This is a genomic window from Vagococcus martis, from assembly GCF_002026305.1.
Taxonomy (GTDB): Bacteria; Bacillota; Bacilli; order Lactobacillales; family Vagococcaceae; genus Vagococcus; species Vagococcus martis.
Map to the genome: position 1 here is coordinate 1,734,214 of NZ_MVAB01000001.1, position 55,660 is coordinate 1,789,873.

At 33.1% G+C, this 55,660-nt stretch carries 72 protein-coding genes, 1 tRNA gene and 2 other annotated features (2 of these 75 running past the window's edge); of the genes, 59 read left to right on the forward strand and 14 right to left on the reverse strand.

The features are described from left to right. From nrdD to BW731_RS08400, 3 genes are all read left to right on the forward strand, one after another. On the forward strand, positions 1–556 hold the 3' end of the coding sequence (nrdD, locus tag BW731_RS08390) for an anaerobic ribonucleoside-triphosphate reductase (protein WP_079347292.1). 1,637 nt of this gene lie to the left of the window's left edge; the window shows 556 of its 2,193 coding nt (coding positions 1,638–2,193); the start codon falls outside the window, past its left edge; it ends in the stop codon at positions 554–556. 44 nt (positions 557–600) lie between these two features. Then, a complete protein-coding gene (gene nrdG, locus BW731_RS08395) occupies positions 601–1,179 on the forward strand; it encodes an anaerobic ribonucleoside-triphosphate reductase activating protein (RefSeq protein ID WP_079347294.1) in 579 nt (192 codons plus the stop codon). 104 nt (positions 1,180–1,283) lie between these two features. Further along, complete coding sequence (locus BW731_RS08400) at positions 1,284–2,063, forward strand: hypothetical protein (protein ID WP_079347296.1); 780 nt, start codon at positions 1,284–1,286, stop codon at positions 2,061–2,063. Positions 2,064–2,087: 24 nt separating this feature from the next. On the opposite strand, the gene BW731_RS08405 is transcribed toward BW731_RS08400, so the two are convergent. Then, the gene (locus BW731_RS08405; protein ID WP_079347298.1) at positions 2,088–2,762 is read right to left on the reverse strand and encodes a response regulator transcription factor; all 675 of its coding nucleotides are present in this window, start codon (positions 2,760–2,762) and stop codon (positions 2,088–2,090) included. Positions 2,763–2,939: 177 nt separating this feature from the next. On the opposite strand from BW731_RS08405, the gene BW731_RS08410 reads away from it, so the two are divergent. The 3 genes from BW731_RS08410 (at position 2,940) to BW731_RS08420 (ending at position 5,958) form a co-directional block, all read left to right on the forward strand. Continuing rightward, a complete protein-coding gene (locus BW731_RS08410; protein ID WP_079347299.1) occupies positions 2,940–4,025 on the forward strand; it encodes a M42 family metallopeptidase in 1,086 nt (361 codons plus the stop codon). Between the two features lie 178 nt (positions 4,026–4,203). After that, positions 4,204–4,938: an MBL fold metallo-hydrolase gene (locus BW731_RS08415; RefSeq protein ID WP_079347301.1), complete on the forward strand. Its 735-nt coding sequence runs from the start codon at positions 4,204–4,206 to the stop codon at positions 4,936–4,938. Between the two features lie 12 nt (positions 4,939–4,950). Further along, a complete protein-coding gene (locus BW731_RS08420; protein WP_079347303.1) occupies positions 4,951–5,958 on the forward strand; it encodes a lipoate--protein ligase in 1,008 nt (335 codons plus the stop codon). A gap of 109 nt (positions 5,959–6,067) precedes the next feature. Here BW731_RS08420 and BW731_RS08425 read toward each other — a convergent pair whose 3' ends face one another. From BW731_RS08425 to BW731_RS08440, 4 genes are all read right to left on the reverse strand, one after another. After that, positions 6,068–7,345: an ISL3 family transposase gene (locus BW731_RS08425; RefSeq protein WP_079347305.1), complete on the reverse strand. Its 1,278-nt coding sequence runs from the start codon at positions 7,343–7,345 to the stop codon at positions 6,068–6,070. Positions 7,346–7,519: 174 nt separating this feature from the next. After that, on the reverse strand, positions 7,520–8,542 hold the full coding sequence (locus BW731_RS08430; RefSeq protein WP_079347307.1) for a peptidylprolyl isomerase: 1,023 nt from the start codon (positions 8,540–8,542) through the stop codon (positions 7,520–7,522). A gap of 132 nt (positions 8,543–8,674) precedes the next feature. After that, positions 8,675–9,055 (reverse strand): YtxH domain-containing protein, encoded by a 381-nt coding sequence (locus BW731_RS08435; RefSeq protein ID WP_158080186.1) that lies wholly within the window; start codon positions 9,053–9,055, stop codon positions 8,675–8,677. After that, the gene (locus tag BW731_RS08440; RefSeq protein ID WP_079347311.1) at positions 9,055–9,480 is read right to left on the reverse strand and encodes an HIT family protein; all 426 of its coding nucleotides are present in this window, start codon (positions 9,478–9,480) and stop codon (positions 9,055–9,057) included. The genes BW731_RS08435 and BW731_RS08440 overlap by 1 nt, the downstream gene beginning before the upstream one ends. A gap of 148 nt (positions 9,481–9,628) precedes the next feature. Here BW731_RS08440 and BW731_RS08445 point away from each other — a divergent pair, with 148 nt between their 5' ends. The 5 genes from BW731_RS08445 to BW731_RS08465 all read left to right on the forward strand — a co-directional run bounded on the left by BW731_RS08445 (position 9,629) and on the right by BW731_RS08465 (position 14,215). Next, positions 9,629–10,363: an ABC transporter ATP-binding protein gene (locus BW731_RS08445; protein ID WP_079347312.1), complete on the forward strand. Its 735-nt coding sequence runs from the start codon at positions 9,629–9,631 to the stop codon at positions 10,361–10,363. Beyond that, positions 10,363–11,592 carry an ABC transporter permease gene (locus BW731_RS08450; protein ID WP_079347313.1) on the forward strand — a complete coding sequence of 410 codons (1,230 nt, stop codon included), beginning with the start codon at positions 10,363–10,365 and terminating at the stop codon, positions 11,590–11,592. The genes BW731_RS08445 and BW731_RS08450 overlap by 1 nt, the downstream gene beginning before the upstream one ends. 90 nt (positions 11,593–11,682) lie before the next feature. Further along, on the forward strand, positions 11,683–12,468 hold the full coding sequence (locus BW731_RS08455) for a phosphotransferase family protein (RefSeq protein ID WP_079347315.1): 786 nt from the start codon (positions 11,683–11,685) through the stop codon (positions 12,466–12,468). A 51-nt stretch (positions 12,469–12,519) separates the two neighbouring features. Continuing rightward, positions 12,520–13,191, forward strand: coding sequence for a tRNA (guanosine(46)-N7)-methyltransferase TrmB (gene trmB, locus BW731_RS08460; RefSeq protein ID WP_079347317.1), 672 nt, complete (start codon positions 12,520–12,522; stop codon positions 13,189–13,191). 64 nt (positions 13,192–13,255) lie between these two features. Then, positions 13,256–14,215 (forward strand): IS30 family transposase, encoded by a 960-nt coding sequence (locus BW731_RS08465; RefSeq protein ID WP_079344899.1) that lies wholly within the window; start codon positions 13,256–13,258, stop codon positions 14,213–14,215. A 105-nt stretch (positions 14,216–14,320) separates the two neighbouring features. On the opposite strand, the gene dhaS is transcribed toward BW731_RS08465, so the two are convergent. Continuing rightward, positions 14,321–14,812: a dihydroxyacetone kinase transcriptional activator DhaS gene (dhaS, locus tag BW731_RS08470; RefSeq protein WP_158080187.1), complete on the reverse strand. Its 492-nt coding sequence runs from the start codon at positions 14,810–14,812 to the stop codon at positions 14,321–14,323. Positions 14,813–14,978: 166 nt separating this feature from the next. Here dhaS and dhaK point away from each other — a divergent pair, with 166 nt between their 5' ends. The 5 genes from dhaK (at position 14,979) to dhaQ (ending at position 19,175) form a co-directional block, all read left to right on the forward strand. Beyond that, positions 14,979–15,968 (forward strand): dihydroxyacetone kinase subunit DhaK, encoded by a 990-nt coding sequence (gene dhaK, locus BW731_RS08475; RefSeq protein WP_079347321.1) that lies wholly within the window; start codon positions 14,979–14,981, stop codon positions 15,966–15,968. Between the two features lie 16 nt (positions 15,969–15,984). Then, positions 15,985–16,563 carry a dihydroxyacetone kinase subunit DhaL gene (gene dhaL / locus BW731_RS08480; RefSeq protein WP_079347322.1) on the forward strand — a complete coding sequence of 193 codons (579 nt, stop codon included), beginning with the start codon at positions 15,985–15,987 and terminating at the stop codon, positions 16,561–16,563. Continuing rightward, complete coding sequence (gene dhaM, locus BW731_RS08485; protein WP_079347323.1) at positions 16,564–16,932, forward strand: dihydroxyacetone kinase phosphoryl donor subunit DhaM; 369 nt, start codon at positions 16,564–16,566, stop codon at positions 16,930–16,932. Positions 16,933–16,948: 16 nt separating this feature from the next. Continuing rightward, complete coding sequence (locus BW731_RS08490) at positions 16,949–18,082, forward strand: glycerol dehydrogenase (RefSeq protein ID WP_079347325.1); 1,134 nt, start codon at positions 16,949–16,951, stop codon at positions 18,080–18,082. A gap of 103 nt (positions 18,083–18,185) precedes the next feature. Continuing rightward, on the forward strand, positions 18,186–19,175 hold the full coding sequence (dhaQ, locus tag BW731_RS08495; RefSeq protein WP_079347327.1) for a DhaKLM operon coactivator DhaQ: 990 nt from the start codon (positions 18,186–18,188) through the stop codon (positions 19,173–19,175). A gap of 138 nt (positions 19,176–19,313) precedes the next feature. On the opposite strand, the gene BW731_RS08500 is transcribed toward dhaQ, so the two are convergent. Then, positions 19,314–20,699 carry an ISNCY family transposase gene (locus BW731_RS08500; protein ID WP_079347329.1) on the reverse strand — a complete coding sequence of 462 codons (1,386 nt, stop codon included), beginning with the start codon at positions 20,697–20,699 and terminating at the stop codon, positions 19,314–19,316. Between the two features lie 275 nt (positions 20,700–20,974). Between BW731_RS08500 and BW731_RS08505 the strand changes: the two genes are divergently transcribed. Continuing rightward, positions 20,975–21,175, forward strand: coding sequence for a cold-shock protein (locus tag BW731_RS08505; protein WP_071456381.1), 201 nt, complete (start codon positions 20,975–20,977; stop codon positions 21,173–21,175). A 50-nt stretch (positions 21,176–21,225) separates the two neighbouring features. Here the strand turns inward: BW731_RS08505 and BW731_RS08510 are convergent, their stop codons facing one another. Next, complete coding sequence (locus tag BW731_RS08510; RefSeq protein WP_079347331.1) at positions 21,226–21,882, reverse strand: pentapeptide repeat-containing protein; 657 nt, start codon at positions 21,880–21,882, stop codon at positions 21,226–21,228. Between the two features lie 124 nt (positions 21,883–22,006). Next, positions 22,007–22,149: a sequence feature (ribosomal protein L20 leader region), on the forward strand. 23 nt (positions 22,150–22,172) lie between these two features. Between BW731_RS08510 and infC the strand changes: the two genes are divergently transcribed. From infC to rplT, 3 genes are all read left to right on the forward strand, one after another. Next, positions 22,173–22,694, forward strand: coding sequence for a translation initiation factor IF-3 (gene infC, locus BW731_RS08515; RefSeq protein WP_071456383.1), 522 nt, complete (start codon positions 22,173–22,175; stop codon positions 22,692–22,694). A 25-nt stretch (positions 22,695–22,719) separates the two neighbouring features. Then, positions 22,720–22,920, forward strand: a complete 201-nt coding sequence (rpmI, locus tag BW731_RS08520; protein WP_071456384.1) for a 50S ribosomal protein L35 — start codon at positions 22,720–22,722, stop codon at positions 22,918–22,920. Positions 22,921–22,986: 66 nt separating this feature from the next. After that, positions 22,987–23,346, forward strand: a complete 360-nt coding sequence (gene rplT, locus BW731_RS08525; RefSeq protein ID WP_071456385.1) for a 50S ribosomal protein L20 — start codon at positions 22,987–22,989, stop codon at positions 23,344–23,346. 36 nt (positions 23,347–23,382) lie between these two features. Here rplT and BW731_RS08530 read toward each other — a convergent pair whose 3' ends face one another. After that, the gene (locus tag BW731_RS08530) at positions 23,383–24,585 is read right to left on the reverse strand and encodes a site-specific integrase (RefSeq protein ID WP_079347333.1); all 1,203 of its coding nucleotides are present in this window, start codon (positions 24,583–24,585) and stop codon (positions 23,383–23,385) included. A 46-nt stretch (positions 24,586–24,631) separates the two neighbouring features. Beyond that, on the reverse strand, positions 24,632–25,369 hold the full coding sequence (locus BW731_RS08535; protein ID WP_079347335.1) for a helix-turn-helix domain-containing protein: 738 nt from the start codon (positions 25,367–25,369) through the stop codon (positions 24,632–24,634). A 192-nt stretch (positions 25,370–25,561) separates the two neighbouring features. Here BW731_RS08535 and BW731_RS08540 point away from each other — a divergent pair, with 192 nt between their 5' ends. From BW731_RS08540 to BW731_RS08605, 19 genes are all read left to right on the forward strand, one after another. After that, a complete protein-coding gene (locus tag BW731_RS08540; RefSeq protein WP_079347337.1) occupies positions 25,562–25,828 on the forward strand; it encodes a DNA-binding protein in 267 nt (88 codons plus the stop codon). A 35-nt stretch (positions 25,829–25,863) separates the two neighbouring features. Beyond that, complete coding sequence (locus BW731_RS12630; protein WP_158080188.1) at positions 25,864–26,040, forward strand: hypothetical protein; 177 nt, start codon at positions 25,864–25,866, stop codon at positions 26,038–26,040. Positions 26,041–26,054: 14 nt separating this feature from the next. After that, positions 26,055–26,225: a hypothetical protein gene (locus BW731_RS12635; RefSeq protein ID WP_158080189.1), complete on the forward strand. Its 171-nt coding sequence runs from the start codon at positions 26,055–26,057 to the stop codon at positions 26,223–26,225. A 113-nt stretch (positions 26,226–26,338) separates the two neighbouring features. Continuing rightward, positions 26,339–26,632, forward strand: coding sequence for a hypothetical protein (locus BW731_RS08545; protein WP_079347339.1), 294 nt, complete (start codon positions 26,339–26,341; stop codon positions 26,630–26,632). Beyond that, positions 26,622–26,825 carry a hypothetical protein gene (locus tag BW731_RS08550; RefSeq protein ID WP_079347341.1) on the forward strand — a complete coding sequence of 68 codons (204 nt, stop codon included), beginning with the start codon at positions 26,622–26,624 and terminating at the stop codon, positions 26,823–26,825. Before BW731_RS08545 ends, BW731_RS08550 begins: the two co-directional genes overlap by 11 nt. A 12-nt stretch (positions 26,826–26,837) precedes the next feature. After that, complete coding sequence (locus BW731_RS12725) at positions 26,838–28,019, forward strand: hypothetical protein (RefSeq protein WP_198931932.1); 1,182 nt, start codon at positions 26,838–26,840, stop codon at positions 28,017–28,019. Positions 28,020–28,054: 35 nt separating this feature from the next. After that, complete coding sequence (locus BW731_RS12730; RefSeq protein WP_332881449.1) at positions 28,055–29,182, forward strand: phage/plasmid primase, P4 family; 1,128 nt, start codon at positions 28,055–28,057, stop codon at positions 29,180–29,182. Positions 29,183–29,465: 283 nt separating this feature from the next. Continuing rightward, positions 29,466–29,687 carry a hypothetical protein gene (locus BW731_RS08560; protein WP_233120453.1) on the forward strand — a complete coding sequence of 74 codons (222 nt, stop codon included), beginning with the start codon at positions 29,466–29,468 and terminating at the stop codon, positions 29,685–29,687. Then, positions 29,684–29,911 (forward strand): hypothetical protein, encoded by a 228-nt coding sequence (locus BW731_RS08565; RefSeq protein ID WP_079347343.1) that lies wholly within the window; start codon positions 29,684–29,686, stop codon positions 29,909–29,911. The genes BW731_RS08560 and BW731_RS08565 overlap by 4 nt, the downstream gene beginning before the upstream one ends. Continuing rightward, positions 29,901–30,287, forward strand: coding sequence for an HNH endonuclease signature motif containing protein (locus tag BW731_RS08570; protein WP_079347345.1), 387 nt, complete (start codon positions 29,901–29,903; stop codon positions 30,285–30,287). Before BW731_RS08565 ends, BW731_RS08570 begins: the two co-directional genes overlap by 11 nt. Positions 30,288–30,461: 174 nt before the next feature. Further along, positions 30,462–30,602 carry a hypothetical protein gene (locus tag BW731_RS12640; protein WP_158080190.1) on the forward strand — a complete coding sequence of 47 codons (141 nt, stop codon included), beginning with the start codon at positions 30,462–30,464 and terminating at the stop codon, positions 30,600–30,602. 92 nt (positions 30,603–30,694) lie between these two features. Next, positions 30,695–31,171: a phage terminase small subunit P27 family gene (locus tag BW731_RS08575; protein WP_079347347.1), complete on the forward strand. Its 477-nt coding sequence runs from the start codon at positions 30,695–30,697 to the stop codon at positions 31,169–31,171. After that, positions 31,164–32,873 (forward strand): terminase large subunit, encoded by a 1,710-nt coding sequence (locus BW731_RS08580; protein WP_079347349.1) that lies wholly within the window; start codon positions 31,164–31,166, stop codon positions 32,871–32,873. Before BW731_RS08575 ends, BW731_RS08580 begins: the two co-directional genes overlap by 8 nt. Then, on the forward strand, positions 32,839–33,012 hold the full coding sequence (locus BW731_RS12645) for a hypothetical protein (protein WP_158080191.1): 174 nt from the start codon (positions 32,839–32,841) through the stop codon (positions 33,010–33,012). The genes BW731_RS08580 and BW731_RS12645 overlap by 35 nt, the downstream gene beginning before the upstream one ends. 16 nt (positions 33,013–33,028) lie before the next feature. Next, entirely contained in the window at positions 33,029–34,243 is a 1,215-nt protein-coding gene (locus BW731_RS08585) for a phage portal protein (protein ID WP_079347351.1), read from the forward strand. Then, a complete protein-coding gene (locus BW731_RS08590) occupies positions 34,200–35,702 on the forward strand; it encodes a phage major capsid protein (protein ID WP_079347352.1) in 1,503 nt (500 codons plus the stop codon). Before BW731_RS08585 ends, BW731_RS08590 begins: the two co-directional genes overlap by 44 nt. Positions 35,703–36,179: 477 nt before the next feature. Beyond that, positions 36,180–36,464 (forward strand): head-tail connector protein, encoded by a 285-nt coding sequence (locus tag BW731_RS08595; RefSeq protein ID WP_079347354.1) that lies wholly within the window; start codon positions 36,180–36,182, stop codon positions 36,462–36,464. Further along, positions 36,451–36,783, forward strand: a complete 333-nt coding sequence (locus BW731_RS08600; RefSeq protein ID WP_079347356.1) for a phage head closure protein — start codon at positions 36,451–36,453, stop codon at positions 36,781–36,783. Before BW731_RS08595 ends, BW731_RS08600 begins: the two co-directional genes overlap by 14 nt. Before the next feature lie 304 nt (positions 36,784–37,087). After that, a complete protein-coding gene (locus BW731_RS08605; RefSeq protein ID WP_079347358.1) occupies positions 37,088–37,333 on the forward strand; it encodes a hypothetical protein in 246 nt (81 codons plus the stop codon). Between the two features lie 271 nt (positions 37,334–37,604). Here the strand turns inward: BW731_RS08605 and BW731_RS08610 are convergent, their stop codons facing one another. Further along, entirely contained in the window at positions 37,605–39,524 is a 1,920-nt protein-coding gene (locus tag BW731_RS08610; protein WP_079347360.1) for a fructose-1,6-bisphosphatase, read from the reverse strand. Positions 39,525–39,665: 141 nt separating this feature from the next. On the opposite strand from BW731_RS08610, the gene BW731_RS08615 reads away from it, so the two are divergent. Beyond that, positions 39,666–40,358, forward strand: coding sequence for an O-methyltransferase (locus BW731_RS08615; RefSeq protein ID WP_079347362.1), 693 nt, complete (start codon positions 39,666–39,668; stop codon positions 40,356–40,358). A gap of 88 nt (positions 40,359–40,446) precedes the next feature. Here the strand turns inward: BW731_RS08615 and BW731_RS08620 are convergent. Both BW731_RS08620 and BW731_RS08625 read right to left on the reverse strand, forming a co-directional pair. Continuing rightward, positions 40,447–40,520, reverse strand: a tRNA-Arg gene (locus tag BW731_RS08620). A 91-nt stretch (positions 40,521–40,611) separates the two neighbouring features. Continuing rightward, a complete protein-coding gene (locus BW731_RS08625; RefSeq protein ID WP_079344899.1) occupies positions 40,612–41,571 on the reverse strand; it encodes an IS30 family transposase in 960 nt (319 codons plus the stop codon). Between the two features lie 203 nt (positions 41,572–41,774). Here BW731_RS08625 and BW731_RS08630 point away from each other — a divergent pair, with 203 nt between their 5' ends. From BW731_RS08630 to recN, 16 genes are all read left to right on the forward strand, one after another. Then, a complete protein-coding gene (locus BW731_RS08630; protein WP_158080192.1) occupies positions 41,775–42,473 on the forward strand; it encodes a TetR/AcrR family transcriptional regulator in 699 nt (232 codons plus the stop codon). A gap of 76 nt (positions 42,474–42,549) precedes the next feature. After that, positions 42,550–42,620, forward strand: a sequence feature (ribosomal protein L21 leader region). Between the two features lie 19 nt (positions 42,621–42,639). Further along, positions 42,640–42,948, forward strand: a complete 309-nt coding sequence (gene rplU / locus BW731_RS08635; protein ID WP_071456389.1) for a 50S ribosomal protein L21 — start codon at positions 42,640–42,642, stop codon at positions 42,946–42,948. A 22-nt stretch (positions 42,949–42,970) separates the two neighbouring features. After that, on the forward strand, positions 42,971–43,318 hold the full coding sequence (locus tag BW731_RS08640) for a ribosomal-processing cysteine protease Prp (protein ID WP_079347366.1): 348 nt from the start codon (positions 42,971–42,973) through the stop codon (positions 43,316–43,318). Beyond that, positions 43,312–43,596 carry a 50S ribosomal protein L27 gene (gene rpmA / locus BW731_RS08645; RefSeq protein ID WP_071456391.1) on the forward strand — a complete coding sequence of 95 codons (285 nt, stop codon included), beginning with the start codon at positions 43,312–43,314 and terminating at the stop codon, positions 43,594–43,596. Before BW731_RS08640 ends, rpmA begins: the two co-directional genes overlap by 7 nt. A 118-nt stretch (positions 43,597–43,714) precedes the next feature. Further along, the gene (locus tag BW731_RS08650; RefSeq protein WP_079347368.1) at positions 43,715–44,779 is read left to right on the forward strand and encodes a M24 family metallopeptidase; all 1,065 of its coding nucleotides are present in this window, start codon (positions 43,715–43,717) and stop codon (positions 44,777–44,779) included. Between the two features lie 36 nt (positions 44,780–44,815). Continuing rightward, the gene (gene efp, locus BW731_RS08655; RefSeq protein WP_079347370.1) at positions 44,816–45,373 is read left to right on the forward strand and encodes an elongation factor P; all 558 of its coding nucleotides are present in this window, start codon (positions 44,816–44,818) and stop codon (positions 45,371–45,373) included. Between the two features lie 24 nt (positions 45,374–45,397). Further along, positions 45,398–45,826 (forward strand): Asp23/Gls24 family envelope stress response protein, encoded by a 429-nt coding sequence (locus tag BW731_RS08660; protein ID WP_079347372.1) that lies wholly within the window; start codon positions 45,398–45,400, stop codon positions 45,824–45,826. Further along, the gene (gene nusB / locus BW731_RS08665; protein WP_143592806.1) at positions 45,822–46,271 is read left to right on the forward strand and encodes a transcription antitermination factor NusB; all 450 of its coding nucleotides are present in this window, start codon (positions 45,822–45,824) and stop codon (positions 46,269–46,271) included. Before BW731_RS08660 ends, nusB begins: the two co-directional genes overlap by 5 nt. Positions 46,272–46,561: 290 nt before the next feature. Continuing rightward, positions 46,562–47,206: a coiled-coil domain-containing protein gene (locus tag BW731_RS08670; RefSeq protein ID WP_079347374.1), complete on the forward strand. Its 645-nt coding sequence runs from the start codon at positions 46,562–46,564 to the stop codon at positions 47,204–47,206. Positions 47,207–47,363: 157 nt separating this feature from the next. After that, positions 47,364–48,236, forward strand: a complete 873-nt coding sequence (folD, locus tag BW731_RS08675) for a bifunctional methylenetetrahydrofolate dehydrogenase/methenyltetrahydrofolate cyclohydrolase FolD (RefSeq protein WP_079347376.1) — start codon at positions 47,364–47,366, stop codon at positions 48,234–48,236. Further along, positions 48,223–49,572 carry an exodeoxyribonuclease VII large subunit gene (gene xseA / locus BW731_RS08680; RefSeq protein WP_079347378.1) on the forward strand — a complete coding sequence of 450 codons (1,350 nt, stop codon included), beginning with the start codon at positions 48,223–48,225 and terminating at the stop codon, positions 49,570–49,572. The genes folD and xseA overlap by 14 nt, the downstream gene beginning before the upstream one ends. Next, positions 49,569–49,796 (forward strand): exodeoxyribonuclease VII small subunit, encoded by a 228-nt coding sequence (locus tag BW731_RS08685; RefSeq protein ID WP_071456397.1) that lies wholly within the window; start codon positions 49,569–49,571, stop codon positions 49,794–49,796. Before xseA ends, BW731_RS08685 begins: the two co-directional genes overlap by 4 nt. A gap of 2 nt (positions 49,797–49,798) precedes the next feature. Next, positions 49,799–50,692: a polyprenyl synthetase family protein gene (locus BW731_RS08690; protein ID WP_079347380.1), complete on the forward strand. Its 894-nt coding sequence runs from the start codon at positions 49,799–49,801 to the stop codon at positions 50,690–50,692. Further along, positions 50,692–51,519 carry a TlyA family RNA methyltransferase gene (locus BW731_RS08695; RefSeq protein ID WP_079347382.1) on the forward strand — a complete coding sequence of 276 codons (828 nt, stop codon included), beginning with the start codon at positions 50,692–50,694 and terminating at the stop codon, positions 51,517–51,519. Before BW731_RS08690 ends, BW731_RS08695 begins: the two co-directional genes overlap by 1 nt. A 12-nt stretch (positions 51,520–51,531) precedes the next feature. Further along, positions 51,532–51,978, forward strand: a complete 447-nt coding sequence (locus BW731_RS08700) for an arginine repressor (protein WP_079347384.1) — start codon at positions 51,532–51,534, stop codon at positions 51,976–51,978. A gap of 15 nt (positions 51,979–51,993) precedes the next feature. Continuing rightward, complete coding sequence (recN, locus tag BW731_RS08705; protein ID WP_079347386.1) at positions 51,994–53,664, forward strand: DNA repair protein RecN; 1,671 nt, start codon at positions 51,994–51,996, stop codon at positions 53,662–53,664. Between the two features lie 31 nt (positions 53,665–53,695). Here the strand turns inward: recN and BW731_RS08710 are convergent, their stop codons facing one another. After that, positions 53,696–53,815 carry a DUF4044 domain-containing protein gene (locus BW731_RS08710; protein WP_071456402.1) on the reverse strand — a complete coding sequence of 40 codons (120 nt, stop codon included), beginning with the start codon at positions 53,813–53,815 and terminating at the stop codon, positions 53,696–53,698. Between the two features lie 170 nt (positions 53,816–53,985). On the opposite strand from BW731_RS08710, the gene BW731_RS08715 reads away from it, so the two are divergent. The 3 genes from BW731_RS08715 to rsmH form a co-directional block, all read left to right on the forward strand. Further along, on the forward strand, positions 53,986–54,360 hold the full coding sequence (locus BW731_RS08715) for a DUF3397 domain-containing protein (protein ID WP_079347388.1): 375 nt from the start codon (positions 53,986–53,988) through the stop codon (positions 54,358–54,360). Positions 54,361–54,581: 221 nt separating this feature from the next. Next, positions 54,582–55,013, forward strand: coding sequence for a division/cell wall cluster transcriptional repressor MraZ (mraZ, locus tag BW731_RS08720; RefSeq protein WP_079347390.1), 432 nt, complete (start codon positions 54,582–54,584; stop codon positions 55,011–55,013). A gap of 20 nt (positions 55,014–55,033) precedes the next feature. Next, positions 55,034–55,660: the 5' portion of a 16S rRNA (cytosine(1402)-N(4))-methyltransferase RsmH gene (gene rsmH / locus BW731_RS08725; protein WP_079347392.1), read on the forward strand. 339 nt of this gene lie beyond the right edge of the window; the window shows 627 of its 966 coding nt (coding positions 1–627); the start codon lies at positions 55,034–55,036; the stop codon falls past the right edge of the window.

Below are 55,660 nucleotides of genomic sequence, written 5' to 3' on the forward strand. Positions count from 1 at the left end.
TTTAAAACAACATACAGATTCATGGGGTGATGAGTATGGTTATCACTTTAGTGTGTATTCGACACCAAGTGAGAGTTTAACGGATCGTTTCTGTCGTTTAGACAAAGAAAAATTTGGTGAAATTGAAAATATTACAGATAAAGAATACTATACGAATAGTTTTCATTATGATGTAAGAAAAAATCCAACGCCTTTTGAAAAATTAGATTTTGAAAAAGATTATCCTAAATATTGTTCTGGAGGGTTTATTCACTATTGTGAGTATCCAGTCTTACAACAAAATAGAAAGGCATTAGAAGCTGTTTGGGATTATGCGTATGATAAGGTTGGCTACTTAGGGACTAATACCCCAATTGATCACTGTTATGAATGTGGTTTTGAAGGAGATTTTAATCCAACTGAACGTGGTTTTGAATGTCCACAATGCCACAATAATGACCCAAAAACATGTGATGTAGTAAAACGAACATGTGGCTACTTAGGTAACCCACAAGCAAGACCAATGGTTCATGGTCGTCACAAAGAAATTTCATCACGAGTAAAACATATGAAATAAAAAAGAGTGTCACACTCTTTTTTATTTTTTAAAGGAGTATAGAAATGAGAAATCCAAAACCAAAAGAGTGGGAATCTGCTAAATATAGTAAAGGGTACATTGCTGATTATAAACCATTTATGTTTGTTGATGGTGAGGGTGTTAGATGTAGTATTTATGTAAGTGGATGCTTATTTGCTTGTAAAGGCTGTTTTAATCGTGCGATTCAAAATTTTAACTACGGCACTCCTTATACAAAAGAATTGGAAGATAAAATTATTGAGGACTTATCTCATGATTATGTTCAAGGATTGACTTTATTAGGCGGAGAACCTTTTTTAAATACTGAAGTGTGTCTATCGCTAGTACAACGTGTTAGAGATGAATTCGGTTCGTCAAAAGATATTTGGTCTTGGTCTGGTTATACATTTGAAGAGTTATTGCAAGAAACAGATGATAAACTGGAATTACTTCGTTTGATTGACGTTTTGATAGATGGAAGGTTCGAATTAGATAAGAGAGATTTAACCTTACAATTTAGAGGTAGCAGTAATCAAAGAATTATAGACGTCGCAAAGTCGTTAGAAAAATCTAATGTAGTTATTTGGGAAAAATGTTTAGATAAGGAAGCATACTTTCGTTAAATTGGATGAATGCGTAATGTATTCATCTTTTTTTTACGATTTCATCCTTAAAAAGTTAAATTTATTTGTGATAATCAACCTATTAAAAATTAGGGGTGTTATACATGATAGTATTCGTTAATTTATCTCAAAAGAACACAGAAGCAACTCGACAAAAAGTAACAGCAAAACAAAAAATTATCGAACGATTAGAACCAACATTAGGGACAATTCCAATGTTAGAGTTCATTGATGATGATACTGTCACATCAGATAGTTTGTTTGAGCAACAATTTTACAATCAATCAGAAAAATCTGTTCCTTTATATAGCAATGAATTAGCAGACTATAGACTATTCATTGAAGGTAGTGACTCAGTCGTCATGTCATCTGATTTACTACAAGAAAACCAGATGTTTTATCAAACCTTATTTCAGAATAAAATAAGCCCCCAACGTATCGTATTTAGCGGAACAACTCCTGCGATAAAAATGGCTCTAGCTGGAGATGAAAAACCATATGCTTTGTGTTTAAAAAAAGATAGATTACCTGAATTATTATCATTGTCTGAAGAAACTCTAATAAATAGTATGCCCTCTGAATTACTAACAGATCCTTTATTTGAGGATGTGCCAATGGTATTTATTTATGACATTAACGGTAATGGGTATGTCATTCATCATGAGGAAATATTTCAGGTATTATGTAACGATGAGACTATAAAACAGGTTAATCATGAAGGAATGGTGTGCGGATTAGCGGCAGGACTATCTAATGAAGATAATTCAACAGAGGAGATAATAAAACAAGCTATTATTTGTTCAGTCGCAGCAAGAGATTGCGAAGATATTGTGTTTGATGAACATTTTTTTGTAGATAAAATTACTGTTGTGAAACTAGCTTAAAAGAGGTGGAGAACACCTCTTTTTTTATGGAATAAAATATCCTTGTTTAATTTTGGTTTGAATCCCAAAGTTCACGTCAAGAGACTTCATTTTTTTTCGTATGCGATTAATATTAACTGTTAAAGTATTGTCATCGACATAACGTTCATCTTTCCATAATTCACGAAGAAATATTTCGCGTTTGATCACTTTACCAGGCTGTTTAAACAAAATAACGAGTAAACGACATTCATTTTTACTTAATTCAATACAGTGATGTTGTGTTCTTAAAGTATTATTTTCAGTATCTAGAGTAAGCCCATTGTGAGAAAGGATAAATGGTGTTTGATGTTTAATGTAGTCGTATGTTCTTCTAAGAAGTGATGTGATTTTTACTAAAAGTAAATCAGTCACAAATGGTATGCTAAGGTAATCATCAGCTCCGGCTTCAATAGCTAGTTTTTGTTCAGTAATAGTATTGTTATCAGAAAGAAAGATGATAGGGATAGTTGATTGTTTTCTGATTTCTTGACACCAAAAGAATCCATCCATTTGATTTAAATCAACATTCATGATAATTAATTGTGGTTGTTTTTCATTGATTGTATCAAATAAAAAATCATCAGAAGTTGCGGATATAACATGATAGCCATTCTTCGTTAAAAGCTGTGTAAGTGTTTTTTTTAATGCATGGTTAGGTTCAATCAACATAATCGTCATAATATCGCTCCCTTAATTAACTTCTTGATTTATATTATAAATAAATTGATAAAGTGAGACATAGGTCTTAAGGTCGAAAAATCAATCAGTCTTTTTATTTTCTAAAGCCTATCTTTTTATATTTCCCATAATAATGTTATACTAAAATCAGTGAAAAATTTAAAAGAGGTGACTAGTTTGTTAGATAAAAAAGAAGAACTATTTTTAAAAGAATTAACAGATGCAAAAGGTGTACCTGGAAACGAAACACAGGTAACTGAAATCTTTAAAAAATATGCCGAACCATATGCTGATAAAGTATTATTTGATGGGTTAGGTGGTATTAACGCACGTCATATTGGCGAAAAAGAAGGACCGCGTGTCTTAATTTCTGGTCACATGGACGAAGTTGGTTTCATGGTAACTAAAATCACTGATAAAGGATTTATCGAATTTCAAACATTAGGTGGTTGGTGGGGACAAGTTATGTTGGCTCAACAAGTGACCATCACAACATCAACAGGTAAAGAAATTCATGGCGTGATTGGATCGAAACCACCACACGTATTATCGGCTGAAGCAAGAAAGCAACCATATGAGATAGCTGATATGTTTATTGATATTGGTGCCGCAAGTAAAGAAGAAGCAACTGAGTGGGGCATTAAACCTGGTGATATGGTAACACCTTTCATCGAATACAAACGTTTAAATGATTCAAAATACTTATTAGCCAAAGCTTGGGACAATCGAATTGGAACGGCTGTGTCATTAAAAGTGTTAGAAAATTTAGCTAAAGAAGGTCACCCAAATATTTTGTTTGCAGGAAGTAACGTGCAAGAAGAAGTTGGATTACGCGGAGCAAGAACTAGCACGCATTTAGTCAATCCAGATATTGCATTTGCTCTTGATACAGGTACAGCTGGAGATACTCCAGGGATGACACCAAAAGAAGCAGATTCTGTGTTAGGTGAAGGGCCACAGATTTTAATTTTTGATGCGTCAATGATTCCACACAGAAAATTACGTGATTTTGTCATTGATGTGGCAGAAGAACTGGATATTCCATTCCAATACACTGTTATCACAGGTGGAGGAACAGATGCTGGTATGCAACACTTAACACGTAATGGGGTACCATCACTTGCGATTACAGTGGCAACTCGTTACTTACATTCACATACATCTATTATTCATGAAGATGATTATTTGAATACAGTGAAGTTAGTGACAGAAGTAGTAAAACGACTAGATGCTGATAAAGTGAAAGAGTTAACGTCGTACTAATCTAAACTAAACAGGTGCTTTGAAAAGAGTATCTGTTTATTTTTTTATAAAAACAAAATTGTATCAAAAAAGCAGCTTTTAGATAGGTTTTAGGGATTATTTTGGGAAATATATTAAACTATTTGTATCTTTTATTGACTCGTCGTAGGATATTATTGTATGGAAAGGAAGTCGTGTAATGAAAATTACGGTACTAGGTTTTTGGGGAGGCTATCCCTATAAAGGAGAAGGCACCACATCATATCTTGTTCAATCGGATGATTTTTCACTATTATTGGATGCGGGAAGTTCCACGTTAATTCGATTAGAAGAAAAACTTGATCCGTTAACGTTAGATGCGGTGCTTTTAACACATTATCATCATGATCATATTGCAGATTTAGGTGTTTTACAATATTTACGTCAATTAAAACCAACAAAACCTGTGGAAGAATTGCCGATATATGGTCATACTGAAAACATGGAAAAATTTAATGATCTAACCATGACAGGTATTTCAAAAGGCATTGCCTATCATGAAACACAAGAGCTTGAACTTGGTCCATTCCTAATAACGTTTAAACGCACGATTCATCCTGTACCATGTTTTGCTACTAGAGTTGTGGAGAAGAAGACGGGAAAAGTATTTGTTTTTACAGCAGATACAGGCTATTTAGATGGGTTGTCTGATTTTTGTCAGAAGGCTGATTTATTGATTACAGACACATATTTCTTAGAAGGAAATGAAAATCATAAAGCACATCTAACAACAAAAGAAACGGGAGAACTAGCTAAAGAATCAAACGTGTCACAAGTTGTGATTAGTCACTTAAATCAATCTCTAGCTTTAGAAGATGTTTTGTCACAGACACAATATTATGCAGGAGATATTCCAGTTCAGTTAGCAAAAATTAATTTAACTATTACATTATAAGGAGTTGTACCCATGATTTATGTATCAAATGAAGAAATAACAGACCCAAGAATTAACTTAGCGATTGAAACGTATTTAGTGCAAGAGATGCCACTAGATGAGCCCATTTTATTATTCTATATAAATGAACCATCAATTATTATTGGACGTAATCAAAATACAATTGAAGAAATCAATGTTGATTATGTTGAAGATAATGGTATCCATGTGGTTCGTCGCCTAAGTGGTGGTGGTGCTGTTTATCACGATGAAGGAAACTTGAACTTTAGCTTTATTATGCCAGATGACGGCGAATCGTTTAGAAATTTTGGTAAAGTAACACAACCAATCATTGATGCTTTACACGAGCTAGGTGTAGAAGGAGCAGAGTTAAAGGGACGAAACGATTTAGTTATCGATGATAAAAAATTCTCTGGAAATGCGATGTATGCCACAAATGGTCGTATGTTTGCTCATGGCACGTTGATGTTTGATAGTGATGTAAACGAAGTAGTTAATGCATTAAAGGTGAGAAAAGATAAAATTGAGTCAAAAGGCATTAAATCAATCCGATCTCGAGTGACAAATATCAAACCATTTTTATCTGATGAGTATCAATATATGTCTACAAAAGATTTTAGAAAAGAAATTCTATTAAAAATATTTGATACAACAGAGATTAATGATGTGAATGAATACAAACTAACAGAAGAAGATTGGAAAAAAATCAATGCGATTTCGGATAAATTATACCGTAATTGGGATTGGAATTACGGTCGTTCGCCTGAATTTGATATCGTTCGTCGTAAGAGATTCCCGATAGGTTCTATTGAAGCTAAAATGAATGTGTCTGATGGTGAGATTAAAGATATTCGTATCTTTGGTGATTTCTTCGGCCTAGGTCAAATTACAGATGTCGAAACTATTTTAACCGGTGTTAAATATGATAAAGAGTCGATAACAAAAGCAGTTGAAGAAATAGATGTCAAAAAATATTTTGGTAATATTGAAGTAACAGATTTAATTGAATTATTATATTAACAAATAAAGGCTCTATGTCAAATCGTGTTGATGGACAATAATATTGATGAAAAAGTCTCAAAAATAAAATAGAATTAATTGAAGTGAGGGAAGAAATTCTCTCGCTTTTTTATTTAACCTGAAAAACTTGATTTTGAATCAAAAAGATACGTCGTTTGAATAGTAGAAAGTTTCGATAGCCATAGGCAACACGTTTAATCACTTTAATTTTATTGTTAATGCCTTCTAAGAAACCATTTGAATAGGAGTATTTAAAGGCATTCATGACTCCTTGGGAGAACTTACCAAATATCTTGAATTTATCTTTAAAATACTTTGGTAATTCAACAGGTATCTTTGAACATAACTCTAAAAATAAAACATAATCGTTGGTTCTATAAGCATACTTCAATTCTTGCATAAAATGATACGCTTTTTTTAATAGAGAACTATAAGAAAGTAACTCATCTACCAATTCGGTAGATGACATATTTCTCTTGAATAAAGGACGATAATAAAAGTGTTTATAGTTTAATTCAAAACTGTCCTTTAAAAGGAGTTTCCAATAACGCTTTAATCTTCGATACTGCTTTCCTTCCTCTTGATTGTGGCGTTTTAGTTGATTCATTTCTTTTATTCTTAAGGTGTTGAAAGATCGGTTAATATGTTGAATAATATGAAATCGATCTGTGACGATTTCGGCGTTTGGAAAGACTGTTTTTAATAGTTGACCGTAACTTGCATTCATGTCCATGACCAAAAATCTTACTTTTAGACGTGATTTTCTGGAATACTTCATAAAGTAAGAAACCAACTTATGCAATCTTTTATCAGGTAAGATATCGATTATTTTTTTAGATGCCGCATCAGCACAAATAAAGCTCATTCCAGCATGACAATCAGAAGTAGAGCTAAACTCATCTACACAAAGAGCTGTGGGCAAGAAGTTAAAATTAGGTTGCTGATTATTCGTAAATGATACTAACACACGTTTAACAGTATTTTCAGAGACACTGTGGTATTCTGCGATTTTTTTACGTGATTGATTCTCTTTTAAGTCAAAGGCAATTTGGTATTTAAGCTGTTTAGAAATTTGACAATAGTCATCTACTAGAGAAGTAGAAGCACTGAAAGTTGATCCACAGTTTCTACAAAGGTAACGTTCTCTGTGAAGTTTTAGATAAGTTGGGCGACGTTCAACTTCAGGCAATTGACTAATGGTTTGATACGTTCCATTTTTAACGGATTGATAACATCCACATTTCTTGCATTGCTTATCTTTATTCACTAATCTTCCTGTAATCATGTTAACTGAGCGGTTGTTTCTCGCTTCGCGAGACAACCAATCCTCATTAAAAATAAGAGAATCATCTGTTAAATTGAGTAGTTTTCTTGTATTATTATCCATAGGGGTATTCTCCTTTGTAATGTTAGTTATAGTCGACTTAATTTTACCAATAAGAATGCCCCTTTTTCTATGCCTAAAATAAAAAATCGCATTGATAGAATTTAATCTATCAACACGATTTAGTGTACAGCCCAAATAAAAAGCGAAACTCGGTTTATGAGTTTCGCTTTTTTGTTATTTAGTTGATTCTGTTGTTTCTTCCTTACTAGAATCTGTCGATTTAGTTTCTGAAGATTTGCTTTCTTTAGAATCAGAAGTTTTACTTTCACTTGTTTTTGTTTCTTTTTGTGGTAAATAAGGAGTTAAAATATCTTTATATTGAGAATCTTTTATTTTAACATTTGCTTTATCTAATTCTTTACCAATAACTTCTTGTTGGAATGTAGCATCTGCAATTTTAGTTTGCTCGAAGATTTCTTTTAATTCTTTTTCATAAGGTTTATAATCATTACCTTTTTGTTTGTTTTTAACCATTTTTACAATGTAGTAAACATCTGCTCCTGTTTGTTGATTTTGAACAGTAATTAAATCAGAAACTTTGTCATTCTCTAATTTATAAGCAGCCTCTTTCACCTCGTTAGGTACAGTGACACCAGCAGGTTCAGTTGTTGTTGTCGAATCAAATTTTACTTTTCCACCATCTTCTTTAGTAGTAGTATCGTGAGAGTCACTTTTCGCAACTTTTGTAAAATCTTCCCCATCATTTACTTTTTTCAATGCTTTTTCAGCATCTTCTTTAGAATCAAAAGACATAATTTGAGTTTCTACTTGTGGGTGGTATGTTTTCCAAGTTTCTTTAAGGTCAGCATCCGTTACTTTGATATGAGATTTTAACATTTCTGTAAAGGCTAAACTTTGTTTAATATTTTCCTTGAATTGTTTTGCTGTCATATTGTTTTGTTTTAACAATGCTTCAAATTGTTTTTTACCACCATTTTGTTCTTCGTAAGATGCATATTGTTTATCAATTTCTTTTTGGTCTACTTTATTGCCATAGTCATCTAATGTGATTTTTTGAATAATCATGTTCACTAGAGTTTCAGATGAAGTTGAGCTTTTCTTTAACTCATCAAAAAATTGAGTGTCAGTAATTTTACCGCCTTTCATTGTAACGATATCCTTACCGCCTGAACACCCTGCTAATGTAATCATGCTAAGCAACGCAACAGCTGCTAATTTAAATTTCTTGTTTTTCATGTTGAGTCTCCAATCTAGTTTTCAGTAAAAATTATGAATTATCATAAACATGTTTATTATTATACCATAAAAAGAATTAAACAAAATACCTATTCAAAAAAGTTAAGTAGAATTTATAAATTATTTAAAACTTTATTGTTCAAGAGCTTCTTTGAAATCGTTTATATCTTGCTCTATTTTAGCTAATTGTTCTTTCATTTTTTCTAGGCGTGGCTTTGCTTTAAATTCAAATTTCTTAATACTTTTTTTAGTTTCTTTTTCAAAAGTAGGTAATAATTCTTGAGATAGAGCAGTTAATTGATTTGCTTGAACTTTAGTTGTATCAAGCTGATTACTTAACGATAAAAGAAAATGAATGTTTTCTTCTATTTTATTAGTCATCAATCGTTGGGTTTCTTTTCCGGATCTAGGAGCAAGTAAGAGAGCTGCACCACCACATAGAGCACCACCTATTAAAAAACCTTTGATAAACTTTTTGCCAGAAAATTGTTTTTTAATTTCTTTTTTTCCCACTATAAAATCTCCTTGTTAATTGATTGAGCGATTGTTGCCATATCATTTGTCGTATATTTAGAGCCATTATCTGCAAACGTCATTGAAAAATCATCTTCTTTTCCGTATCGTGGAATGAGGTGGATATGTGAGTGAAACACGCTTTGGTAAGCAGCTTCTTTGTTATTATTCACGATGTTTAATCCAACAACATCTGGAAAAGCTTTTTCAATCGCACGAGCAATTTTAGGAACTCTAGCAAATACTTCTGCTGCTAGTTTTTCATCGTATTCAAAGATATCTGTTACATGTTTTTTAGGAATGATCAATGTGTGTCCCTTAGTTGTTTGTGTAATATCTAAAAAGGCATATACCATCTCATCTTCATAAACCGGATAGCTAGGTATCTCTTTTTCTATTATTTTACAAAAAAGACAATCTGTCATACTTTATTCCTCCTAATTTGATTGGATTTTAGCTACAGTGTACCACTATAACAATTGATTTGAAAGTTTGGAGAGATGAGATTAAAAAAAAGCAAGTAAATGAACGAATTATGATATAATTATTCTAGTATATATTGGAGGAAAAATAATGAGTTTAAAAATAGAAAACTTAACAGGAGGCTACGGTCATGTTCCTGTATTAAAATCGGTTGATTTTGAAGTGAAATCTGGAGAGATGGTTGGTTTAATCGGCCTTAACGGTGCGGGTAAAAGTACTACGATCAAACATATTATTGGCCTTTTAAATGCACAAAAAGGAAAAATTACAATTGATGATGAGACGATTTTTAGTGCACCAGACTCTTATCGAAAGAAAATTGGATTTATTCCAGAAAGTCCAATATTGTATGATGAATTGACATTGAGAGAACACATTGAAGTAACCGCTATGGCTTATGACATTCCAAAAGATGAGGCATTAGAAAGAGCGGAGTATCTATTAAAACTATTCCGTTTAGATAATAAATTAGATTGGTTTCCAACTCACTTTTCAAAAGGGATGAAACAAAAAGTGATGGTTTTGTGTGCCTTTTTAACTAAACCAAGTTTGTATATCATCGACGAACCATTTCTAGGATTGGATCCATTAGCAATTAATGCTTTACTTGAATTAATGAATGAAATGAAAAAACAAGGGGCAGCAATTTTGATGTCAACACATATTTTAGCGACTGCAGAAATATATTGTGACAGATTTGTTGTCTTACATAATGGTGAAGTTAGAGCAAATGGTACGATGGAGGAGTTACGTGAAGAGTTTCATCTACCAGGTTCTTCTTTAGATGATATTTATCTATCCCTCACAAAAGAGGAGGAGAACTAATGTTAGATTTTTATAAGTTACGACTGGCTAAACATCAAAAAAGAATGCTCAAATATTTAAAATATGTTATGAATGACCATTTTATTTTAATCTGTATGGTAGGTTTAGGTGGTTTTGGCTACTATTATTCTGAATATTTAAAGACCTTGACGCCAGCAGTGTCATGGATGCCAATTGTCGTTGGATTAGTCTGGTTTATTAGTTTATTTGTGGGAAGGTTAAGCACGTTAATGCAAGAAGCAGATGCTGTCTTTTTAATACCAAAAGAAAGAGCGATGACAAACTACTTAAAAAGAGGGCTGAACTATTCAACCATTTTTCCGGCTATTGCGATATCATTAATTGTTGGTGTAACATTTCCGTTAGTGGCTATTACCAAGTCAGTTGATTTTTCTATGACACTATTTATTATAGCTAGTTTATTAGCTTTAAAATATGCAGATCTTTGGATTCAATTAGAATCAATGTATCTTGATTCTGGACAAAACGTAACAACTCACCGAATCATTTGGATAGTAGGGGCAATTGGAAGTTTATTTTGCAGTTTGTATGTGTCATATTTTATTGGTGTGATGATAGCATTTGTTATCAGTATGATATTAGTGATGTTGAGTAAAAAAACACTTGAAAGTAGCCAATTAAACTGGGAAAAAAGTATTCAATTTGAGAGAAAACGTATGAAACGTCTTTATTCGTTCTTTAACTTATTTACAGATGTACCAGGGTTGTCATCTGATGTACGTCGTAGAAAATATTTAGATGGCTTGCTAAATCGAATGAAAAAAACATCAGAGAATACGTATCTTTATCTATATGCCAGAGTAGTAGCTCGAGGTTCTGAGTATAGTAGTTTAACGATTCGTTTAATTCTTGTCGGGATGGTCTTGTTGTTTTTTACTAAGTCATTTTGGTTGATGGCAATATTAGGTAGTTTGTTTATTTATTTATTAGGATTTCAATTGATACCAATGTATCACGCCTTTGATTATATGTTAATGACGCAATTATATCCTATCTCATATAAATTAAAGCACAATGCAGTTTTATTTATTATTAGAAGTGTCATTGGTATCATGACATTGATATTTAGTCTAGTAGTAGTAGTTGCTTTGCCAAATAAGCTAGATGGTATTAAACTAGCTTTAGTATTTGTTATGGTATTTGTTTTATTATCTTGGAGTTACTTACCAATGAAACTAAAAAAAATGGAAAAAATGGAAAATAGGTGAAAAACTTAATAGAAAATATGTTATACTGAGTTTTCGAAATAGGTCAGCGAAACGATGGTAAAGGTGAGTAAAGGATAATGATGGAGAGTAATGAACATGTTTAATTTTGATAAAGCCTGGAATCTCCAACCAATCAAAGGAGATACCGGAAAAGCTTATAAGGGTATGAAGGAAAATGAGAGAGTCTTTATTAAGCGTAATTCAACTCCTTTTTTGGCCGCATTATCTCGTGAAGGATTAACACCAAAATTGCTTTGGACAAAAAGGACAAGTAATGGCGACATACTGACTGCACAAGAATGGTTAGAAGGACGGCAATTAGAGGTAGATGAGATTTCTGATAATGAAGATGTTGCACATATGTTGCACTATTTACATCAATCAGAATCACTGAAGTCAATGTTGAAGAGAATGGACGGTGCAGAAAAGTCAGTTTTTGATTTTTTACAAGATTATATAACTAATCTACCTAAAGACTTAAAAGAGGATGACTATTTGATGCGAGTATTTCGTCATTTAGAAAATCATCTACCGCCTTATACATCGGTTCAATTTGTTGCGTGTCATGGGGATGCGATACATAATAACTGGATGCTTGCGTCTAATGGGGAATTATATTTAGTAGATTGGGATTATTCTGTTTTATCGGATCCAGCCTATGATTTAGGAACAATTCTTGGACAATATGTTTCTAAAGAGAGTTGGCCAGATTGGCTACAGGTATACGGCATCAGAGTTGATGATGAGCTACTAGAGCGAGTCCATTGGTATGCTGGTATGAATTTGTTGCAACAAATTAAAAGAAGCTACCATAGAGAAGAGTTTAAACAAATGTCTAGCTATGTTTCTCTATTAAAAAAAATATATGATATTTAAGTAGCTCTTTGACTTTATGTCAAGGGGCTATTTTATAGAAAGGAAAAAACGATGCGTTTAAGAAACAAACCAGGAGCAATGGATACAATTATAGCTAATCCACAGTATATTTTGACTGATGGTAGCCAGTGGAGAGGAAAATGGCAAGACCGTTTTGAAAAAGAGCAACCAATTCATATTGAAGTGGGAAGTGGAAAAGGCCAATTTATTGTGGAGATGGCAAAAGCTCATCCTGATATCAATTATATTAGTATCGAACTTCAAACGAACGCCATGATATCAGTACTAGAAAAACAATTAGAGGAAAAACTACCCAATTTACAGTTGTTACTAGTTAATGGAGCTGATTTAACTGACTTTTTTGCAGATGGTGAAGTGTCTCAAGTCTATTTAAACTTTTCAGATCCATGGCCAAAGAAAAAACATGAAAAACGTCGCTTAACGTTTAAAACATTTTTGAAAACATATGAAACTATCTCTAAACCAAACGCTCAGCTTCATTTTAAAACAGATAATCAAGGGTTGTTTGAGTATTCACTAGCAAGTCTGTCGCAATATGGGATGACTTTAAATCAAGTTTGGCTAGATCTACATCATAGTGATTATGAAGGAAACATCATGACCGAATATGAAGAAAAATTTTCAGCCAAAGGGCAGCCTATTTATCGTTTAGAAGCGACATTTAATAATAACGCCGATTGTAAAATTAAGCTAGACAACTAAAAAATCATTTGTGATACACTCAAATTGTATTTCCAACCAAAGAAAACAAGGAGAGTGATCACAAATGACCTATACACATCTTACTACAGACGAGCTAGTTTTGATAGAAGCTTATTACCATCAAAATAAAAAAGGAACATACGTTGCGAAACAATTGAAACGAGCAAAACAGACTATCTATAATGTTTACAAAGCTTTTGATGAGGGATTATCTGCACTAGATTACTATAAAAGATACAAAAATAATAAAAAGAATTGTGGCAGGCGTCCTATTTCTTTATCTGATAATGAAACAGAATACATTCAAAAGAAGGTTGTTCAAGGATGGACTCCAGATGTCATTATTGGTCGTGCTGAGTTTCCTATCTCATGTTCTATCAGTACTCTTTATAGATTATTTAAGCAAGGACTGTTTGATTTGACCGCATTACCTATGAAAGGTAAAAGGAAAGCGAATGGTTATAAAGAAAAAAGAGGTAAACAAGCCTTTAAAAGAACCATCCATCAACGTAATAAGGACTATCAACTCTTTAATAATGAATTTGGTCACCTTGAAGGTGACACAATTGTTGGAAAAGATCATAAAAGTGCTGTTATCACACTCGTTGAAAGACTATCGAAAGTGATTATTACGTTAAAACCAATAGGCAGACGAGCAATAGATATCGAAAATAGTTTAAATAATTGGTTTAAAAAGTTTCCATGCCATCTATTTAAATCAATCACATTCGATTGTGGTAAAGAATTTTCTAATTGGAAATCAATCAGCAATCTAAATGATATTGATATTTATTTTGCCGATCCAGGAACACCATCACAACGTGGCTTAAATGAAAACTCTAATGGGTTATTACGTAAAGATGGATTACCTAAACAAATGGATTTCAACAAAGTTGAGGAATCTTTTATCCAATCTATCGCTTCTAAAAGAAATAATATTCCTAGAAAATCATTAAACTATAAAACACCATTGGAAGTATTTTTGAGTTATGTAGACAACGATATTTTGTCTAGCTTAATTTGACAAATGAAATAAATAAAACAGACATTTTCGGACACACTCATAGTACGGAGATGTCTGTTTTATTTGATGGCAAAAGAACGGTGAGTTGATTAATAATAAGCTCTGTTATAGCCTCTTTTGATAATTGGCAATCATGAAACAACCAGTCTTTGATAGTACCAGTGATGGCAAAAGAAAAAAAGTTGCGGTTTCTTTTGGCTTGTATGATAAATCCTGTTGGTTAGTTTGATGTGTGAGTAAATAGTAAATGAAGTGCTCAAGTTGATTTGATAGTTGTGCATCAAAAACATAGGATTCAAGAAGCGTTTTTTGATAGAACACTTGATTTTTTTCAAAATAATCGACTAATCGTTTTATAATAACCGTCCAATGGTCGTAAGTCACAAAATGTTGCACAATCTCTGTTAGTTCTTGTTGGTATATCCAGACAATTAAATCATCTTTGTCAGTAAAATGATCGTAAAATGTTTGTCTTCTATATTCAGCGTGAGACATAATATCTTTTATTGATATTTTTTGATAGGGAGTCGTCTTTAATAAATCTTTTAGTGAATAGGCGATGACTTTTTTAGTAATTAAAGAACCAGGTGACGCCATGAGAGACCTCCTTTTATTTCCATTGACTATAGAATAACAAGGTGAAAAGAAAAAGACAAATAACTTTTTCTTTTTGAAAGCGGACACATGATAGAAAGTGTCCATTACAAAGAAAGCCTTTTCTTTATATAATACAGTCATAGATAAGAAAATGGAGGAAGCAAAGATGAAAAAAATTATAAATCAAACAGATGACATATTAAATGAAATGCTTGAAGGACTCTCTTATGCTTATAGTGATTTAGTGACACGTGTTCCTGAAACAAATGTGATTGTTAAGAAAAATATTTCAGGTAGTAAAGTAGGAGTTGTTAGTGGTGGAGGAAGTGGTCATGAACCTGCTCATGCTGGATTTGTAGGGACAGGAATGTTAAGTGCTGCTGTTTGTGGAGAGATTTTCACTTCGCCAACTCCTGATCAAGTATTAGAAGGAATCAAAGCTGCTGATGATGGTGCTGGAGTATTGTTAGTCATTAAAAATTACTCTGGTGACGTGATGAACTTTGAAATGGCAAAAGATTTAGCTGAGATGGAAGGCATTGAAGTTGAAACAGTATTAGTTGATGATGACATTGCGGTAGAAGATAGTACCTATACAGCTGGTCGACGTGGAGTCGCTGGAACCATTTTAGTTCATAAAATTTTAGGTCATGCCGCTGAATCAGGTAAAAGTTTAGCTGAAATCAAAGAAATTGGCGACAAACTAGTTAAAGAAATTAAAACATTAGGTGTAGCGTTAACTGGTGCAACAGTTCCAGCTGTAGGGAAACCAGGATTTGTTTTAGAAGAAGACGAAATTGAATTTGGAGTTGGAATTCATGGAGAACCTGGGTATCGCAAAGAAAAATTACAATCATCAAGAAAACTAGCTGAAGAACTAGTTGGGAAACTAAAAGATGAGTTTAACTGGAAATCTGGCGATAAATATGGTGTGTTAGTGAATGGTTTAGGTGGAACACCATTAATGGAACAATTTGTTTTCATGAATGATGTGAAAGTTTTATTAGAAGAAGATGGATTAATTGTTGACTTTAAAAAAGTTGGGGACGTTATGACATCAATTGATATGGAAGGTTTATCGTTAACTATGATTCACATAGATACACCTGAATGGACAGAAGCATTGAAAGCACCTGTTACAACAATTGCGTGGTAAAAAAGGAGAGAAATGTATGGAAGCAAAACAAATTATAAATTGGTTACAACTGTTTACAGATAAAGTTGGCGAAAACAAAGCGTATTTAAGTGATCTAGATACACCAATCGGAGATGGCGACCATGGTGCTAACATGGCTCGTGGAACAAGTGAAATGATGAAAGCTATCGAAGAAAAAAATCCTGACACACCAACAGAGGTCTTTAAATTAGCGGCTATGACGTTAATTAGTAAAGTCGGTGGTGCATCTGGTCCTTTATATGGTTCTGCTTTTATGGGAATGACAAAAGCATCAATGAAATCAGATGATTTAGTGACGATTTTAGAAGGTGGCATGAGTGAAATCCAAAAACGTGGAAAAAGTGAACCAGGTGAAAAAACAATGCTTGATACTTGGTCACGTGTCATTGAATCCCTAAAAGACGGTTCTTTAACAGAAGAAAAAGTGAAAGAAATTGCCGAAGAAACAAAAGAGATGAAAGCAACAAAAGGACGTGCCTCTTATTTAGGTGAACGTTCAATTGGACACATTGATCCAGGTGCTATGTCAAGTAGTTACCTATTTGAAGCTATGATAGAAGCAGGAGTGAAATAGATGAGTTTAGGAATCGTATTAGTATCGCATGTATCAGAGATTACAACAGGTATTACACGTTTAATCAGAGAAGTAGCCAAAGACGTTTCAATCACGATAGCTGGCGGTTTAGAAGATAATGGTATTGGAACAAGTTTTGAAACGATTATGTCAGCATTTGAAGCAAATGAAGCAGATGCTATCCTAGCCTTTTATGACCTAGGAAGTGCCAAAATGAACTTGGAATTAGCAATGGACATGACAGATAAAAATGTCATTTTATATGATACAGCATTAGTTGAAAGTAGTTATACAGCGGCCGCGTTAATACAAGCTGGTGCTGATATAAAAACCATTGAAGAACAATTGAGCGAATTAAAGGTTAAATAATCTAGGAGGAAAGATCATGAGAAAAGCATTTATTAGTCCATCAAAATACGTACAAGGTGAAGATGAATTACTGAATTTAGGTTATTATGTTAAAACATTTGGAAAGACAGCCCTTTTAATCGCACATCAAGACGATATTAATCGTGTGCAAGAAAAATTAGATAAAACAGCAGAAAAATTTGGTATAACATTTATCCCGAGTCATTTTAATGGTGAATGCTCGCGTGGTGAAGTAGCAAGATTACAAGCTTTTGCAAAAGAAAACAAAGCAGATTGTGTGATTGGTTTAGGTGGTGGTAAAGCCATTGACACGTCAAAATGTGTAGCTGAAGGAGATAATTTAATTATTGTGCCAACAATTGCTGCAACCGATGCGCCAACAAGTCATTCAGCTGTTTTATATACTGAAGATGGTGAGTTTGATGACTATGCTTACTTTAAACAAAGCCCAAGCGTGGTCATGGTTGATACCACAATTATCGCAAACGCTCCGACAAGATTTTTAGTGTCAGGTATGGGGGATGCGTTATCAACATTATTTGAAGCTCGTGCAACAGCGAATTCATTTTCAAATGTTAACGCTGGTTTACCAAATGGTTATGTGACAAAAGAAACAGCACCAGCTAAAAATACGATTGCCGCTTATACATTAGCTAAAGTGTGTTATGAAACATTACTAGAAAATGGCTACAGTGCCAAAATAGCATGTGACAATAACGTTGTGACACCAGCATTAGAAAATATTGTTGAGACAAATATCTTATTATCTGGTTTAGGATTTGAAAGTAGTGGTTTAGCTGCTGTTCACGCGATTCATGACGGATTAACAGCATTAGAAGGAACTCATTCATACTTCCATGGTGAAAAAGTTGCCTTTAGTGTGATTTGTCAATTAGTCTTAGAAAATGCCTCACAAAAAGAATTACATGAAGTACTTGATTTTAGTTTATCAATTGGCTTACCAGTTTGTTTAGAAGATATTGGTGTGGAAAGTATTACATTTGAAGAAGCAATGGAAGTGGCTGAAAAAGCATGTATACCTGAAGAATCAATTCATTCTATGCCTTTCCCTATTGTTGAAGAAGAAGTTGCGGCTGCCATTATTGCAGCAGATAAAATTGGTCGTGATTACAAAGCGAAACATAAATAATGATTTAAAGTTTTTAAACAGCCAGATTGCCCTATGTTCTGGCTGTTTATTGTTTTATATACTTATGTTAGACTAGGAAGGAAAAAGAAGAAGGGGGGATGTTATGACACGGATTATCAATAAACCAAAAGATACTGTTTCACAAGTTTTAAATGGTGTGGCATACATTCATCAAGATATCTTACAAAGAATTCCTAAAACAGGTATATTATTACGCAAAGAGTTGACGCCAGATCGTGTCGCAATTATTAGTGGTGGTGGAAGTGGGCATGAACCAGCACATTTTGGGTATATTGGAGAAAACATGCTTGATGCTTCAGTAAGTGGACCAATATTTATTCCGCCGACAGCTGAAGAAGTGTTTGAGGCCATTCAAAAAACAGATCAAGGTAAAGGTGTTTTATTAGTCATAAAAAATTTCGAAGCTGATGTAAATAATTTTTTACAAGCAGAAAAGCAAGCGAAAGAAGCGGGTCATAATGTTTCCCATGTGATTGTCAACGACGACTGTTCAGTTGAAACGGGAAGTTTTGAAAAAAGACGTCGAGGTGTCGCTGGAACTGTTTTTGTACATAAAATACTAGGAGCAGCAGCTAGTGAAGGCAAATCATTAGATGAATTAGTTTCAATAGGAGAAAAAGTCATCAACTCGATGAATAGTCTAGGAGTTGCTTTATCAAGTGGGACAAGTTTAACTGGAGAAACGTCTAACTTTACCTTAGAAAAAGATATGATTTCATTTGGTATTGGCATTCATGGTGAGGAAGGATACCGAAGTGAACCATTTCATTCGTCAGAACATTTGGCTAATGAACTATTAAATAAATTACTCGTTCAGTATGATGATTATACTAATAAAAGATTTGCAATCCTTGTAAATGGTTTGGGCACAACGACGGTAATGGAGCAGTATGTTTTTTCAAATGATGTCAAAAGGCTATTAAAGTTAGAGGGTGTAACGGTTGTTTATGCTAAAACAGGAAATTATATGACATCAACTAATATGGCTGGAATTTCATTGACTCTTTTAGAAATTACCGAAGAAAGTTGGTTAGAGTATCTCAAAAAACCAACTAATGCCTTTGCTTGGTGATGAAAAAAATTCTTTTATAAAAAGGGTGTCAATCGAAAATAAAAATGTCCCAAAATGAGGGCTCACATTAGCGCAATCTTTACTGCGTAAAACTTGCACTAATGTGACCATTATTGGTAAAATAAGGTACTTTTTGTTTCAGGCTGTTTTTTCAGCCTCATATTCTTCGATAGTACGGTCAATACTTTGAAGATACCTTTTGAAAGACTCAAGTTTCCACGGATGTGACTGTGGTGGAATGTACTTGCGTCTTTCTTTTTTTATATCTGAAGAAACCCCATCAAACTCTTTTGAATAGGTCTCGTGGTTTTTTAATCGTCTAGTAGGATAAATTTTTTCTGCTATATTAACATAAATCTCCCCGTTAAAAGCTTTTATAATTAATGCTTTCGTTTTCCTTGTAAAATATTTGTCGCTACCACCTTCCGTTGGAAGATAAAATTTATTTTGATACTTAATATGATGGCCATTATCGACTATACGATGAGAGACAGTAGCTAGTAATAAATTAATTTCAGCTGTTGTAGGAGAAGTTTCATAAACACTTTCTGCAGTTTTGTGACCAAATTGTCGATTAAACTTTCGAATCCATACAGATAGAAATTGATTAGCCTCCTCTATAGAATGTATATTTGCTATCTCAAGATCAACAGGCAATCTTGATTGCACTGTCCCATTTAAACGTTCTACACGACCTTTTGCTTGAGGAATAGAGGATGTTTTTATGTCAATACCTAATTGATGACAAGCAAACCCAAACTGCGTGAACGTATCTTCTTCTACAGCTTTTGTTGATTTTCTGTTGTACTCAAAGACGGTTCGTTTATCTGTTAGAAAAGTGGCAGGAATCCCTTGTTTTGTCAGAATTTGATGAAGAACATGGTAATAACCATTGAGCGTTTCCTGTTGGTCAAAATAAGCGCCAACAATATTACCTGATGCGTCGTCAATAGCTAAATGAAGATGAGTTATTTGATTTCCAAACCAATTATATGAACTAGCATCTAATTGAATTAATTCTCCTTTGTATTTTTTTCTAGGTCGACTAGGATGGGTCTTTTCAGGGAGTTCTAGGTAGTCTTCAGCTCTTGGAACCAATAGGTTCTCTGATTGTTTGGTTTGTTGACCTTCTTGCTTTATTAATTGTTTGAGTCTTCTTTTTGTCTTTTTTTGAGCCTTTGGTGAAAGTATTTTTTCTTTGTACAGGATGCTTCTAATTGTAGTATCTGTATAACAGATATGATGGTCGTTTTTCAGTATTTCAGTAAAATGCTTAATATTTGGTTTAATACTAAACGATTGATAACTAGTGATTATTTGTTGTTTTACTTTTTCAGGCACAGAGTGCTTATTTTTTCTCCCTCGATTTATATGGACAAATGCTGATTTACCATTTTCCCTGTATGATTTCACTAAACGGTTAATTTGTCGTATAGATAAATTAAGTTCAACACTAGCTCTCTTTTTTTGTTTTTTATTTTCAGCGACAGCTTTAATAACTTGATACTTTTTGGTTTCATTCATTGTTAGATTTATCCTTTTCATAAAGTTATTTTATCATTTTGGGACATTTTGTCTTTCGACCTACTTAGGACATTATCACTTTCGAATGATATGAAAAAAATTCTTTTATAAAAAGGGTTGTATTTAAATGGAAGTCATGGTATATTAATAAGCGTAGTATATTTGATTCGTTTTAGGAAAATTAACATTCTGTTTACATTTCTCCTATTAAGCGTCACATTTATTGCAACAAAATATGCGTATATGATTACGCGATAATAAGGAGGAAACACAACATGGCAAACGGAACTGTAAAATGGTTTAACGCTGAAAAAGGTTTTGGTTTTATCACTCAAGAAGGTGGAGAAGATGTATTTGCACATTTCTCAGCTATCCAAGGTGACGGATTCAAAACTTTAGAAGAAGGTCAAGAAGTGACTTTTGATGTTGAAGAAGGTCAACGTGGACTTCAAGCAACTAACATCGTTAAAGCTTAATCTAACTTTTAATTAAACAAAACCACTTAAGTTAATTCTTAAGTGGTTTTTTATTTGCTTGAATCAAGTGGCTCGTCGATTACCATACCAAGAGCTAAACCAATGCTAATCATTTGATCCATATTTACGATAAGTCCTTGTATTTTATCAGGAGAAAAGTATAGCTGTTCAAAGTGACAACTAGATAAATTTAATCCAGAAAAAGTAGTGTTTAGCCAAGTGGAATTTTCAAGGTGGCAGTCATTAAATTCACAATGCTTCCAATCTAAGTCAGAAAACTCAGAAAGGGATAAGTCAGAAGATAACCATCCTGTATATCTAATTTTAGCAAAGTTAAAAGAGGTGTAAGGCATAGTACATTGCCTAAATTCGCAGTGACTTAGGTAAGAATCAGCAAAGTTAACACCAGTTAAACGACAATTTTTAAACAGAACACGATGAAACGAACTGTCAATCAATTCCGTATTGGAGAAATCACAGGAATCAAAAATCGTGTCGCTAATTTCAATAGCCTCACACTGTTGATTGGAAAATGTCGTTTTTTGCCAATGATTTTTATCAAGGATTAACCGATTAATTTGGGCAGTATCTTCTTTGGTAACATGCATAAATTGTAAATTATCAAGGGTATTATTAGATAAATCTTCTGGAAAACATGCTTTATCTTCTAGTTTATCTTTTATTAGAATAGGGTGATTTCGTTTCATGTATCATCCAACCTTTCAAATAGTAAAAACGTCAATTTTAAATTAAGTATAACATATTTTAAAAATAGCTAATCAAAAAAATGTTGACTTTTAGATTTAATTCTTATACAATGAAGAAGTTGAGAAATCAAAGCAGAAGCACCCGCTTCTCGCCTTAACAATAAAAATTGTTGGGCTAGATAACGTTTAGTTTTGATATTTTTATCAAACACTATTTTGGTGCGGGGTCTTTATATAACAATAAAGAACTCGTTTTTTTCTGTGTTTTTCTCTAGAATATTCGGAGGTGAATGACCATAGCAAAAGATAATATGGTGAATGACGGCATTCGTGCAAGAGAACTACGTTTAATTGCAGTAGACGGAGAACAGCTAGGTGTTAAATCTAAAGTAGAAGCTTTAAGAATTGCTCAAGAGGCAAATCTTGATCTCGTTTTAGTGTCACCAAACGCTAAACCACCAGTTGCAAAAATCATGGATTATGGAAAATTCCGTTTTGAGCAACAGAAAAAGGAACGCGAAGCCCGTAAGAAGCAAAAAGTCATTAATGTAAAAGAGGTTCGTTTGAGCCCAACGATAGATGTCAATGATTTTAATACCAAGTTGCGTAACGCGCGTAAATTCCTTGAAAAAGGTGATAAAGTGAAAGCTTCTATCCGATTTAAAGGTCGTGCGATTACCCATAAAGAAATTGGTCAGAACGTCTTAAATCGCTTAGCGGATGAAACAAATGACATCTCAGTTGTTGAACAGAAAGCGAAAATGGATGGTAGAAGTATGTTTATCATGCTTGCACCAAAAACAGATAAGTAGGTAAAAATCTGAGGAGGAAAATAACATGCCAAAAATGAAAACACACCGTGGATTAGCAAAACGTGTAAAACGTACTGGTGGTGGAGGACTTAAAAGACATCGCGCATTTACTAGTCACCGTTTCCATGGAAAAACTAAAAAACAACGTCGTCAATTACGTCGTCCAGCAATGGTATCAAAAGGCGATTACAAACGTATTCGTCAACAATTGACTCGCATGAAATAATTTTTAGTTTTTGATAATAACTAAAAATATATACTGAAATATTGAACAACTCAAGGAGGAATTATCATGGCACGTGTAAAAGGTGGAACAGTAACTCGCCAACGTCGTAAAAAAGTGCTTAAGTTAGCTAAAGGCTACTATGGCTCAAAACATACATTATATAAAACAGCAAAAGAACAAGTGATGACTTCTTATACATACGCATTTAGAGATCGTCGTCAAACAAAACGTAACTTCCGTAAATTATGGATTGCTCGTATTAACGCAGCAGCTCGTATGAATGGTTTAAGTTATTCTAAATTTATGCATGGTTTAAAATTAGCAAACATTGATATGAACCGTAAAATGTTAGCTGATATCGCTATTCATGATGCAGAAGCATTTACAACATTAGCGGACCAAGCAAAAGCTGCTTTAGCTAAATAATTAAATAATCGTTGATATACCAACGTTTTAACCCACTCAATCGAGTGGGTATTTTTTTTGACCCAGACTTTGACCCAGATTATTTTTATCAGTCATAAAATCGGCAAATAGATTTGCGGTGTCTTTTTCAATTTCTTCTGATAAGTGTGTATAAACTGAATACGTTGTGGATAGGCTAGAATGTCCTAATCTTGATTGTACTTGTTTCATATCTGCCTTAGCCATAAATAAAAGTGAAGCATGTGTATGTCTTAGTTGATGGACGGTTATCCTTTTGAACGTAGGAAACTTCCTATAAAAAGTATCTAACCAGTTTCTAGGTGCTCCAGGGTCTAACAATGTGTTGGTATCGGACTTACTAAAAACTAATTGGTCCACTGAAGGTATAAACTGCAATAATGATAATTCCTTAGCTTGAAATTTCTTCCATTGTTTTAAAACTTCAATCGTATTATCATCTAAGCCTATTGTTCTGATACTTGTTTTAGTTTTTGGTGTCTGCACTAATAGACTGCCATTTTTTCCCACAGCTAAAGTCTTGTTAATAGTTAAAGTTTTATTGCTTAAATCAATATCACGCCACTGAATGGCAAGAGCTTCGCCTTTTCTCATTCCAGTATGAGAAAGCAAAAAGAAAAATGCGAATCTTTTATAATCCCAATTTTGTTTGAGTTGTTCTAAAAAGAAAACTAATTCTTCTTTAGATAAAAAATTTGCTTTTTTTTCCTCCACTTCAATAGTCGGGATAATAATATTATCCATAGGGTTATCTTTTAATTCACCAATAGAAACCGCATATTTAAAGACCATCCCAGCGTAATTAATCAACCTTTTATATCTTTTTGGACTACTATCTGACCAATCATTTGCATACTGTTGACACATTTGGACAGTGATTTTATTTACTTTTAAATGACCTAATACAGGTATTATATGAGTATCAAAAATTGTTTTAGTGTTCCAGAATGTACTTTCTTTAACTCGTTTTTTATAAATAAGATTAAACCAATCATTGCATAGTTCTGAATATGTTCTGATTGGTTTATTTTGTTTTAATCCATTTTCCGCGATTTCAACTTCTAATCGTGACAAAGCTAATTTTGCTTCTTTAACGCTTTTGAAACCTCTGCGAGTTGTTTCTCTTTGTTTACCAGTAATTGGATCAATGCCAAGATATTTTTTAAACATATAAGCAGTTGTTCCATCTTTTTTTGTATATTTTTTTATTTGTGTTGCCATATTTAACTCTCCCTTATCTTATGCGGGCACATGTGGGAGGGGAGTATTAATAATATATTTTACTCTTTGATCTTCTCTGATTTTGAAATTCAACTTTTCTATATTTCTTTTCATCATTAATTTCTAGAGGAGTTTGCACTATTTCATTTTTAGAAAATCCGAAGAAATAGGTCTTTCCAGTAGTTAATGGAATTATAGCTAAAGGTAATTCTTTATTAAATCTTTTCATATTTGGACCTTTACTAATTATTTTTGTAAGTAAAGAATATAATTGTTTTGGCCCAATTATATTAACTAATTCAATTAATTTTGCACTCCCCATTACAATATCATCGAAATTATCAGAAGTGGGATTGCAAACTAAATAAAATAATTGTTCATGAAACTCATGATAAATGGGGTCTTCTTTTTTATATCCTAAATCTTTATATAAAGATGACGTCTTTTTTGAATATAATTCTTTAGAAATCAAACCTATATCTTCATCAAAAATAAAAATCGATGTTTCCCTATCTAAAATTTTAATATTATAGTATTCATAATCATCTTCATATTTATAGGTGTTGTATACCGTTAAAGGATAGATTTCTTTTTCTATAATTAAATCGTTTAATGTTATATCGAGTTTATCAATTATTTCTTCTAAAAAATCAAGGTTGACAGATCTACTAGTATTATTATAAATAGCAGTTAGCGAAGGCCTGGATATACCAGTTATTTTTGATAAGTGAGATATAGAAATATTTTTTTTATCTAAAACTTCATCCAATGTAAATTTTAGCATTGATTAATCCCTCCTTGCGATTATATCTACTATATCATTAAATGATAGCAATTGAAATAAAAAGAATAAATTGTTTACATATATTAGAATAAATATTTGACAGATAGATGTTTTGATGCGATAATCAAATTGTAAAATATTTAAGCGTCAAAAAGAATAAATAGTTTACAATAATTTTAGAGGGGTGAAAACATGCAGGTCTTTTTATCAGAAGAACAAACTAATGAATTAAGAAGTTACATTTATGAAATTACTAAAGAAAGTATTGAAGTAGCTCAAAAAAATGCTGGTTTAGATAAACCATTCTTAAAACAAAAGTACATGGCGGAATATCTAGGAATATCAGTTAATTCATTGAAGAAGTTAGAGGCAGAGGGGTTACCAAGTATTACATTAGATGGATTAAAATTATATTCAAAAGAAGAAGTAGCACAATGGGTATTAAGTCACCAAAAATAAAAAAACATGTAGGGCACATGTGAGAGGAACAAAAAATGATTGAACTAAACAGTTTAAGAGAAAAGTTAACAGATTTATATGAATTATCAGAAGCAACAAATTTTAAAGTGGACGGTAAGCCAGCAAAGATTGCTGATGTACAAGAACTATATAAAGAAAAGATTATTGATTTATTAGATTCAATTGGGTTAGAGGATATCTATTTGAATTGAAAGGAGGTGAGTACATGTATCGAGTAAGAAGATTAGGTTTATTACTAACAATTTTCATTATCGGTTTATTAATGGGAAAGTATGGACCAACAGTTATAAATATGCTACTTAGTACGGTGTTTATCTTAACGTGGTTAATGGCATTTGATGAATCGAGCTATAAGAGAATACAAAAAAAGCACTGATAAGAATTTAGGCGTTCTTAACAGTGCGGGATAAATAGATTTGGAAACACTATTTATCCCTATTATAAAGTATTTTCACTTTACAATCAATTGAAAATAAAGGGGATTTTAACATGAACGAGAAAAAAATAACAATTAACGGTAATAAGGTAACGTTTGATTATTTATTTAAGAAAGCAGATGAATTAATCGGAGTAAAAAACACAATCGATTCTAGTCGAGATTTAATTGATTTGATAAACAATGTTTTTTCTAGTGGTGATGATTTTAGTTTTAAATATTTCATCCAAAGTGGCGGACTTGAAAGACTAGAATTATCACTAGAAGACGTATCTAAGCGACTAGAAACTATTTCTAATAGTATTTGTCCAGATGAACAAGTGGAGGTAGTAAGTAATGAAAAATAATTTTGACTTAAACATAACCAATGCCAATGACATAGATCATTCATTGTCTGCCTTACAAACGTTTTTAGACTATAAGTTAAATACAGACATGACAACGGATGATATCAATCAGATTGTTAGCCTTGTAAATGCTATAAAGTTATTAACTAAAAAACATGCCGAAGAAATGGAAAGTACCCAGTTTGAAGATTAAGAAGGTGATTGAGTGATATATACCAGTCGAGGGTTTATAACTAAAAATATGGTTCCAGTTGAGACTAACCAAACTGATTGGGAATATCTCACAACTTATGAGCCAAAACAAATGCCGTATGAAAATATGGAGCAAGTAGAAAAGTTCAAGAAGAGCCAGGCAGAATACTTTTTAAGTGGTGAAATGGCACTTAATACTGTCACTAATCAGTATGAACGAAGTAATCAAAATTTAATTAGTAAACGTATCATAGCATTAGATTATGATGATATTGATATTCTCCTTACTAAATTCATTCATACGATTAAAGAGAAACTACAAGGTATTGATTTTATGCTATACCCGACTATTAGAAATAATTTTGATGGTTATGGATTAAGGTATCGTTTGTTAATTAATACTGATCGTTTGTATAGAGAATCAGAATCTAAAACACTTCTTACAAATGTGATTAATCATATCGGATTGAAATGTGATAGTGCTTCAAAAACATTTAGCCAGCCAATGGGATTGCCGTTGATAAATGCTTACTCAAATAAAAAAATGATTATCGTAAATCAAGGGACACCGTTAGTCATTGATGATTATATGACACCGCTGGAAGTAAAAGAACCTATCACAGTAAATTATCAAAAATCAGAATTAACTGATAGTGAGTACATTGATATGTTTAATCAGTACGCTAAAAGAAACGAATCGAGTTTATCAGATTACTCATTTTATCTAAATGCCTATATGTGCTTAAAACATGGTGTACAGTCCAATGAGATAAGCCAAGAGATAGCCGAAGTAGGTTTGATGGTTTTAGCTGGTGATGATGTAAAATGGCAAAAAAACAATGTTAATCACTTTAGACAAGATAAGGCAATTAGTCGATTAAAGAAACCAGTCAAAGAGTATTTTGGGACAAAAGTTAAATCTGAACTTTTAGAGGGCGAAGATTTAAAAAATGCTTTGTTTGAACGCAGGCAAGAAGAACTAGCCTATATGATGAAACAATGGGAAGAAAATGGAAGCAAAGGACGCAAGCCTTCTTTAATTTCACCAATTAGGGTAGCGATTGTATTAAAAGACTATCTTAAATTTTGTCTGTTTGATATGAATGAGAATACAAAACTTGCTGTATATCGTCCTAATGAGGGCATATATATACGCAGAATGAAACATATATCAGAAGAATCATATCGTGGTTAGAGCCAAAGCATAATAGTAGTAAAGCTAGTGATGTCATTTATCATCTTAAAAATATGGCAGACATTAGAGAAAAAACTATTTCAAGATATTTAATTCCAGTCAATAATGGAATATTTAATCTACAAACAAAAACATTAGAAGCATTTAGTTATAAGAAAGTGTTTACGTCTAAGATTGCTACAAACTATGTTAAACCTAAAAACAAACCAATTATTGACGGCTGGGATGTTGATGAATGGATGAAGTCAATCGCTAATAACGATACTGAAATAGAGTATCTGTTATGGCAAGTGATAAGTGCTTCGTTAAATGGAAACTTTTCAAGAAGGCAATCATTATGGCTAGTGGGTAGTGGTAACAATGGTAAAGGAACTTACCAAGCATTAATAAAGCATTTAGTTGGGAGTAAGAATATAGCAACCTTAAAACTTCCCGACTTTCAAGGTAGGTTTAATTTATCACTACTAGAAGAAAAAGTAGTCTGTATTGGTGATGATGTTCCTGCAGGTGTTTATATAGATGATAGTTCAAACTTTAATTCTGTTGTGACTGGTGATGATGTCATGGTAGAAGAAAAGAATAAGCCAGCGTATAGCACCAATTTTCAAATGACGATTATTCAATCAACAAATAGTATGCCAAAGATACACAACAAGACTGAGGGAACGTATAGAAGAATTGTGATAGTTCCTTTCTCAGCTAATTTTAGGGGACAAGGCGATAACTGGAAGATTAAAGACGAGTATATTAAAAATAAGAATGTTTTAGAGTATGTACTATTTAAAGCTATAAACATGGACTTTGAGCGATTTACCGTACCAAGTGAATCAGAAAGACTAATGAAAGATTATAAACAAGTCAATGATCCAATGGTTGATTTTAAAGAAAATGTTTTTGACAATTTAAATCTTAATAAGATACCTTTCTATATTGTTTACGGATATTATAAAGAGTTTTGTCACGATAATAATTTTCAACCAATGAGTAAGATTAAATTTTCAAAAGAGTTTGAAAGTTTACTGGATGATGGATGGTCTAAGTATAGTAAAAAGTATTCTAAAGGTGAAATTAATAATTTGCCTAACAAACCATACAATATTGATTATCCAATTCATGGTAAAACTTATATGTATTATATAAATGAAAGATTAAAAGTAATGTAGGTTGATGAGGTTAATCATTGGTTAATCATTTTTACAAATGGTTAACCTCTAAAAACCTTATAGTATCAAGGTGTATAGCTAATAGGTTAACAAGTTAATCATTTTTCTTAACTTTTAGTAAATTAAATATCATTTAGATAAAAGTATTAAAATATAAAGTTAATGAAAAAAATGGTTAACCGTCAACCGAAGTCCTATAAAGCTATATACACCAATGCTTTATAGAGGTTAATGATTTTAAAAATATCGTTAACTTAATAACCAACTAAAAGGAGATTACACAATGAAAGTTAAAATGATAGAGGGAACTAATTCACTTGATAACTTCCAGCTACAAAGAGGGATAAGAAGATTAGATACTAGAGTGAATGAGTTCTTGCAGGAAAACCCGACAATAGAAATAGTTGCAATAAAACAAAGTAGTGCCACAAGTGGTAGCTCAGATGATTTAGGAAGTATCACGACAGTATCAATTTTTTATAATGAAGGAGAGAATAATTTATGATAAAAGCAGTTCAATATTTTAATGGAGAACAATTAATTAATCTTGTAGTAGGTGAAAATAGAGTTAAAGAAATAAATCTAATAAATGATAATCAACTACTAATTGAAATGGTAAGTGGTAATGAAAAAATAATTATTAGTCCATTCATTGAAGTATTAAAAGAAAAAGTCCAATCAGATGATATGTTGGATTTTATGGAAGAATTATATAGCAATGAGCATTAAAAAGCAGTGTAATCATGCTGGATGTCGGGAATTGGTTCCGTTTAATGAAAAATATTGTCAGAAACATCAAAAAACAGTAAAAAGAGTTTATAAGAAAGATTATCATGAAAGGAAGGCGAACGAAGGCAGATACTTCGCCTTCTACCGTAGCAAGGCATGGAGAAAGCTATCTTATACATATCGTTTGAATCATCCAGTGTGTGAAGAATGTTTATCTCATGGAATAATCGTTAAATCTGATATGGTGGATCATATGGAAGAAATTAGAGACAATTGGGATAGACGATATGATGAAACCAATCTACGTGCATTGTGTTGGTCGTGTCATAATACGAAAACAGCTAGGGAAAGAAAACGTAGAGAATTAAATCAATAACTAATCACAGGCTACCAGGTATTTAATGGGGCGGTGTGTTGCGGTTCTTGGGAACCGATGATGGGACTTAATTTTTTATAAAAAGCCTTTTCGAAAGAAACTAGAGGTAAACAATAAGTAATTAACACCGTTTACGATTGTAGACGATTGTGTTATAATGAAAGTAGGAGAAATATGACAGAAAAAATTATAATACCCACTAACAACGGGAATAAAAAGACAGTTGAGTTGCCTAATTATGGTGAAGTTATCGTCACAGTGAGAAATGGCAAAGTAACTAATATTAGAACAATCAATGATAATAAAATATGTTAAAGACACCTAAACGGTAAAGCCGAGGATGTAGCTATTAGTCAATTATGACTATTAGTTATGTCCTCTTTTTTATTGTTGGAAAGGAGAACGTTATGACGAAACCAGTTAAATTGTTTGAAGGGACTAAAGCACACTTATCAAACGAAGAAAAAGCACAACGTGAGGACGCTAAGAAAGAATTATTTGAACATGAAGAATTAGTTAGTACGCCCCCCGATTGGTTGCCACCTTCTGCAAAAACTGAATGGGAAAGACTAGTGCCAGTTATGAAAAAGGATTTGCCTTTATCTGAAACTGATTACGGTTTATTAATTTCTTACTGTTTGGCTTATTCAAGGATTAAGACATCTGAATCAGAAATAAGAAAGACAGGAACATTTATCACGAATGAAAACACAGGACAAAAACAGCCTAATCCAGCGGTTAAATTACAGTCACAAGCTATGAAAGATTTAAAGGCTTCTGCTAGTGCCTTAGGTATGACATTAGAAGCTAGGGCAAAACTTGCTTTAAACAAAGCAAAGAATGAAAAGCCAAGTGATCCATTTGAGGTTTTATTGAATGGTTAATTACGCTTTAGAGTATGCCAATAACGTTTTGAATGGTGAGATTGTGGCTGGTAAAAAAATTAAGTTGGCAGTGGAGCGTTTTGTTAAAGATTTAGAACGAAGTAAGTCGGATGATTTTCCTTATTACTTTGATGTCGAGCGTGCTAATCGTTCTTTGAAATTTGTTGAACTGTTACCAGGAACGGACGGCAATCCAATAAAAATGTTGTCGTTTCAACAGTGGATAATATCCGAGTTAGATGGATGGCGAGAAAAGAAAACAGGGAATAGGCGATTTAATCGAGCGTTTATTTCAATGAGTAGAAAAAATGGAAAGACGTATTTAGTTAGTAGTATGGCTTCTAATTCTTTATTAATGGAAACTGAACCATCACAGGGTAGACAAGTCCTATTTGTTTCTAATGCTTTAAAACAAGCCAAATTAGGCTATAACATGATGTCTAATGGCTTAAAAAGTGTTACCAAGAAGTCTAAATACATGCGACAACGATTAAAAATATTAAACGCTCAAATTACTGATTTAGAAACTGATTCTTTTGCAATGGCGTTGGCTTCTGAAACAAGTACATTAGATGGCTTTGGAGCTACTACGGCAATTCTTGATGAGTGGCATGAGGCAAAGACTAGAAAAGTTTATAACGTGCTTAAAAGTGGTATGAGTAATCAAAAGAATGGGCTTCTTGCCGTTGTATCTACCGCAGGCTTAAATATGAATGTTCCGATGTACGAAGAATATCAATTTTTATCTGAAGTGCTGGAAGGCAAGGAAGAAGCTGATAGATATTTTATTGCTATTTGGGAGCTTGATGATAAAGAAGAAATACATGACCAAGATATGTGGATTAAAGCCAATCCCATATTTGAAAGTGAAGAAATCAAGTCCACTATGCTTCCAGCCATACAAGATGATGTTGAGTTAGGGATTAAACAAAATAATCTCAATGCGGTACTCGTAAAAAACTTTAATATGTGGCAACAAGCAAGCGAGAATAGTTATATCGCTGGGGAAGATTGGGAAAACGCTCAAATTGATACTACTCCTAATATTATAGGAAAAGATGTATATATTGGAGTGGATTTATCAAAAACAAACGACTTAACCAGTATCTCATGGGTTATACCTTTAGAAGATAATCGTATGTTAGTTGATAGTCACTCATTTGTAGGGACAAAATTTGGCTTACAGGACAAAATAAAGCGAGATGGTATTGATTATATCGAACGTGAAAAACAAGGTGAGTGTACCATAACAAGCCTTGATAGTGGAATTGTAGACTATGAAGAAGTCTTTGAGTGGACGATTAATTTTGTGCAAGAAAATGACTTAAATGTTTTGGGGATTTGTTTTGATCCCTGGAATGCTAACAGTTTAATTACACGTTTTGAAAAAGAAAATTATCCGCTTATTGAGGTTCGCCAGGGTGTCTACAGTTTAAATGTGCCTACAAGAACATTTAGGGAACAACTTTATGACGGTAATATTATTCATCCTTATAATGCGTTGTTTTCTTATTCAATTAATAATGCCATTTTAAAAGAAGATAATAATGGCGTTCAAATTAATAAATCAAAAAATAGTAATAAAATTGATCCAATAGTGGCACTTATCAATGCCTATACACGAGCGATGTATCACTTTGAAGTAATGGAAGGGAAGAAAGCGGATAATGAATTTTACAAATCTAAAGAATTTAGTTTTTAATCAAATTCATTCATGGTTATTTTTAATTGGTTGTTTATTTATCATTACAGCCATAACCATGTTGACTAGTGCAGAGTGGGGACTATTCGCAACAGGTATTGTATTAATACTTATTGCTTTACTGATAGATAAATCATAAAGAAAGGAGGGGAAATATGGCACTGTTTAAATCATTAAATAAACCAGTAGGAACTAGTGAACCATTTTTAGATGCAGTTATCTCAATGACTAGTACGGATAATACAACTTATACAGATATTAAAGCATTAAAAAATAGTGATGTGTTTACCGCTGTAAAAATTATAGCCAGTGACATTGCTTCTAGTCCAATTGAATTAATCGAAGATAAAATGGTTCTGACATCACATGACTTAGACTATTTGTTAAATGTAAGACCAAGTGAAGAAGTGGACGGATGGCATTTCAGATTTGCGTTAGCAGTTAATATGTTGCTAAACGGTAATAGTTTTGCTGAAATCATTCGAGAAGATAGCAAAATAAAAAGTTTGAGACTATTAAAAAATTCATCAGTGACATTATTAGAAAATGATACCAATGATTTAGTCTATCGAATTAGTGAAGAAACAAAAAAAAGAGATTTATCATCAAAAGACATTTTACATTTTAGGTATTTTTCACAAGATGGAGTTGTTGGTATCTCTCCTTTATATAGCTTAAAGGATGAACTAGACATACAAGACGCTGGTAACAAAACACTCTTTAATTTCTTTAAACGCGGAATCAATAGTAATGGTGTTTTAAAAGTAAATAAAGCTGATTTGGATGTGGAAGCAAAGCAATCTATTCGTAAAAAGTTTGAAGAAGCGAATGGTTCAGATAATGGTGATAATGCGATTCGTACGATTGTTTTAGACGAAACAATGGACTATAAAACATTAGAAATAAATACTGAAGTATTGAAACTAGTTAATTCAACAGATTGGAATACGAAACAGATTGCAAAAGTATTTGGTATTCCAACAGATAGATTAGGTGTTGAGAATCAACATTCAAGTACCATTCAATCGAATTTAATGTACTTACAAAATACATTAGGTCATTACTTAACAGTATTTACGTCAGAATTAAGGAAGAAATTACTTAGGAATAAAAAGCAGTCCTTCCGCTTTAATACCGAGCGTTTACTTGAAACTGATCCAGTGAATCGATTAGAAACCACCATTAAAGCCGTTCAAGGCTCACTACTTACTGTAAATGAAGGACGACAACGATTAGGATTGCCACAAGTGGAAGGCGGTGACAGGCTTTTTGCAAGTTTAAATTATACTTATCTTGATAATTTAGAGAACTATCAGATGAGAAAGGATGAAGAATATGGAAGTAAACAAAGAGAAACGATTGACGAATGAAGCCAATCTTGAATCAACTGAAAATAAGGTTGATGAAAAAACGGAACAAAAAACCATTTCTGGTTATGCGTTAAAGTTTGGAAAAGAAAGTAAAGACTTAGGTGGTTTTATTGAGGTAATCACTCCCGAAGCCTTAAAAGAGGTTGATTTATCGGACGTGTATTTATTGCAGAATCACGATTATAGCAAGCCACTAGCTAGTACGAAAGCTGGGACGCTTAAATTAACGATTGATGAAGTGGGATTAAGATTTGAAGCCACTCTTAATGATACAAGCTATGCCAAAGATGTCTTTGAAAATGTTCAAAAAGGACTAGTAGACAGTATGAGTTTTGGTTTCACAATGGGACTAGATTCATTTGATAAAAAAGAAAGTGGTGAAGTGGTTCGTTCCATTGAAGCCATTAAGAATTTAAATGAAATATCCGTTGTGACTGTTCCAGCGTACAATGACACAAATGTTCAAGTAGACAAGCGTTCCTATGAAGCGTTTATGGATAATCATCAAGCAACTAAAACAAACGAGAGCTTAGAATCGACTTCTAAGACACAAAAGGAGACTAAAAACATGAAAACATTAATTGATAACGAACAAACAGAAACAAGAAACTTTGAAAACTTTATCCGTTCGTATGGTGAAGAACGTGACGGACTAACAACACAAAATACAAGCGTGGTTATTCCTAAAGATGTGATTGGGGAAGTGTTCCAATTAAAACGTGCTAATCAATCATTAATTGATTTGGTTACAGTAAAAGAAGTATCAAACGGTCAAGGAAAATACCCGATTGCGACAAACCCACAAACAGCCATTTTAGCCACTAAAGAAGAACTAGCCGAGATTGAAGATATTGAAGCAGAAATGTTTAAACAGGTTGAATACAATGTCAAAACTCGTGCAGGTAAGATTGCTTTATCAAATGAAGTGATTGAAGATAGTGCAGTGAATATTGTAGCAGAAGTGAAATCACAGTTGGCTCAATTAGTCGTTAACACTGACAATCAAAATATTATAAAATTACTTAAAACATTCAAAAAGGTATCTGCGACAACTCTAGATGATTTGAAGAAAGTCTTTAATGTGGAGTTAGATCCTGCGTTAACTAAAACAGTGGTAACGAATCAAACAGGGTTTAACCATTTAGATACAATGAAAGATAGTCAAGGTCGTTATATCTTACAACCCGATGTGACAGCTCCAAGTGGTTATGCGTTGTTTGGTGCTCCTTTACAAGTGCTTAGTGATAAACTACTAACCAACACAGGAAAAGCCTTCCCATTGATTATGGGTGATTTAAAACAAGCGGTATTTGTGGCAAGACGTAACCAAGTCACAACACAGTGGGAAAAATTTGATTTTTACTCACAAGGTTTAGCCGTGATTACACGTTCAGATTATCAAAAGATTGATGAAGAAGCGGTTAGATACGTGGAATTTACACCAGCAACAGGAGAATAACATCATAGGGTAGTCGATAATTCGGCTATCCTTTCTTTTTAAATTCGTACTCGAGTACGAATATTGACACGTGTCAACATTTGTTCTTCTGGTAAGGTGGCGATTAAGTAAAGAGAATTGAGTCCTAAATCGAAACTCGTGTTTCGGTTTTTAAATTCTTTGTAAACTCGAATATACTTATTAAATCGTTCAACGTCGAACTATTCGGATCAAACTTGCCAACGTTGGCAAAATTCAAATTGTTTGATGTCAAATAATTTGTAAATAAACCGACGTCGGTTTAAATTTCGTAACGTTTAGAAATTTTCAAATAGTGCAACGTTGCTCAATTTAGGTGAAACAAATCCCTACCTTATCGCTACTCTACTGGAGAAAAAAAGTATTTGAGATAAATGTTTCAACGTTGAAACATTCCAAATTCTTCAACGTTGATGAATTTGTAAATGTGGATATGTTCACACAATTAAGGAGGAAAATATGACAGAAGTAAAAGATATAAAAAATAGTCTTAGAATAGACCACTCAATAGATGATGATATGCTTCAAAGTCTAATTGAAACAGCAAGTAATTATATTATCCAGGCGATTGATAGCAATGCCAAAGAAGGCATTATTGAGGACTACAAGCAATTTGATTGGGCAGTTAGTCTATTAACTCAACATTGGTATTTAAACCGACAAGAAGCTAGTAGTGAACGTATTCCAGTAACGGTACAATCAATGATACAACAAATGCGAGGTAAGTATTATGCCAATCATTAAGCATGTAAATGAATTGAATGAACGTATTGGGGTTTATAAGATAAAACCTAACAAGGGACCCGAACCAGGCGAAGGAGAACCACAATTATTATTTGAGTGCTGGGCAAAAATTCGTACGCAAACTGTTTCAGATATTCAAAAAAATTATGGAACAGAATTTGAGGATACGATACAAATTGTTATAAGGCAGTTGCAAGATTATGATATCAATAACAAGATGAAAGTGATGTATAAAGGAACCTTATATAATATTTTTAAAATCAATCCAGACAACGCTAATAAAGAGTTTATGGTGCTTTTTGTTCGTAGTAATAATTGACTACAAATGTAGACGTTGGTATAATAAAAGTAGTAAATGATTGGATTAGCTACCATGATTTTACAGATAAATTTATCGAAAATTCTTATGGATGTGAAAATTGTAGGCATGATTGCAAGCATGCTGGACTAACTGAAATAAGAGTTTAAACGTATACGAAAATACAACTCCAATGTTGATTGGAAATTTGAAACGAAGTATTCTAGGCTATCGTTATGAGCGTACCAACGTACGTAACCTTTTAACACACTCTTAACAGGGTGTGTTTTTTTGTGTATAATAAATGAAAGGAGTGTGCATAAGAGTGGTTAGAGACAATAGACCTATTTATCAAATAGAAAATGAATTGTTGGGGATTTATACTGACGAATATGAAATGAAGTTAATGAAGTTATACAATAAATTAGAAACAAAAGAAATAACGAGCGAAGCATTTAAGCAACAAAAAACTAAAATAGAAAAAGATTTTGAATGGAATAAAGAACATATAAGTAAAGAGGCATATGAACAAGCGGGGAAAACTTTCTATGATGATGAACGTTGGGATTAATATATAGTGCCCGCATAAATTGGATTACTTTTTTGACCCAGTTATTTTAGGGTATAAATTTTAATCTGACCCAGATATTGACCCAGATTGAAATGATTTTTATTGAATTACAATGATGTTTATATAATAGTAGAAAGTTGATATATTAGTATGTATTACATTTAAATATATACTATTTTAACAATACTTAAATGGACCAAGCAAAAGCTGCTTTAGCTAAATAATTTAAAAAGCCTTAGAAAACATTGAATGTTTTCTAAGGCTTTTTTGTTTAGTATGGTAAATAATTTAATAATTTTGTCAGATCATTTATTTGTCCTTGTAAACTTGAACCAATCGTTGTATCACGAACATATTTTCTTTCAACAGGTCTATCAACAATACGTTTGATAGAAACAATATCATCATTTTGTAAAATCACTTCTTCTACAGAAGAAAATGGTTTGTGTGCGACTAATTGCATACCATATGAATTATACAGTAAGGTGTATCCTGCGATTCCTGTTGTCTTTTGGTATGGTTTTGAAAACCCACCATCAATCACTAACATTTTACCACCGGCTTTAATTGGCGTCTCACCTTTAATTTCTTTTACTGGCGTATGACCATTTATAAGGTGGCTATCATCTTTATAGAGACCAAACTCTGATAGAATAAAGGAAATAGTTTCTTCATTTTCTCTAAGCGTGTAATAAGCGTTTTTTTCTTCAATATGTGTGGATTTATCTTCAATAAAGTAACGCTCAAAAGTCGTCATTTCTTTTTTTCCAAATAAAGAAGAGTTCTCACCAGACCATAAGTACCATAATAAGTCTGTATCAAAATCATCGTATGTTTCTGGACTGGTATAAGCTTTTCTAAGGCTTGTCTCAAAGAAATCTAGCAGTTCTTTTCCTTTATACGACCCGTTAGTTAGTTTAAATTCTTTTAAGGAGCCATCTTTATTTAAGGGAACGCATCCATGTATCAGTAGGTTATCATTATAAACTAAATACATATTGCCTTTTTTGACTAAAAAATCAGTATGTCGTTTTAGTTTTTCAGAGTGGATAAAGTTTTGCATCAGTCTTTCGATGATATCTTCTTCTTCAGGTGTAAGTATTGAAGGATTGTCAGGATTGACTGTCATAAAACAAGTATTAGTTAAAGGATATTCTTTTCCTTTTATCGAGACAGTTAACTGGTCAAAATTTGTATGTGATAATAATTTACGGTGATCCATATCAAATTCAGGTCGTCTTTGAACTAATTGTTCTTCTAGTTTGAATTGTAAGATAGCTGCGGCCTGATGCATTTTAGTTGTTTCTAACAGTTCTTCTTTAGAAGAATAGGTTTCAGGAGTTGTTTTTGGTCTAAAGGCTTCGTTATCTAGGTAATATTTTTCAGCATAAGTAAGTAGTGGTCGCAAATTAATGCCATAAGTATCTTCTATTATATCTAAATTATTATAACGAGCGGATATTCGAATAATATTCATCATACATAACGGTGATCCAGCAGCTGCTCCAATCCAAATAATATCATGGTTTCCCCACTGTATATCAACAGAATGATAATCAATTAAGGCGTCAATGATTTTATCAGGTTCAGGTCCTCTGTCGTAAATATCGCCGACGACATGGAGATGGTCTACAACAAGTCGTTGAATGGTGTAACACAAATCAATAATTAAAGCGTTTCCTTGTTTAAGCGTTAAAACATCTGATATGATTTGGTTATAGTATTCTTTTTTATCAGTATTTGTTTTAACCTGATATAAAAGTTCTTCAATAATGTAAGAAAAACGTTTAGGTAATGATTTTCTTAATTTTGAACGAGTATATTTACTTGCACTAAATTTAATTAATCGAATGAGTTGATCAATTGTTTGTCTATACCAATTAGTGTCAATTTGTTTTTCGATGTGTTTGAGTTTTTGTTCTGGATAATAGATGAGTGAAGCAAGTGTTTGTTTTTCTTCATCCGTTAACTCGTTATTGAAGACATCATTTATCTTTTCCTTAACGTTTCCAGAGCCGTTATGTAGTAAATGTTGAAAGGCATTAAACTCTCCATGCAAATCACTAACAAAGTGTTCCGTTCCTTTAGGTAAATTTTGAATCGCTTTCAAATTTATGATTTCGCTAATGATGTTTTCTTTATTTTTGTATTGTTTGTAGAGTAAATCAAGATATTTATTTTGTTCTTCCATAATCCCTATACCTTTTCTTTTTTAGGTTAATAGTAGTATATAGAGTTATATTAGTCAATCTATACCAATTAGTAAAATTTACCTAATTGTCAAATGAAGAAAAAGTTTGTATAATTTTAAAGGATTGGAAAGGTGATAAAAATGAGAAATGAAATGATGTATCGTCCAGTGTTAAAAGACGAGATAATCGATTTAATTAGATATAGACAGCCTGAAATGAGTGGAAAAGTCGGAGAAATCCAACAAGAAGCAAAAGAAACAGGAGTGCCAGTTATTCCCAATGAGACGGCTACGTTTCTGCGTTTCTTTTTAAAACAAATAAAAGCCAAAAATGTATTAGAAGTGGGAACAGCGATAGGTTTTTCGGCTAGTCTGATGATTGATGCTATGGGTCCAGATAGTCATGTTACGACGATTGATCGGTTTGATGTCATGATTAGACGAGCAAAAAAAACATTCGAAAAACTAGGAATAGAAGATCAAGTAACACTACTTGAGGGGGACGCTAAAGATATTTTAGGAACACTTGATGGACCGTTTGATTTTATTTTTATGGATAGTGCTAAATCAAAATACATTGAATTTTTACCAGATTGTTTAAGATTGGTGAAAGAAGGTGGCGTGATTATGATTGATGATGTATTTCAAGCAGGAACAGTCATGCACGACATAAAGGACATTCCTAAAAGTCAAAGAACAATTTATAGAAAATTGAATAAATTGTATGATGCTGTACTTGGAAATGAGGATTTATCAGTGACTATCTTGCCACTAGGTGATGGTGTGTTAATGATCTCAAAAGAAGTTGCAGAAGTAAATTTAATAGTTGATTAAAGAATGTGACATATACACATTCTTTTTTTGTTACAATAAGACAATAAAAAAACCAATTGATAAACACCTTATCAACTGGTTTAAATAACGTCGCAGGAGGGATTCGAACCCCCGACCGTTCGCTTAGAAGGCGAATGCTCTATCCAGCTGAGCTACTGCGACTGGATAATTAAAAGTATATGCTGTTTTAAACAACAGAATAATCATAAACAATTTTTAGAGAATAGTCAACAGTTTTTTTAATTTTCATTTGTCAAATTAAGCTAGACAAAATATCGTTGTCTACATAACTCAAAAATACTTCCAATGGTGTTTTATAGTTTAATGATTTTCTAGGAATATTATTTCTTTTAGAAGCGATAGATTGGATAAAAGATTCCTCAACTTTGTTGAAATCCATTTGTTTAGGTAATCCATCTTTACGTAATAACCCATTAGAGTTTTCATTTAAGCCACGTTGTGATGGTGTTCCTGGATCGGCAAAATAAATATCAATATCATTTAGATTGCTGATTGATTTCCAATTAGAAAATTCTTTACCACAATCGAATGTGATTGATTTAAATAGATGGCATGGAAACTTTTTAAACCAATTATTTAAACTATTTTCGATATCTATTGCTCGTCTGCCTATTGGTTTTAACGTAATAATCACTTTCGATAGTCTTTCAACGAGTGTGATAACAGCACTTTTATGATCTTTTCCAACAATTGTGTCACCTTCAAGGTGACCAAATTCATTATTAAAGAGTTGATAGTCCTTATTACGTTGATGGATGGTTCTTTTAAAGGCTTGTTTACCTCTTTTTTCTTTATAACCATTCGCTTTCCTTTTACCTTTCATAGGTAATGCGGTCAAATCAAACAGTCCTTGCTTAAATAATCTATAAAGAGTACTGATAGAACATGAGATAGGAAACTCAGCACGACCAATAATGACATCTGGAGTCCATCCTTGAACAACCTTCTTTTGAATGTATTCTGTTTCATTATCAGATAAAGAAATAGGACGCCTGCCACAATTCTTTTTATTATTTTTGTATCTTTTATAGTAATCTAGTGCAGATAATCCCTCATCAAAAGCTTTGTAAACATTATAGATAGTCTGTTTTGCTCGTTTCAATTGTTTCGCAACGTATGTTCCTTTTTTATTTTGATGGTAATAAGCTTCTATCAAAACTAGCTCGTCTGTAGTAAGATGTGTATAGGTCATTTGTGATCACTCTCCTTGTTTTCTTTGGTTGGAAATACAATTTGAGTGTATCACAAATGATTTTTTAGTTGTCTAGCTTAATTTTACAATCGGCGAATAAAAAAATTTGTCATTAAAAAACTTGACCTAAAAGGAAAATTAAAAGAAAAAATGGATGATAAACAAACGAAAATTAAAAATACTAGACAAAAAGTAGAAGTATGATGTATACTTACAAAAGTATTGTTGATATTATGGGGAAATTAAACAATATAACAATTAATTTAGGTGTAAGGGGAATATACAATATGGGGAAAATTGATCCACGAGTCATTAAAACTCGTAAAAAACTAAGACAGGCTTTTTTAGATTTATTAAAAACTCGTAGCTTAAGCGAGATGAATATTAAAGATTTAACTAATCAAGCAGGTGTTACCAGAGGAACTTTTTATTTACATTACCGAGATAAAGATACATTTATTGAGACGATTATGGAAGAAATTATTGAAGATTTCTATGAATCAGTCATTGAGTATGTACCTTATCAAGGGGATGACGAGAAACAAATTCCAAGAATTGTTTTAGATAAAGTGTTTGCTTATATTGGTAACTCACCAGAGTTTTTTGTCACGCTGCTTAATGAAAACGATGCAGAAGACTATCGTGTGCTATTTAGCGAACGTTTATACGACTATGTATTAGCTCATGTAAATTACGGAAACTCTATCCCAGTTAGAAAAATGCCCAAGGAATTAGTGAATAACTTTGTTGTTTACTCATTGTTAGGTATTGCAAACGCTTGGGTGAATGAAGGACAAATTTATGCTAATCATTATATTGCAGCAATGGTTTCTAAGATGTATCGTTCTGAATTATTCATAGAAGTTGGATTATCAGACTTTTTTGTATCAGAAACAATCTAAATTTAAAGAGAATGGTCAAAAGTTGTTGACCATTCTCTTTTTTTTTGGTACCATGTTAATGTTGTATTTGTGTGCACCACAACTACAACCGCACGAAACAAGTATTAAGAACGCGAGTCGCTTGTGACGGCGAGTCTAAGTAAAGAGAAGGAGGTGCGGAACAAACATGTACGCTATTGTAAAAACTGGTGGAAAACAAGTTAAAGTAGAAGTAGGTCAAGCAATTTACGTTGAAAAATTAGACGTAGAAGCTGGCGGTAAAGTTGTGTTTGATGAAGTCGTTTTAGTAGGTGGAGAATCAACAAAAGTTGGGACACCACTTGTAGAAGGAGCAACTGTTGAAGGAACTGTTGAAAAACAAGGAAAACAAAAGAAAGTTGTCACTTACAAATACAAACCTAAAAAAGATAGTCATCGTAAGCAAGGTCATCGTCAACCTTATACAAAAGTTATGATTGAAGCAATTAATGCCTAATTCTTAGAAAGTAGGTATGCTTGTGATACAGGCTAAATTTAAGCAAACTGAGACCGGTGAGTTTTTATCATTTGAAATGGATGGACATGCTGAGTCAGGGCCTTTTGGCTATGATATCGTGTGTGCTGCGGCCTCTGCTTTATCTATTAATACGATAAATAGTATTAATGAGTTAGCAGGTTATACGCCCATCTATGATATGGAATCAGGGTATCTTTATTTTGAAAGATTAGAGTCTTTATCAGATAGACAAATTGATATAACAAATCTTTTGGTTCACAGTTTATTGATTGGGTTACGCTCAATCGAAGCTGATAATCAAGCATTTATACAAGTTAAACTTAGTCAAGGAGGTGCAAATCCATGTTAAAAATGAATCTACAATTATTCGCCCATAAAAAAGGTGGAGGTTCTACTACTAACGGTCGTGATTCAAGATCAAAACGTTTAGGTGCTAAACGTGCTGATGGTCAAACTGTATCAGGTGGATCAATTTTATACCGTCAACGCGGAACAAAAATTTATCCAGGTGAAAATGTTGGTCGTGGTGGAGATGATACATTGTATGCAAAAGTGGACGGAGTTGTTCGTTTCGAACGCAAAGGACGCGAAAAAACACAAGTATCTGTTTATCCAGTGGCTAAATAATTTACTAATTAAAGCAACTTATTCAATAGAGTAGGTTGCTTTTTTTGTTGCGTTTGATTTTATTTCACTCGTAAGTTTGTTATAATAAAAAGTAGCATAATGAAAGAGGGCGACGTAAATGATGGAACGTGTAGAAAAATTACGAAGTAAAATGGTAGAACGTGGAATAGATAGCTTTTTAATTACTAATTCATATAATTTAAGATACTTAACTGGTTTTACAGGAACGACGGGTGTAGCGTTGATTACACTAGATAAAGCCTATTTCATTACGGATTTTAGATATACAGAACAAGCAAGCGAACAATGTAAAGGATATGAAATTGTGAAAAATGTTGAACCTGTGTTTAATGTAGCAGCTGATTTAGTTAATAGTTCTGCAGCACAAAACATGGCGTTTGAAGAACAAACAGTGTCATTTTTCCAGTATACTGTCCTTGAAGAGTTAGTGAATGTAGATTTAGTCCCTGTTACTGGTATGATTGAAACACTACGTGAAGTGAAAGACGTAGCAGAAATTGAAACAATTCGTAAAGCTTGTCAAATTGCAGATGCTGCGTTTGAGCATATCTTGACTTATATCAAACCCGGCATGACAGAAATTCAAGTAGCTAATGAATTAGACTTTTATATGAGAAGTTTAGGAGCAAGCGGTGTATCATTTGATACAATTGTCGCAAGTGGATTGCGTTCAGCAATGCCTCATGGAGTGGCGAGTGACAAAAAAATTGAAGTAGGAGATTTTATTACAATAGACTTTGGTTGCTACTATAATGGCTATGTATCAGACATGACTCGTACGATTTCTTTGGGTGAACCAAGTGAAAAATTAAAAGAAATCTATCAGATTGTTAAAGACGCACAACAACTTGTTTTAGACAAAGCTAGACCAGGTATGACAGGTGTCGAACTAGATGCAATCGCAAGAGATTATATTACTGAAAAAGGGTACGGCGAAGCGTTTGGGCATTCGACAGGTCATGGTATTGGTTTAGAAATTCACGAAGGTCCTAATGTGTCTAAATTAGCTGAAAAAACATTTGTTCCAGGTAATGTCATTACAAATGAACCTGGCATCTATTTACCGGGGATTGGTGGGGTTCGAATCGAAGATGACATGTTAGTAACAGAAGATGGCATCGACCGATTGACACACTCTCCAAAAGAGCTTATTATTTTATAGAAATTTTTGTGAATCACAAAGGTTTAGGAGGCCGTTATGATATCAGTTAATGATTTAAAAACTGGGTTAACAATCGAAGTTGATGGTAATATATTTAGAGTAATTGAGTTTCAACATGTTAAACCTGGAAAAGGTGCTGCATTTGTGAGAACCAAACTTAAAAATCTAAGAAATGGCAATACTGCTGAGAAGACATTTCGCGGAGGAGAAAAAGTAGCAAAGGCACAAATTGACAATAAAAAAATGCAGTATCTTTATGAATCTGGTGGTAGTTATGTTTTCATGGATATGGATACATATGAGCAGTTAGAATTACCATTTGAAACCATTGAGGATGAATTAAATTATTTATTGGAAAACAGTGAGTGTCATATTATGATGTATGGTACAGAAACTATTGGAATAAATCTTCCAAATACGGTAGAATTAGAAGTCAAAGAAACAGAACCAGGAATTAAAGGAGATACGTCATCAGGAGGCTCAAAACCTGCTATAATGGAAACAGGTTTAGTTGTCCAAGTACCTTTCTTTATTAGTGAGGGTGACCGTTTGATTATTAATACATCTGATGGTTCATATGTTTCTCGTGCATAGTGATAGACTAAAGGAGGAAGTTTAATGTCAGAAAATAAAAATTTGGTATTAAGTAACCAAAACCAAGCAATTGACGGAGAAATTGTTGTTGCTCCTGAAGTGATAGAAGTTATTGTAGGTATTGCTGCATCAAAAGTATCTGGTGTTTATGGCATGCGCGGTAACTTAGCATCTAATGTTGCTGAACTTTTTGGAAGTTCCGTACATGATAAAGGAGTGTATTTAACAAACGATTCAGGAAAAATAACACTAGATCTGTATTGCTTTTTAAATTATGGTGTCTCTGTTCCTAAGACAGCCATTGATATGCAAGAAAAAGTAAAACAGCAAGTTCTTTATATGACAGATTTAGAAATAGCAGAAGTAAATGTGCATGTTGTAGGTGTAGTGCCAGAAAAAACAACATTACCAGATTTAAATGAATTATTTGATTCAGAAAATGAGGAAGATTAGAGTGGGATTAACAAGACACCAGTTAAGAGAAGTAGCTTTTCAGACGATATTTTCGATGATGTACCAAGAAGATGCAGCAATCATTGACTCGATTTCTTATACGTTATCATTAATGGATGAAAAATTTGAGTTAGAAGAAGAAGATTTAGTGATTCCAACCTATTTGGAAGTAGTTGTTACTGGAATAATGGAAAAACAGACTATACTAGATTCAATCATCGAAAAGCATTTAAAAGGTTGGAAAATTAATCGTTTAGCGAAAGCTGACTTGATTATTTTACGCCTGGCCATTTTTGAAATGTTATATTTAAAAGATGTACCCAATAAAGTATCGTTGAATGAGGCGTTGGAATTAGCAAAAACGTATAGTGATGAAGAATCTAAACGTTTTATTAATGGTGTATTATCATCTGTTTTGAACGATATCGAAAATCAAAATAATTAACAAAAGTAAAGATTAATTTCTTTGCTTTTTTTATTTTGTGAAAAAACAAGAGTTTAATAGAACAAATAATTAAAAGAGAGCATAAAAATTGCTAATAAAATTGCGAGAAGGCATAATTATGCTTGCTGTATAAGGAGTTTGGATAATTGAGTAATATAAAGGATGCAATTAATAATCAAAATAAAAACAATGGTGTTTTTTAACAGAGTCATTAATTAATAGAAATTATATGAAGTAAGGAACAAATTCGATTTATAGCGGAAATTTAACTATAAAGAGGAGAATGGAAGATGAAGAAAGTTAATAAACGTGTGCTGGTTTTAGTGAGTATGGTAGCTTGTTTAATGTTTGGTGGAATCGTTGTGTACGCTAGTGCTGTCATTTGGGGCGGAGAAGATGATATCAAGGGAATCGAAGTTGTTTTAGATAAATTACAATCAGCTGTTCAATCAAGAGATGATAAATTAAAAGAAAGTGCCGGCAAAATTGAAAGCGAATTATCAGAAAAAGAAACACTTACAGAAACAATCAAAAGTAAAGAGCAGGAAATTGACGAACTAAACGAAAAGCAGATAGAACTCGAGGTTAAAATTGAGGAATTAAATGCTACTATAGAAACACAAAAGAAAAATTTAGCAGCAAAAGATGCATATAGAGAAGCAGAAATCGCTGAAATGGAATCATACTATACTGGAGAAGTTAAAAAATACCAAGAACAAGTAAGAGCTGAGGAAGCAGAAAAGAATGCGGTTCTTGAGAAATTAAATAATTTAACAATTGAAAAAGAAGAATTAGACAAAGAACTTACACGTTTGAAAAAAGCAAGTAATGAAAAAGATGGCAAACTAGAAAAAGCTAGAACAGACGTAAAAGAGTTACGAGAAAAAGCTGAGAGTATTTTAGAAGAAGTAAATACAAATGAAAATGACCAGTAATTTTTATTGTCGAAATGAATATTCATAGTATAATAAGAACTAATTATAATAAACGCACCTCTAAAGTTTGAGGGTGTATTGTTATGATTAGTTTTTTATTTATTAGAAGCAAATATGTTAAAATAGAACGTAATTAAAAAATGAAGGGATGGAGACGATGACAGTAATTTTAGACGGGAAAGCATTAGCCAATAAAATGCAAGCAAATTTAGCTAATGAAGTGGCGGATTGGAAAAGTAAAGGCTACCGTATACCTAAACTAGTAGTGATTCTAATAGGGGAAGACAGTGCTAGTAAAGTATATGTGAAAAATAAAGAAAAATCAGCCCAAAAAATCGGATTCCATTCAGTAGTTAGAAGATTAGATGAATCAGTTAGTGAGGCGGAGTTGTTAGACATCATTGCAGAGTATAATCAAGATGAAACAGTGGATGGTATCTTAGTACAGCTACCATTACCTAAACATATTGATGAGGAGAATGTGTTACTTGCTATTGATCCTAAAAAAGATGTGGACGGATTTCATCCACTTAATGTAGGAAAACTTTTTGTTGGAGATCCTGACATGCATCCGTGCACGCCTTTTGGTATTATTACATTACTAAAAGAGCATAATATTGAGTTAGTTGGAAAAAAAGTTGTGATAATAGGTAGAAGTAATATCGTTGGAAAACCTTTAATGCACATGATGTTAAATGAAGATGCTACTGTCACTATTACTCATTCAAAAACTAAAAATTTAAAAGAAGAAACATTAACAGCAGATGTATTGGTTGCGGCAATTGGACAAGCTGAGTTTATTACATCTGATTATGTAAAAGATGGAGCAGTTGTCATTGATGTTGGGATGAATCGAAATAGCGATGGTAAACTAGTTGGGGATGTAGATTTTGCAGATGTGTTACCTAAAGTTAGTGCGATTACGCCAGTTCCAGGAGGTGTTGGTCCAATGACAATAACTATGCTAATGGAACAAACGATGTATCAAGGTAGAAAACATTGTGGAGAGGAAAGCCATGACAACAAGTGATTATTTAACGGTCACAGCATTAACAAAATATTTAAAACGTAAATTTGATGCAGACCCATATTTAGAGAAAGTTTATTTGACTGGTGAAGTATCAAATTTTCGAGCCAGAGCAAATAGCCATCAATATTTTAGCTTGAAAGATGATAAGGCTAAAATTTCAGCAGTAATGTTTAAAGGGGCATACCAAAAACTAAAATTTACTCCTGAAGAGGGGATGAAAGTTTTAGTGGTTGGTCGCCTCTCTCTTTATGAGGCATCTGGTAATTATCAAATTTATATTGATCATATGGAACCAGATGGAGTAGGTGCTTTGTACCAGGCTTATGAGCAACTAAAAGCATCACTAGAAAAAGAAGGCTTGTTTAAATTAACGCATAAGCAATCATTAGTGAAGTATCCACAGCGAATTGCGGTTATCACAAGTCCGAGTGGGGCGGTTATTAAAGATATTATGACCACAATACAAAGACGTTATCCTATTGCACAGTTAGTATTATTTCCGACAAAAGTTCAAGGAGATGATGCTGCAGGAGAAATTGTGCAACAAATCAAAGAAGTAGATGCAATTGGCAATTTTGATACGATGATTGTTGGTCGTGGTGGAGGCTCTATTGAAGATTTGTGGTCATTTAATACAGAAGAAGTGGTTCGTGCTGTTTTTGAAGCGAGAACACCGGTTATTTCATCTGTGGGACACGAAACAGATACTACGTTAACAGACCTAGTAGCAGACGTACGAGCGGCAACTCCAACAGCGGCTGCAGAACTAGCAGTACCTGTGTTACAAGAAGAGTTACTTAAAATTCGAGAAAAGCAATCACGATTGTATCATGCACTTGATAATCAATTAAAACATAAACGTGCTCGATTTGAAAAAGCAAGTGAGTCAGTCATATTTAAACAACCAAATCGATTGTATGAAGCATTTTATTTACAATTAGATAATTTAGATCGACGTTTGAAACAGACTATAAGCACTCAGTTACATGAAAAGCAAGTGAAATGGCAAAAGCAATCAGAAAGATTGATGGTAAAAAATCCATCTGAATTAATTAAACGACGTCACCAAGAACGTAAATTTTTGGAACTGAATTTACACAGAGCAATGTCTCAACTCATTAGTGATAAAAAGCAATCTCTTTATCAAACGACTGAATCACTAGATTTACTGAGTCCACTTAAGACAATGGGGCGAGGATATAGTTATGTTACTAAGAATAATCATATTGTAAAAAGTGTCTCAGATGTTAAAATTGGAGATGAGATGATATTGAATGTATCAGATGGCCAGATACAAGCAGAAGTAAAAGAGATAGAAAGTGATGGGAAAGCATGAGTAAAGAAAAACAAACATTTGAAGAGTCAATGGAAGAGCTTGAACAAATCATTAAAGGACTAGAATCAGGAGATGTCCCGTTAGAAACGGCATTGGAAAAGTTTCAACGAGGTGTTGAGTTAAGTAAAGAGTGTCAAAAGACATTAGCAAATGCCGAAAAAACACTGACTAAAGTAATGAGTCAAGATGGTCAAGAAATCGATTTTGAAGCAAAAGGAGACTAAATATGTCGACATACACTGATTTTGTGACACGACATGTACCAATCATTGAACAAACCATTTGTACATTTTTAAAAAAAGAAACAATAGGTGAAGACTTGTATGACTCTATGAGTTATTCGGTAAAAGCTGGTGGGAAAAAATTCCGTCCACTTTTATTTTTGGCGACGTTATCCTTAGTTGATTACCCGATCACTAATAAAGAATATAAAGTCGCAAGTTCTTTAGAAATGATTCATACCTATTCATTAATCCATGATGATTTGCCAGCGATGGATGATGATGATTTACGACGAGGTAAACCAACCAATCATAAACAATTTGGCGAAGCGATGGCTATTTTGGCAGGCGATGGATTATTAACGGAGTCTTTTCATCTGCTTTCTAGTGCGGAGATAGAAGCGACTAAATTAGTTAAGTTGGTAGAAATTCTATCTAGTAGTGCTGGGACAAAAGGGATGATAGCTGGTCAAGTTGAAGACATAGAAGCAGAAGAGCAATCTGTGTCACTTGCTGAATTACAATTGATTCATGAGAAGAAAACGGGAGCATTGATAAAATCTGCCGTTGAGATGGCATGTGTGTTAGCAAGTGTAAGCCCCATCATTGAAAGTGAGTTGATGACTTATGCAACGTCTGTTGGAATTGCATTTCAAATTCGTGATGACTTATTGGATGTGATTGGTGATGAGGCTATTATCGGGAAACACGTTGGTAGTGATGAAAAATTAAATAAATCAACTTATGTGTCATTGTTAGGGTTAGAAGAAGCCAAAGAAGCGTTCTATAAACAATGTGACATAGCTAAAGAAGCATTGCACCGAACAAAAATTGAATTGGGAATAGACAATACTCAAACGTTACTAGATGAAATATTAAAAGAATTGAAGGAAATATAATGAAAGAAAAAGTCGGCAAAGAACGAGTAGATGTTCTTTTAGTGCAACAAGGATTGTGTGAGACAAGAGAAAAAGCCAAACGAACAGTGATGGCTGGTTTAGTATGTGATGAGAAAAATATCCGATACGATAAACCTGGTGAAAAAATACCTATCACGACTGAATTACGTTTAAAAGGTCAAGTATTGAAATATGTGTCTCGCGGTGGATTGAAACTTGAAAAAGCAATAGAGGTATTTGATATTGATTTTTCTAACAAAATCTTATTAGATATAGGTTCGTCGACAGGCGGATTTACTGATGTTGCCTTACAAAATGGAGCTATGATGAGTTATGCTTTAGATGTTGGGTCAAATCAATTAGCATGGAAACTTCGTCAAGATGAACGTGTAGAAGTGATGGAAAAAACTAATTTTAGGTATTCAAAATTAGCTGATTTTAAATTAGGTCAACCGACAATTGCCACGATAGATGTTTCATTTATTTCATTAAAGCTAATAATCCCTGTGTTGCGTGATATTATTTCAAATGATGGAGAAGTAGTTGCTTTAATTAAACCGCAATTTGAAGCTGGAAAAGAACAAGTCGGTAAAAAAGGCATAGTAAGAGACAAAAAAGTTCATGTTGATGTATTGAATAGAATGATAGACATGATGACAGACTCAAGGTTTAATGTTATGCAATTAGATTACTCGCCTATAACAGGTGGGGAGGGAAATATTGAATTTCTTGCTTATTTAAAACCTTGTGAAGAAGTAGGTAACTATTTAGGAAAAGAAACGCCCGTTCAATTAGTTGAAAGAGCTCATGCTCAGTTAAATGGATAAGAGAGGTCGAACATGAGAAAGTCTGAACGACAAAAGTTAATCAAACAAATCATATTTGAAGAAAGTGTTGGCAAACAAGAAGAGTTAGTTATTTTATTAAAAGAACGCGGTATTCCTGTGACTCAAGCGACAGTATCTCGAGATATAAAAGAGTTGAATCTGATTAAACAAGTAGATGAACATGGAGATTTCAGATATTACCTACCTAAAAATGACACGTCAGAAAAACGTCGCTTGGAAAAAATGATTGAAACATCATTTATAAAAGTCGAAATAATGGATAATTTGGTGAACTTGCAGTTAGAGCCAGGTGTGGGTGTTATTATAGGGAAACTGGTTGAATTTGTGTATGAGGATAGTTTATTTGCCGTTGTTGCTAATGATGATAAATTACTGATTATTACACGAACGAATGAACAGGCACGTATGTTAGAAAGAGAAATTTTATCTATGACATAAGAGGTGAGAAGCGACATGATTCAAGAATTAACAGTTCAAGATTTTGCAATTATTTCTAATTTAACGATTCCTTTTAAAGAAGGAATGACAGTGCTGACAGGTGAAACTGGAGCGGGGAAATCGATTATTATAGATGCGATGGGATTAATCGTTGGCGGTCGTGGTTCAGCTGATTATATAAGAGATGGTGCAGAGAGATGTCGGATTGAAGGGTCATTTTTTGTTTCAGATAATGAAAAAGTTGCGACATTTTTAGAAGATAATGGGATAGAATCAGCAGAGGGTCAATTAGTTATTCAGCGCGAAATATATCGCACAGGTAGAAATAATTGCCGAATTAATGGACAATTAGTTACTACTAAAACTCTACGTGAGATTGGTCCCTTTATAGTTGATATTCATGGACAAAATGAGCATCAAGAATTAATGCAAGTTCAGAACCATCTAAGATTACTAGATCAATATGCTCCAAGTGATGTAAAAGAACTAAAAGAGATGTATCAAGAAAAATATCAGAAGTATGATGAACTGAAACATAAAGTGACGCATCTATTGAATCATGAAAAAGAATTTGTTCAACGCATGGACATGCTGACATTTCAATATAAAGAAATCGAAACAGCGCAACTTGTTGTTGGTGAAGAAGAATCTTTAATAGAAGAAAGACGTCGATTAGTAAACTTTCAAAAAATTATGGATTCATTAAAGAAAGCTTATCAGTATTTAGACAATGAAGAAATCAATGCTGTGAGCTTAAGTGGCGCAGCAATGACCGAGATGGAACAAATAGAGTCTATTGATACAGAATATGCTGAAACGACGGAGTTATTGCGGACAGCATATTATTCTTTACAAGAAGCAACGGGTAGAATCAATACATCTTTAGAGCAATTAGAAATGGATGACGAGCGATTAATTGTGATTGATAATCGACTGGATATTATTAGGCAATTAAAACGAAAATATGGCGAGACAGTAGAAGAAGTGCTTGCATATTTTGAAGAAATTACGCAAGAGTTAGAATCACAACTAGATACCACAACAGATGTGACTAAATTACAAGAACAGTTAATAGAAATGGAGCAAGAATTACAGGGTATAGCATTAAAACTTAGTGAAACAAGACATCAAGTCGCAAAAGTATTAGAAGAAAATATCATGTCTCAATTGGCTAGTTTGTATATGGAACAAGCGGTTTTCGAAGTGGTGTTTACGCAAACTGATTTAACGATTAATGGAATAGATAAAGTTGAGTTCTATTTATCGACCAATGTAGGTGAGTCATTAAAACCTTTAACAAAAATTGTTTCTGGCGGGGAATTGTCACGAATTATGTTAGCGTTAAAAACTATTTTTTCAACGACACAATCGATTACTAGTATTGTGTTTGACGAGGTGGATACCGGGGTTAGCGGTCGTGTGGCGCAAGCAATTGCTGAAAAAATTCATCAGATTGGTTCACACTCTCAAGTATTATGTATTACCCATTTACCACAAGTAGCAGCAATAGCAGATACTCAATATTTTATTAGAAAATTAGTTAAAGATAACCGTACACAAACACAAGTTAGTGAATTGGCTGACAGTGAGCGAGTAAATGAAATTGCACGGATGCTTTCAGGGGCTGATGTTACTGAGCTGACGAAAGAACATGCGAAAGAATTACTTGATTTAGCAAAAAAATAGCGTCGACCTCATGAGAGGTCAACGCTATTTTTTAGATTACACCAATCGCTGCTAATGAAGATAAGACAATTCCACCCACAGTTACAATAATCATAATCCAAACGACGACTTTTGTAATCTTGCTGAATGTTGATTTTGGTTTTTTATCCATAGTTTAAAATTCACTCCAATTATATAGTCATTACTATGTATTTTACAATGAGGAATATCTAAATAGCAAGAAAATCAATTAAATGTAAAAATATGCTTAAATAAATTGAAAGAATTGAACGCAATGATTATAATGAAAGTAATAATAATGTTAATGAAGGGATAAATAGCATGCCTCAATTTACTATCGCACTATTTTTCTGGTATTTATTTCCAGTGATAGTGATAATAGCAAGTAATTTACTTGTTAAGAAAACTCATTTGGATAAAAAGTACGGAGTGAAGGCTCCTGATATTGCGACTCCCTTCTTTTTTGTGGGTATTCACTTTGTCTCAAAAGGAACGTTAGGGGATAGTTTTTTAGCCTATGTTTTTCTAATGATTTTTTTTATAGGAATGCTTATTGCTGTAATGCTTGCTTATCAGTTTCATGAAATTAATTTCAAACGATATTTTAAAGTATTATGGCGTATGACTTTTTTAGTGACTTTAATGATTTATATTATTTTAATTCTAGGTAGTATAGTGATATTTTTACAACGATAATAAAACCTCATTCTTTGTGATAGCTTAAAATTCATAGTTAATGATGTCAGATGAAAATCATGAAACCATACTTGTATAAATGGGTTTCATGATTTTTTTATTCCTTTCCCCCGTTCTTTAAAATCTATGATAAATTTTAATTTTTTTTATAAGATTGTGGTAGAAAGTGGGGTAATGTGGTAGACTAAAATTATTGAGTGGCAGTGTGAGGTGATCATGTTATGTTTATGGGAGAGTTCCAACATAATATTGACTCAAAAGGACGTCTAATCGTACCCTCTAAACTAAGAGATTCTCTTGGTGAACGTTTTATCGTAACCAGAGGAATGGATGGATGTCTATTTGGCTATACGTTAGATTCTTGGGCCAACCTCGAAGCGAGTATGAAAGATATGCCACTTACAAAAAAAGATGCTAGGACATTCGTTCGATTCTTTTATTCCGCAGCTACTGAATGTGAAATAGATAAACAAGGACGTATTAATATACCAGTGAAATTAAGAGAGTTTGCTGGACTAGAAAAACCTTGTGTCATTATTGGTGTATCCGATCGTATCGAAATTTGGAGTGAAGACAGATGGTTAGCTTTTTCCAAAGAAGCTGAAGAAAATTTCGATGACATTGCGGAAGGACTAATTGATTTTGGAATATAAGCAAGTAATGGAGAATGAATATGTCAGAAACATTTAAACATGTCACTGTATTATTAGAAGAAACAGTGGATGGATTAAACATCAAACCAGATGGTATTTATATAGACTGCACGTTAGGTGGCGCTGGGCATAGCCAGTATCTACTATCACATTTATCAGATAAAGGTCATTTGTATGCCTTTGACCAAGATGAGCGTGCTATTGAACATGCAGAACAATTTTTGAATGAAGAAATAAAAAAAGAAAAAGTAACCTTTATAAAAAGTAACTTTCGCTATCTAAAAGAGAAGATGAATGAATTAGGTGTCGATAAAGTCGACGGTATTTTATACGACTTAGGTGTATCATCACCTCAACTTGATGAGGCCGAAAGAGGGTTTAGTTATCATCAAGATGCACCGCTAGATATGCGAATGGACCAAACCAATCCGTTGACAGCAAAAGTTGTGGTAAATGAGTACACCTATGAACAACTTGTTAAGATATTTTTCCGTTACGGAGAAGAGAAGTTCTCGAAACAAGTTGCTCGTTTAATAGAAAAAAAACGTGTTGACAAACCAATCGAAACAACAGGTGAGTTGGTTGATATCATTAAAGAAGCTATTCCAGCACCTGCTAGAAGAAAAGGTGGACATCCAGCTAAACGA

Coding starts and splice junctions, on each gene's coding strand:
- BW731_RS08715 (WP_079347388.1), top strand. CDS start 53,986: ATGCCTCAATTTACTATCGCACTATTTTTCTGGTATTTATTTCCAGTG.
- BW731_RS08415 (WP_079347301.1), top strand. CDS start 4,204: ATGAAAATTACGGTACTAGGTTTTTGGGGAGGCTATCCCTATAAAGGA.
- BW731_RS08405 (WP_079347298.1), bottom strand. CDS start 2,762: ATGACGATTATGTTGATTGAACCTAACCATGCATTAAAAAAAACACTT.
- BW731_RS08425 (WP_079347305.1), bottom strand. CDS start 7,345: ATGGATAATAATACAAGAAAACTACTCAATTTAACAGATGATTCTCTT.
- BW731_RS08690 (WP_079347380.1), top strand. CDS start 49,799: ATGTCGACATACACTGATTTTGTGACACGACATGTACCAATCATTGAA.
- BW731_RS08590 (WP_079347352.1), top strand. CDS start 34,200: ATGAAGAATATGGAAGTAAACAAAGAGAAACGATTGACGAATGAAGCC.
- BW731_RS08530 (WP_079347333.1), bottom strand. CDS start 24,585: ATGGCAACACAAATAAAAAAATATACAAAAAAAGATGGAACAACTGCT.
- BW731_RS12645 (WP_158080191.1), top strand. CDS start 32,839: ATGAATTTTACAAATCTAAAGAATTTAGTTTTTAATCAAATTCATTCA.
- rplU (WP_071456389.1), top strand. CDS start 42,640: ATGTACGCTATTGTAAAAACTGGTGGAAAACAAGTTAAAGTAGAAGTA.
- rpmI (WP_071456384.1), top strand. CDS start 22,720: ATGCCAAAAATGAAAACACACCGTGGATTAGCAAAACGTGTAAAACGT.
- BW731_RS12640 (WP_158080190.1), top strand. CDS start 30,462: ATGACAGAAAAAATTATAATACCCACTAACAACGGGAATAAAAAGACA.
- BW731_RS08550 (WP_079347341.1), top strand. CDS start 26,622: ATGAAAAATAATTTTGACTTAAACATAACCAATGCCAATGACATAGAT.
- BW731_RS08600 (WP_079347356.1), top strand. CDS start 36,451: ATGCCAATCATTAAGCATGTAAATGAATTGAATGAACGTATTGGGGTT.
- recN (WP_079347386.1), top strand. CDS start 51,994: ATGATTCAAGAATTAACAGTTCAAGATTTTGCAATTATTTCTAATTTA.
- BW731_RS08660 (WP_079347372.1), top strand. CDS start 45,398: ATGTCAGAAAATAAAAATTTGGTATTAAGTAACCAAAACCAAGCAATT.
- BW731_RS08630 (WP_158080192.1), top strand. CDS start 41,775: ATGTATACTTACAAAAGTATTGTTGATATTATGGGGAAATTAAACAAT.
- BW731_RS08465 (WP_079344899.1), top strand. CDS start 13,256: ATGACCTATACACATCTTACTACAGACGAGCTAGTTTTGATAGAAGCT.
- BW731_RS08615 (WP_079347362.1), top strand. CDS start 39,666: ATGAGAAATGAAATGATGTATCGTCCAGTGTTAAAAGACGAGATAATC.
- BW731_RS08445 (WP_079347312.1), top strand. CDS start 9,629: ATGAGTTTAAAAATAGAAAACTTAACAGGAGGCTACGGTCATGTTCCT.
- BW731_RS12630 (WP_158080188.1), top strand. CDS start 25,864: ATGATTGAACTAAACAGTTTAAGAGAAAAGTTAACAGATTTATATGAA.
- BW731_RS08580 (WP_079347349.1), top strand. CDS start 31,164: ATGGTTAATTACGCTTTAGAGTATGCCAATAACGTTTTGAATGGTGAG.
- dhaK (WP_079347321.1), top strand. CDS start 14,979: ATGAAAAAAATTATAAATCAAACAGATGACATATTAAATGAAATGCTT.
- BW731_RS08625 (WP_079344899.1), bottom strand. CDS start 41,571: ATGACCTATACACATCTTACTACAGACGAGCTAGTTTTGATAGAAGCT.
- BW731_RS08450 (WP_079347313.1), top strand. CDS start 10,363: ATGTTAGATTTTTATAAGTTACGACTGGCTAAACATCAAAAAAGAATG.
- BW731_RS08565 (WP_079347343.1), top strand. CDS start 29,684: ATGATAAAAGCAGTTCAATATTTTAATGGAGAACAATTAATTAATCTT.
- folD (WP_079347376.1), top strand. CDS start 47,364: ATGACAGTAATTTTAGACGGGAAAGCATTAGCCAATAAAATGCAAGCA.
- dhaQ (WP_079347327.1), top strand. CDS start 18,186: ATGACACGGATTATCAATAAACCAAAAGATACTGTTTCACAAGTTTTA.
- infC (WP_071456383.1), top strand. CDS start 22,173: ATGACCATAGCAAAAGATAATATGGTGAATGACGGCATTCGTGCAAGA.
- BW731_RS08430 (WP_079347307.1), bottom strand. CDS start 8,542: ATGAAAAACAAGAAATTTAAATTAGCAGCTGTTGCGTTGCTTAGCATG.
- BW731_RS08595 (WP_079347354.1), top strand. CDS start 36,180: ATGACAGAAGTAAAAGATATAAAAAATAGTCTTAGAATAGACCACTCA.
- nrdG (WP_079347294.1), top strand. CDS start 601: ATGAGAAATCCAAAACCAAAAGAGTGGGAATCTGCTAAATATAGTAAA.
- BW731_RS08510 (WP_079347331.1), bottom strand. CDS start 21,882: ATGAAACGAAATCACCCTATTCTAATAAAAGATAAACTAGAAGATAAA.
- BW731_RS08570 (WP_079347345.1), top strand. CDS start 29,901: ATGAGCATTAAAAAGCAGTGTAATCATGCTGGATGTCGGGAATTGGTT.
- efp (WP_079347370.1), top strand. CDS start 44,816: ATGATATCAGTTAATGATTTAAAAACTGGGTTAACAATCGAAGTTGAT.
- BW731_RS08560 (WP_233120453.1), top strand. CDS start 29,466: ATGAAAGTTAAAATGATAGAGGGAACTAATTCACTTGATAACTTCCAG.
- BW731_RS08585 (WP_079347351.1), top strand. CDS start 33,029: ATGGCACTGTTTAAATCATTAAATAAACCAGTAGGAACTAGTGAACCA.
- BW731_RS08440 (WP_079347311.1), bottom strand. CDS start 9,480: ATGACAGATTGTCTTTTTTGTAAAATAATAGAAAAAGAGATACCTAGC.
- rpmA (WP_071456391.1), top strand. CDS start 43,312: ATGTTAAAAATGAATCTACAATTATTCGCCCATAAAAAAGGTGGAGGT.
- trmB (WP_079347317.1), top strand. CDS start 12,520: ATGCGTTTAAGAAACAAACCAGGAGCAATGGATACAATTATAGCTAAT.
- BW731_RS08540 (WP_079347337.1), top strand. CDS start 25,562: ATGCAGGTCTTTTTATCAGAAGAACAAACTAATGAATTAAGAAGTTAC.
- rplT (WP_071456385.1), top strand. CDS start 22,987: ATGGCACGTGTAAAAGGTGGAACAGTAACTCGCCAACGTCGTAAAAAA.
- BW731_RS08670 (WP_079347374.1), top strand. CDS start 46,562: ATGAAGAAAGTTAATAAACGTGTGCTGGTTTTAGTGAGTATGGTAGCT.
- BW731_RS08500 (WP_079347329.1), bottom strand. CDS start 20,699: ATGAATGAAACCAAAAAGTATCAAGTTATTAAAGCTGTCGCTGAAAAT.
- BW731_RS08610 (WP_079347360.1), bottom strand. CDS start 39,524: ATGGAAGAACAAAATAAATATCTTGATTTACTCTACAAACAATACAAA.
- BW731_RS08700 (WP_079347384.1), top strand. CDS start 51,532: ATGAGAAAGTCTGAACGACAAAAGTTAATCAAACAAATCATATTTGAA.
- BW731_RS08535 (WP_079347335.1), bottom strand. CDS start 25,369: ATGCTAAAATTTACATTGGATGAAGTTTTAGATAAAAAAAATATTTCT.
- mraZ (WP_079347390.1), top strand. CDS start 54,582: ATGTTTATGGGAGAGTTCCAACATAATATTGACTCAAAAGGACGTCTA.
- dhaM (WP_079347323.1), top strand. CDS start 16,564: ATGAGTTTAGGAATCGTATTAGTATCGCATGTATCAGAGATTACAACA.
- BW731_RS08710 (WP_071456402.1), bottom strand. CDS start 53,815: ATGGATAAAAAACCAAAATCAACATTCAGCAAGATTACAAAAGTCGTC.
- BW731_RS08575 (WP_079347347.1), top strand. CDS start 30,695: ATGACGAAACCAGTTAAATTGTTTGAAGGGACTAAAGCACACTTATCA.
- dhaS (WP_158080187.1), bottom strand. CDS start 14,812: ATGGCGTCACCTGGTTCTTTAATTACTAAAAAAGTCATCGCCTATTCA.
- BW731_RS08695 (WP_079347382.1), top strand. CDS start 50,692: ATGAAAGAAAAAGTCGGCAAAGAACGAGTAGATGTTCTTTTAGTGCAA.
- BW731_RS12635 (WP_158080189.1), top strand. CDS start 26,055: ATGTATCGAGTAAGAAGATTAGGTTTATTACTAACAATTTTCATTATC.
- BW731_RS08505 (WP_071456381.1), top strand. CDS start 20,975: ATGGCAAACGGAACTGTAAAATGGTTTAACGCTGAAAAAGGTTTTGGT.
- BW731_RS08490 (WP_079347325.1), top strand. CDS start 16,949: ATGAGAAAAGCATTTATTAGTCCATCAAAATACGTACAAGGTGAAGAT.
- BW731_RS08420 (WP_079347303.1), top strand. CDS start 4,951: ATGATTTATGTATCAAATGAAGAAATAACAGACCCAAGAATTAACTTA.
- xseA (WP_079347378.1), top strand. CDS start 48,223: ATGACAACAAGTGATTATTTAACGGTCACAGCATTAACAAAATATTTA.
- BW731_RS08400 (WP_079347296.1), top strand. CDS start 1,284: ATGATAGTATTCGTTAATTTATCTCAAAAGAACACAGAAGCAACTCGA.
- BW731_RS08650 (WP_079347368.1), top strand. CDS start 43,715: ATGATGGAACGTGTAGAAAAATTACGAAGTAAAATGGTAGAACGTGGA.
- BW731_RS08455 (WP_079347315.1), top strand. CDS start 11,683: ATGAACATGTTTAATTTTGATAAAGCCTGGAATCTCCAACCAATCAAA.
- dhaL (WP_079347322.1), top strand. CDS start 15,985: ATGGAAGCAAAACAAATTATAAATTGGTTACAACTGTTTACAGATAAA.
- BW731_RS08545 (WP_079347339.1), top strand. CDS start 26,339: ATGAACGAGAAAAAAATAACAATTAACGGTAATAAGGTAACGTTTGAT.
- BW731_RS08685 (WP_071456397.1), top strand. CDS start 49,569: ATGAGTAAAGAAAAACAAACATTTGAAGAGTCAATGGAAGAGCTTGAA.